This is a genomic window from Pseudomonas sp. QLc11A, assembly GCF_052112305.1.
GTDB classification, from domain to species: Bacteria; Pseudomonadota; Gammaproteobacteria; order Pseudomonadales; family Pseudomonadaceae; genus Aquipseudomonas; species Aquipseudomonas laurylsulfatiphila.
The window spans coordinates 173015-226363 of sequence record NZ_JAVAJJ010000007.1 but is presented as its reverse complement, the minus strand read 5'-3'; the positions used below and the strand labels follow the sequence as shown (position 1 = coordinate 226363).

The 53349-nt window shown below is 58.2% G+C and carries 70 protein-coding genes and 2 pseudogenes (2 of these 72 only partly in view); 24 read left to right on the top strand and 48 right to left on the bottom strand.

Annotated elements, in window-relative coordinates; translation table 11 throughout:
* The 41 genes from Q8X48_RS13230 to Q8X48_RS13030 all read right to left on the bottom strand — a co-directional run.
* Positions 1-9: the beginning of a hypothetical protein gene (locus Q8X48_RS13230; protein WP_407800337.1), read on the bottom strand. It extends 375 nt beyond the left edge of the window; the window shows 9 of its 384 coding nt (coding positions 1-9); its start codon is at positions 7-9; its stop codon lies off the left edge, out of view.
* Positions 6-491, bottom strand: a complete 486-nt coding sequence (locus Q8X48_RS13225) for a DUF1833 family protein (protein WP_407800336.1) — start codon at positions 489-491, stop codon at positions 6-8. The genes Q8X48_RS13230 and Q8X48_RS13225 overlap by 4 nt, the downstream gene beginning before the upstream one ends.
* A gap of 44 nt (positions 492-535) precedes the next feature.
* On the bottom strand, positions 536-3439 hold the full coding sequence (locus Q8X48_RS13220) for a phage tail length tape measure family protein (RefSeq protein ID WP_407800334.1): 2904 nt from the start codon (positions 3437-3439) through the stop codon (positions 536-538).
* A gap of 57 nt (positions 3440-3496) precedes the next feature.
* Positions 3497-4069: a hypothetical protein gene (locus Q8X48_RS13215; protein WP_407800333.1), complete on the bottom strand. Its 573-nt coding sequence runs from the start codon at positions 4067-4069 to the stop codon at positions 3497-3499.
* A 51-nt stretch (positions 4070-4120) separates the two neighbouring features.
* The gene (locus Q8X48_RS13210) at positions 4121-4363 is read right to left on the bottom strand and encodes a hypothetical protein (protein WP_407800332.1); all 243 of its coding nucleotides are present in this window, start codon (positions 4361-4363) and stop codon (positions 4121-4123) included.
* A 17-nt stretch (positions 4364-4380) separates the two neighbouring features.
* On the bottom strand, positions 4381-4851 hold the full coding sequence (locus tag Q8X48_RS13205) for a hypothetical protein (RefSeq protein ID WP_407800331.1): 471 nt from the start codon (positions 4849-4851) through the stop codon (positions 4381-4383).
* A gap of 77 nt (positions 4852-4928) precedes the next feature.
* Positions 4929-6089 (bottom strand): phage tail tube protein, encoded by a 1161-nt coding sequence (locus tag Q8X48_RS13200; RefSeq protein ID WP_407800329.1) that lies wholly within the window; start codon positions 6087-6089, stop codon positions 4929-4931.
* Positions 6090-6184: 95 nt separating this feature from the next.
* Positions 6185-6373 (bottom strand): hypothetical protein, encoded by a 189-nt coding sequence (locus Q8X48_RS13195; protein ID WP_407800327.1) that lies wholly within the window; start codon positions 6371-6373, stop codon positions 6185-6187.
* A gap of 109 nt (positions 6374-6482) precedes the next feature.
* Entirely contained in the window at positions 6483-6875 is a 393-nt protein-coding gene (locus Q8X48_RS13190; protein ID WP_407800326.1) for a phage tail terminator-like protein, read from the bottom strand.
* Positions 6872-7447 carry an HK97 gp10 family phage protein gene (locus Q8X48_RS13185; protein ID WP_407800325.1) on the bottom strand — a complete coding sequence of 192 codons (576 nt, stop codon included), beginning with the start codon at positions 7445-7447 and terminating at the stop codon, positions 6872-6874. The genes Q8X48_RS13190 and Q8X48_RS13185 overlap by 4 nt, the downstream gene beginning before the upstream one ends.
* Complete coding sequence (locus tag Q8X48_RS13180; RefSeq protein ID WP_407800323.1) at positions 7448-7804, bottom strand: hypothetical protein; 357 nt, start codon at positions 7802-7804, stop codon at positions 7448-7450.
* A gap of 3 nt (positions 7805-7807) precedes the next feature.
* Entirely contained in the window at positions 7808-8197 is a 390-nt protein-coding gene (locus Q8X48_RS13175; protein WP_407800321.1) for a protein singed, read from the bottom strand.
* Between the two features lie 39 nt (positions 8198-8236).
* Complete coding sequence (locus Q8X48_RS13170; RefSeq protein ID WP_407800320.1) at positions 8237-8743, bottom strand: hypothetical protein; 507 nt, start codon at positions 8741-8743, stop codon at positions 8237-8239.
* A 48-nt stretch (positions 8744-8791) separates the two neighbouring features.
* Positions 8792-9760, bottom strand: a complete 969-nt coding sequence (locus Q8X48_RS13165) for a major capsid protein (protein WP_407800318.1) — start codon at positions 9758-9760, stop codon at positions 8792-8794.
* Positions 9761-9770: 10 nt separating this feature from the next.
* Positions 9771-10481 (bottom strand): hypothetical protein, encoded by a 711-nt coding sequence (locus Q8X48_RS13160; protein WP_095967525.1) that lies wholly within the window; start codon positions 10479-10481, stop codon positions 9771-9773.
* A 174-nt stretch (positions 10482-10655) separates the two neighbouring features.
* Entirely contained in the window at positions 10656-10814 is a 159-nt protein-coding gene (locus Q8X48_RS13155) for a hypothetical protein (protein WP_172435756.1), read from the bottom strand.
* A gap of 184 nt (positions 10815-10998) precedes the next feature.
* Positions 10999-11253, bottom strand: a complete 255-nt coding sequence (locus Q8X48_RS13150; protein ID WP_407800316.1) for a hypothetical protein — start codon at positions 11251-11253, stop codon at positions 10999-11001.
* Positions 11254-11287: 34 nt separating this feature from the next.
* The gene (locus Q8X48_RS13145) at positions 11288-12331 is read right to left on the bottom strand and encodes a phage minor head protein (protein WP_407800314.1); all 1044 of its coding nucleotides are present in this window, start codon (positions 12329-12331) and stop codon (positions 11288-11290) included.
* Complete coding sequence (locus Q8X48_RS13140; protein WP_407800312.1) at positions 12328-13743, bottom strand: DUF4055 domain-containing protein; 1416 nt, start codon at positions 13741-13743, stop codon at positions 12328-12330. The genes Q8X48_RS13145 and Q8X48_RS13140 overlap by 4 nt, the downstream gene beginning before the upstream one ends.
* Positions 13744-13751: 8 nt before the next feature.
* Positions 13752-15053, bottom strand: coding sequence for a terminase large subunit domain-containing protein (locus Q8X48_RS13135; protein ID WP_407800310.1), 1302 nt, complete (start codon positions 15051-15053; stop codon positions 13752-13754).
* The gene (locus Q8X48_RS13130) at positions 15040-15501 is read right to left on the bottom strand and encodes a DUF2280 domain-containing protein (RefSeq protein WP_407800309.1); all 462 of its coding nucleotides are present in this window, start codon (positions 15499-15501) and stop codon (positions 15040-15042) included. Before Q8X48_RS13130 ends, Q8X48_RS13135 begins: the two co-directional genes overlap by 14 nt.
* A gap of 31 nt (positions 15502-15532) precedes the next feature.
* Positions 15533-16156: a putative metallopeptidase gene (locus tag Q8X48_RS13125; RefSeq protein ID WP_407800308.1), complete on the bottom strand. Its 624-nt coding sequence runs from the start codon at positions 16154-16156 to the stop codon at positions 15533-15535.
* Positions 16122-16595, bottom strand: a complete 474-nt coding sequence (locus Q8X48_RS13120; RefSeq protein ID WP_407800307.1) for a proteasome subunit beta — start codon at positions 16593-16595, stop codon at positions 16122-16124. The genes Q8X48_RS13125 and Q8X48_RS13120 overlap by 35 nt, the downstream gene beginning before the upstream one ends.
* Complete coding sequence (locus Q8X48_RS13115) at positions 16592-16780, bottom strand: hypothetical protein (RefSeq protein ID WP_407800306.1); 189 nt, start codon at positions 16778-16780, stop codon at positions 16592-16594. The genes Q8X48_RS13120 and Q8X48_RS13115 overlap by 4 nt, the downstream gene beginning before the upstream one ends.
* Entirely contained in the window at positions 16777-16968 is a 192-nt protein-coding gene (locus tag Q8X48_RS13110) for a hypothetical protein (RefSeq protein ID WP_407800304.1), read from the bottom strand. The genes Q8X48_RS13115 and Q8X48_RS13110 overlap by 4 nt, the downstream gene beginning before the upstream one ends.
* Complete coding sequence (locus Q8X48_RS13105) at positions 16968-17198, bottom strand: Acb2/Tad1 domain-containing protein (protein ID WP_004573849.1); 231 nt, start codon at positions 17196-17198, stop codon at positions 16968-16970. Before Q8X48_RS13105 ends, Q8X48_RS13110 begins: the two co-directional genes overlap by 1 nt.
* Before the next feature lie 58 nt (positions 17199-17256).
* On the bottom strand, positions 17257-17451 hold the full coding sequence (locus Q8X48_RS13100; protein ID WP_407800302.1) for a DUF7940 domain-containing protein: 195 nt from the start codon (positions 17449-17451) through the stop codon (positions 17257-17259).
* Positions 17452-17461: 10 nt separating this feature from the next.
* A complete protein-coding gene (locus Q8X48_RS13095) occupies positions 17462-17881 on the bottom strand; it encodes a hypothetical protein (RefSeq protein ID WP_407800300.1) in 420 nt (139 codons plus the stop codon).
* A 271-nt stretch (positions 17882-18152) separates the two neighbouring features.
* Positions 18153-18443: a hypothetical protein gene (locus Q8X48_RS13090; protein WP_407800299.1), complete on the bottom strand. Its 291-nt coding sequence runs from the start codon at positions 18441-18443 to the stop codon at positions 18153-18155.
* A gap of 129 nt (positions 18444-18572) precedes the next feature.
* Complete coding sequence (locus Q8X48_RS13085) at positions 18573-19154, bottom strand: hypothetical protein (RefSeq protein WP_407800298.1); 582 nt, start codon at positions 19152-19154, stop codon at positions 18573-18575.
* Positions 19151-19753: a recombination protein NinG gene (locus Q8X48_RS13080; RefSeq protein WP_407800296.1), complete on the bottom strand. Its 603-nt coding sequence runs from the start codon at positions 19751-19753 to the stop codon at positions 19151-19153. Before Q8X48_RS13080 ends, Q8X48_RS13085 begins: the two co-directional genes overlap by 4 nt.
* Entirely contained in the window at positions 19744-20022 is a 279-nt protein-coding gene (locus Q8X48_RS13075; protein ID WP_407800295.1) for a hypothetical protein, read from the bottom strand. The genes Q8X48_RS13080 and Q8X48_RS13075 overlap by 10 nt, the downstream gene beginning before the upstream one ends.
* Positions 20019-20489, bottom strand: a complete 471-nt coding sequence (locus Q8X48_RS13070) for a hypothetical protein (RefSeq protein ID WP_407800294.1) — start codon at positions 20487-20489, stop codon at positions 20019-20021. The genes Q8X48_RS13075 and Q8X48_RS13070 overlap by 4 nt, the downstream gene beginning before the upstream one ends.
* A complete protein-coding gene (locus Q8X48_RS13065; RefSeq protein WP_407800293.1) occupies positions 20482-20709 on the bottom strand; it encodes a hypothetical protein in 228 nt (75 codons plus the stop codon). Before Q8X48_RS13065 ends, Q8X48_RS13070 begins: the two co-directional genes overlap by 8 nt.
* Positions 20706-21503 (bottom strand): hypothetical protein, encoded by a 798-nt coding sequence (locus Q8X48_RS13060; RefSeq protein WP_407800292.1) that lies wholly within the window; start codon positions 21501-21503, stop codon positions 20706-20708. Before Q8X48_RS13060 ends, Q8X48_RS13065 begins: the two co-directional genes overlap by 4 nt.
* Positions 21490-22464 (bottom strand): phage replication protein, encoded by a 975-nt coding sequence (locus tag Q8X48_RS13055; protein WP_407800291.1) that lies wholly within the window; start codon positions 22462-22464, stop codon positions 21490-21492. The genes Q8X48_RS13060 and Q8X48_RS13055 overlap by 14 nt, the downstream gene beginning before the upstream one ends.
* 1 nt (position 22465) lies before the next feature.
* Positions 22466-23323, bottom strand: coding sequence for a BRO-N domain-containing protein (locus tag Q8X48_RS13050; protein WP_407800290.1), 858 nt, complete (start codon positions 23321-23323; stop codon positions 22466-22468).
* 347 nt (positions 23324-23670) lie between these two features.
* A complete protein-coding gene (locus tag Q8X48_RS13045) occupies positions 23671-23877 on the bottom strand; it encodes a hypothetical protein (RefSeq protein ID WP_407800289.1) in 207 nt (68 codons plus the stop codon).
* Positions 23878-23936: 59 nt separating this feature from the next.
* Positions 23937-24116, bottom strand: a complete 180-nt coding sequence (locus tag Q8X48_RS13040) for a hypothetical protein (RefSeq protein ID WP_095967504.1) — start codon at positions 24114-24116, stop codon at positions 23937-23939.
* Positions 24117-24134: 18 nt separating this feature from the next.
* Positions 24135-24323 (bottom strand): hypothetical protein, encoded by a 189-nt coding sequence (locus Q8X48_RS13035; protein ID WP_095967503.1) that lies wholly within the window; start codon positions 24321-24323, stop codon positions 24135-24137.
* 29 nt (positions 24324-24352) lie between these two features.
* Positions 24353-24559 carry a Cro/CI family transcriptional regulator gene (locus Q8X48_RS13030; protein WP_407800288.1) on the bottom strand — a complete coding sequence of 69 codons (207 nt, stop codon included), beginning with the start codon at positions 24557-24559 and terminating at the stop codon, positions 24353-24355.
* Positions 24560-24667: 108 nt separating this feature from the next.
* Between Q8X48_RS13030 and Q8X48_RS13025 the strand changes: the two genes are divergently transcribed.
* Positions 24668-25534, top strand: coding sequence for a S24 family peptidase (locus Q8X48_RS13025; RefSeq protein WP_407800286.1), 867 nt, complete (start codon positions 24668-24670; stop codon positions 25532-25534).
* A 130-nt stretch (positions 25535-25664) separates the two neighbouring features.
* Positions 25665-26654, top strand: coding sequence for a hypothetical protein (locus Q8X48_RS13020; protein ID WP_407800285.1), 990 nt, complete (start codon positions 25665-25667; stop codon positions 26652-26654).
* A gap of 50 nt (positions 26655-26704) precedes the next feature.
* On the opposite strand, the gene Q8X48_RS13015 is transcribed toward Q8X48_RS13020, so the two are convergent.
* Positions 26705-27016, bottom strand: coding sequence for a DUF1654 domain-containing protein (locus tag Q8X48_RS13015; RefSeq protein WP_407800284.1), 312 nt, complete (start codon positions 27014-27016; stop codon positions 26705-26707).
* A gap of 335 nt (positions 27017-27351) precedes the next feature.
* Between Q8X48_RS13015 and Q8X48_RS13010 the strand changes: the two genes are divergently transcribed.
* The 10 genes from Q8X48_RS13010 to Q8X48_RS12965 all read left to right on the top strand — a co-directional run bounded on the left by Q8X48_RS13010 (position 27352) and on the right by Q8X48_RS12965 (position 33038).
* Positions 27352-27648, top strand: coding sequence for a hypothetical protein (locus Q8X48_RS13010; protein WP_407800283.1), 297 nt, complete (start codon positions 27352-27354; stop codon positions 27646-27648).
* Positions 27649-28003: 355 nt separating this feature from the next.
* The gene (locus tag Q8X48_RS13005; protein WP_407800282.1) at positions 28004-28384 is read left to right on the top strand and encodes a hypothetical protein; all 381 of its coding nucleotides are present in this window, start codon (positions 28004-28006) and stop codon (positions 28382-28384) included.
* Positions 28385-28408: 24 nt separating this feature from the next.
* Positions 28409-28663 carry a hypothetical protein gene (locus Q8X48_RS13000; protein ID WP_407800281.1) on the top strand — a complete coding sequence of 85 codons (255 nt, stop codon included), beginning with the start codon at positions 28409-28411 and terminating at the stop codon, positions 28661-28663.
* Positions 28653-28886 (top strand): hypothetical protein, encoded by a 234-nt coding sequence (locus Q8X48_RS12995; RefSeq protein WP_407800280.1) that lies wholly within the window; start codon positions 28653-28655, stop codon positions 28884-28886. The genes Q8X48_RS13000 and Q8X48_RS12995 overlap by 11 nt, the downstream gene beginning before the upstream one ends.
* Positions 28883-29017, top strand: coding sequence for a hypothetical protein (locus tag Q8X48_RS12990; protein WP_263286762.1), 135 nt, complete (start codon positions 28883-28885; stop codon positions 29015-29017). Before Q8X48_RS12995 ends, Q8X48_RS12990 begins: the two co-directional genes overlap by 4 nt.
* Positions 29018-29175: 158 nt before the next feature.
* A complete protein-coding gene (locus tag Q8X48_RS12985; protein WP_407800279.1) occupies positions 29176-30333 on the top strand; it encodes a hypothetical protein in 1158 nt (385 codons plus the stop codon).
* A gap of 52 nt (positions 30334-30385) precedes the next feature.
* A complete protein-coding gene (locus tag Q8X48_RS12980) occupies positions 30386-31375 on the top strand; it encodes a RecT family recombinase (RefSeq protein ID WP_407800278.1) in 990 nt (329 codons plus the stop codon).
* Positions 31375-32037, top strand: coding sequence for a lambda exonuclease family protein (locus Q8X48_RS12975; RefSeq protein ID WP_407800277.1), 663 nt, complete (start codon positions 31375-31377; stop codon positions 32035-32037). The genes Q8X48_RS12980 and Q8X48_RS12975 overlap by 1 nt, the downstream gene beginning before the upstream one ends.
* Positions 32038-32039: 2 nt before the next feature.
* Positions 32040-32633, top strand: a complete 594-nt coding sequence (locus Q8X48_RS12970; protein WP_407800276.1) for a hypothetical protein — start codon at positions 32040-32042, stop codon at positions 32631-32633.
* Positions 32634-32702: 69 nt separating this feature from the next.
* The gene (locus tag Q8X48_RS12965) at positions 32703-33038 is read left to right on the top strand and encodes a hypothetical protein (RefSeq protein WP_407800275.1); all 336 of its coding nucleotides are present in this window, start codon (positions 32703-32705) and stop codon (positions 33036-33038) included.
* On the opposite strand, the gene Q8X48_RS12960 is transcribed toward Q8X48_RS12965, so the two are convergent.
* Positions 33024-33986 carry a hypothetical protein gene (locus tag Q8X48_RS12960; RefSeq protein WP_407800274.1) on the bottom strand — a complete coding sequence of 321 codons (963 nt, stop codon included), beginning with the start codon at positions 33984-33986 and terminating at the stop codon, positions 33024-33026. The two genes, Q8X48_RS12965 and Q8X48_RS12960, sit on opposite strands and share 15 nt — an antisense overlap.
* A 47-nt stretch (positions 33987-34033) precedes the next feature.
* On the opposite strand from Q8X48_RS12960, the gene Q8X48_RS12955 reads away from it, so the two are divergent.
* Together Q8X48_RS12955 and Q8X48_RS12950 are read left to right on the top strand one after the other, a co-directional pair.
* A complete protein-coding gene (locus Q8X48_RS12955) occupies positions 34034-35938 on the top strand; it encodes a DNA cytosine methyltransferase (RefSeq protein ID WP_407800273.1) in 1905 nt (634 codons plus the stop codon).
* 269 nt (positions 35939-36207) lie between these two features.
* On the top strand, positions 36208-36807 hold the full coding sequence (locus Q8X48_RS12950) for a hypothetical protein (RefSeq protein ID WP_407800272.1): 600 nt from the start codon (positions 36208-36210) through the stop codon (positions 36805-36807).
* A 92-nt stretch (positions 36808-36899) separates the two neighbouring features.
* On the opposite strand, the gene Q8X48_RS12945 is transcribed toward Q8X48_RS12950, so the two are convergent.
* Entirely contained in the window at positions 36900-37145 is a 246-nt protein-coding gene (locus Q8X48_RS12945; protein ID WP_407800271.1) for a hypothetical protein, read from the bottom strand.
* A gap of 75 nt (positions 37146-37220) precedes the next feature.
* Here Q8X48_RS12945 and Q8X48_RS12940 point away from each other — a divergent pair, with 75 nt between their 5' ends.
* From Q8X48_RS12940 to Q8X48_RS12915, 6 genes are all read left to right on the top strand, one after another.
* Complete coding sequence (locus Q8X48_RS12940) at positions 37221-37712, top strand: hypothetical protein (RefSeq protein WP_407800270.1); 492 nt, start codon at positions 37221-37223, stop codon at positions 37710-37712.
* A 47-nt stretch (positions 37713-37759) separates the two neighbouring features.
* Positions 37760-38206, top strand: a complete 447-nt coding sequence (locus Q8X48_RS12935) for a hypothetical protein (protein WP_407800269.1) — start codon at positions 37760-37762, stop codon at positions 38204-38206.
* Entirely contained in the window at positions 38206-38772 is a 567-nt protein-coding gene (locus Q8X48_RS12930) for a hypothetical protein (protein ID WP_407800268.1), read from the top strand. Before Q8X48_RS12935 ends, Q8X48_RS12930 begins: the two co-directional genes overlap by 1 nt.
* On the top strand, positions 38769-39161 hold the full coding sequence (locus Q8X48_RS12925; protein WP_407800267.1) for an ASCH domain-containing protein: 393 nt from the start codon (positions 38769-38771) through the stop codon (positions 39159-39161). The genes Q8X48_RS12930 and Q8X48_RS12925 overlap by 4 nt, the downstream gene beginning before the upstream one ends.
* Positions 39162-39645: 484 nt before the next feature.
* The gene (locus tag Q8X48_RS12920) at positions 39646-40842 is read left to right on the top strand and encodes a tyrosine-type recombinase/integrase (protein WP_407800266.1); all 1197 of its coding nucleotides are present in this window, start codon (positions 39646-39648) and stop codon (positions 40840-40842) included.
* Positions 40843-41144: 302 nt separating this feature from the next.
* Positions 41145-42560 (top strand): tyrosine-type recombinase/integrase, encoded by a 1416-nt coding sequence (locus tag Q8X48_RS12915; protein ID WP_407800265.1) that lies wholly within the window; start codon positions 41145-41147, stop codon positions 42558-42560.
* Between the two features lie 45 nt (positions 42561-42605).
* Here the strand turns inward: Q8X48_RS12915 and Q8X48_RS12910 are convergent.
* The 4 genes and pseudogenes from Q8X48_RS12910 to Q8X48_RS12895 form a co-directional block, all read right to left on the bottom strand.
* Positions 42606-43110: pseudogene (locus tag Q8X48_RS12910) on the bottom strand (methyl-accepting chemotaxis protein); the annotation flags it as partial.
* Between the two features lie 95 nt (positions 43111-43205).
* A pseudogene (locus Q8X48_RS12905) lies at positions 43206-43352 on the bottom strand (CBS domain-containing protein); the annotation flags it as partial.
* Between the two features lie 123 nt (positions 43353-43475).
* Entirely contained in the window at positions 43476-44843 is a 1368-nt protein-coding gene (locus Q8X48_RS12900; protein WP_407800264.1) for a DUF1329 domain-containing protein, read from the bottom strand.
* Positions 44844-44874: 31 nt separating this feature from the next.
* Entirely contained in the window at positions 44875-46752 is a 1878-nt protein-coding gene (locus Q8X48_RS12895) for a DUF1302 domain-containing protein (RefSeq protein WP_407800263.1), read from the bottom strand.
* Between the two features lie 1062 nt (positions 46753-47814).
* Here Q8X48_RS12895 and Q8X48_RS12890 point away from each other — a divergent pair.
* The 4 genes from Q8X48_RS12890 to Q8X48_RS12875 all read left to right on the top strand — a co-directional run.
* Positions 47815-48966 carry a CaiB/BaiF CoA transferase family protein gene (locus Q8X48_RS12890; RefSeq protein ID WP_407800262.1) on the top strand — a complete coding sequence of 384 codons (1152 nt, stop codon included), beginning with the start codon at positions 47815-47817 and terminating at the stop codon, positions 48964-48966.
* A gap of 198 nt (positions 48967-49164) precedes the next feature.
* Positions 49165-49791, top strand: coding sequence for a glutathione S-transferase family protein (locus tag Q8X48_RS12885; protein WP_407800261.1), 627 nt, complete (start codon positions 49165-49167; stop codon positions 49789-49791).
* A gap of 560 nt (positions 49792-50351) precedes the next feature.
* Positions 50352-51557 carry an acetyl-CoA C-acetyltransferase gene (locus Q8X48_RS12880; protein WP_407800260.1) on the top strand — a complete coding sequence of 402 codons (1206 nt, stop codon included), beginning with the start codon at positions 50352-50354 and terminating at the stop codon, positions 51555-51557.
* Positions 51558-51577: 20 nt separating this feature from the next.
* Positions 51578-53349, top strand: partial view of a 3-hydroxyacyl-CoA dehydrogenase NAD-binding domain-containing protein gene (locus Q8X48_RS12875; protein WP_407800259.1) — the 5' portion only. It continues 364 nt past the right edge of the window; 1772 of the gene's 2136 nt are visible here — the first part of the coding sequence; the start codon lies at positions 51578-51580; its stop codon lies off the right edge, out of view.

The window sequence follows — 53349 nt, the reverse complement described above, 5'->3', positions numbered from 1 at the left end:
GTCTTTCATATGAAGATCAGTCCAGGCGCGACGGAGGAATTCAGCTTGTTGCGTGGGAAAGCCGTTCCCAGCAGGTCGAACATGCCGCACGTCAGCGTGGCCACGTCGTTGGCGTACTGCCGGTTAAGCACCGATAGCCGATAGCGCTCTGCCGGGTAGGTCAGATTGCTTTCGAGGTATCGACGCTTCGTCAGAACGATTCGCGACGATGCTGCGCGCGCCTGTTCAATTGCCGCCTGGACCTTGCCGTTGGTGTTGTCCAAGGCAATGTTCAGGTTCTGGTATCCGCTGTTGTCCCTCACGGGCAGGGCTTCTTCCACCGCCATCGCCAAAAAGACGAGCGTGCGCCCGTCCTCTGTTCCGCAGACGCGATCTTCATAGCCGGAACAGATGAGGATCGGTGTCGCCCACGCGGAACAGGTTGCCTCGATCGTATCGACGAACAGGTCTTTGCCGACTGAGGCATAGGCGATGTTGATAGGGTTGCTCATTGGGGCTCCACGCGGCCCCTAGCAAGAGACCCTCTGTTAACGAATTAGGTACCTTGTGACTGCAAACCGTACTTCTCTTGGTTTACCTGGTGCAGCTCTTTCTCACCGCGAATGTTGGCAACGCAGATGTCGATCACATCCTGTTCGCCGAGTTGGCGACGACTGACCTGCCCTGCTCGGCTGGCATCCTCGATGAGATTGAACGTAAGCGGCCGCTCAGGCGCCGGAACGCCATTGCTGGCTGACGCCGACGAACCGCTACCGCCGGACGCTGAGCGCCCAGCCGACACGTTGCCATTGCGCAGCGCCTCCACCGATGCAACGCCGCCAAACTTGCGTATGTCGGATTGCGACCAGACAATTTCGCCCTTGTGGACGGTGCCCGCCGGATCGTTAACGCCGCCGGCGCCGGTATAACCGCCATTGGAGAATCCGACGCCGGCAATGTTGGCGACGTTGGCCGCAGTGGCCACGCCGACCACACCAGCGGCGATAAAGTTGAACGGTGGCGGGAATGCTGCGAGCGCTTTCTGGATGGCCAGGTATCCGTCGATTGTGGCCTGGGCCATGGCTGTCGCCTTTCCGATCGCGGCCAGCTTGCTGTGCCCAGACTGACTCAGCGTGGCCATGATCCCGAAAAAGCTCGACGACTGATTGATGATCGCCGTGTTTTTGGCCTGCTCGATCTTGGCCCGGTTCTCGGCAGCCTGATTGTTGATGTTGGCTACGCGCTCGGCGTAGGTCTCTTCATTGATCGCCTTGAGGTCGAGATAGGCTTTTTGCTTTTCAAGCTCTGTAGCCCTCCACTGATCCAGCCTGGCCGACTCTTCATTCAGTCGAGTGATCTCGCTGTCAGCCCCGCCTATGGAGGGGTCGAGCCCGGTTGCGGTCGGCGCCTTGGTTACCCCCTCAATTGTCCCGGGCTTCTGCGCGGCGTTCAGATTGATGTCGCGGATCTTGATCAGCGTTTCTAAGCGCTTGGCGGCCTCGGTATTGCCCTGGCGCTCGTACTCAGCCATTTGCGCGGCATCGTCCAGGCTGGACTTCAACCGATTCGCCTCGCGCAGCTGACCGGTTAGGGTCAGAAGCTTGACCTGATCGTCGCTCGCCTGCTTGATGCCCCTCTGAATCTCAGCCTCACGCTCAAGGCCGGCATTCTTCTTCAGTTGTGCAGTGATCAGGTCCTGGCTGGCCAGCAAGGACTTCTGGTCGGCGGTGAGCGTTTTCTTGCCCTTGATATCGGCGAGTTGCTGCTCCCACTTGATCAGCGCCTGGGCCTGAGCCCCGACCTTCTCCGTGGCGATGCCTTGGCCATTGATCGACGCGAGTTGCTGGGTGAGCACGGCATTGGTCTGCCGCGCCGCAGCCAGAACCTTCATGCCGGCGTCTTCGGTGTAGGCCTTTGGCGCTGTCGGCTTTTTCTCCTTGCTCGCGTATTCATCCCGAATCTGACCAATGCGCTGCTCAATATCAGCCTCGGACACCTTGGCGGCCAAGCCCTTGGCGCGGGCATCGGCGATATCCTTTTCCATCTTCTGCTGATTGGTTCGGTACTTCAGTCCATCCTCGAACCAAGCCTTGTCGGCGGTGATGGTCGCCTTGCGATCCTGCAGCTCTGCCGAAGTTTTCTCGGCGGCCTGGGTCTTGGCGTCGACCACTTGCTGGGCCAGCGCCACCTGCTTTTCCAAACCGGCAATCAGGGCCTTGTCGCCGAGCTCCTGCGCATCCTGAAGCTGCCCCTGCAAATGTTGCAGCTTGAACATCTCAGGGCTGGCAGATAGCCCGGCTTTCAGCTCGTTCCAGGCCCCTGAAATGCTGGTTTTGACGCCATCCCACGCCCTGGCCAGACCGCGCGTCGATTCGACCATCTCGGTGTTGCGCTTGCCCATCTCGTCAGCCACTGCGCCGGCCAGAACCCGCACGGCTTCCATTTTGTCGCCTTGCTGCTCCAGCGAGCGCACCTGATCGAATACGGCCTGAGTAATGACCCCGTATTTATCGCTGTACTCCGCGGCCAGATCGGTGACGCTGCCCTTGGTACTCGACAGCTGGTCAGCGATATCGCCTACGCTCTTGCCGGTGGCCACGGACATTTCAGTCGCCGCGCGTGCCACTTCGGCGAACGCCTCGCCGGTCAGTCGGCCATTTTCGGCTAGCGCCAGAACAGCCTGGCTGGCCTCTTCAAAGTTACGACCGCCCGCAATGGCGTTCGACATCGCGATCAGGTCGTCAGCTGTCCGACCCGCCGCCCCACCGGTCTGGGTTAGCGTTTTCCGGTACTGCTCGGCCTGCTCATAGCCCTTGTAGGCTGCCAGCGTGAAACCAGCGACAGCGGCGCCGGCCAGAGTGAATGGGTTGATCAGTCCAGCAACGTATCCACTCAGCGCCTTGGCTGCAGGTCCTACGCCGCCGAACATGTCTTTTAGCTGGCCGCCCTGTTGCAGAAGAACGGTAAGCGGAGCCTGGCCGCCCTGGAGCGACGTGGCGATGTCGGTGAATTGCGCCGGCACACCGCGCAGGGCTGCCGCTGTCTGCTTGGCGGTAATCCCGGTGCGGGTCAGCGAGTCATCGAACCTTGTCAGACCGGCGCGAGCCTGGTTGATCTTGGCCTGGTACTCGTCATAGGTGGCCTTGTCGAGCTTGCTCCCGGCGGCATTACGATGCTTTGCCAGCTCCTGCTCTTGCTTATCCAGCTCCCCGAGACGACGAGTGACTGGGTCAATCTGGCCGAGCAGACGCTCAAGCTCATCCGCTTCATTCTCAATGGACTTGGTGGCTTTCTCAGCGCTCTTGCCCATTGTTTCCATGCCAGCGCCGGCCTTGTTCAGTGCCGGCTGGATACTCAGGCCCGCATCTTCCAGCGCCTCCAGCGCCTTTCGCGTGTCCGCCGCCTTTGCTTCGGCGTCTCGGCTGTCCAGCTCAATGACGAGGCGGGATGTTTGGGCCATTACCTTTCTCCAGGTATAAAAAAACCCGCCGGAGCGGGTCTTGGTAATTTGTTGACCTTATCGAATGCAGGTCTCGATCTCTTCAGCAACAGCACTCAGCGAGCGCGCGACATCCTCAGAGCCGCCGCCCATCATCACATGCACGGGACTGTAGCCAGCGTTGACCATAGAGCCGGTATCGAGCTGCGCTTGCTGAATGCCGGCGAACAGGTACTTCCTTTCAGGTCCGGAATTCTTGATGGTCACGGTGTACCGCACGGATCGCGAAACCATGGCACTTGTGTAGCCGGTCTCGCCCTTGGCTACGACACTGGACTCATCGGGCGCCACGTACTGAATGGCGCCGCCGCCACCGACTTCACGGTTGGTTCCGGCCTGGTAATAGTTGCCCGTGTGCACGCCCAAAAAGGTTTTCGACGAGTCGCTGAGCGATACCGGGTCATTCCTGACAGCGCTGGCGGCGCACATGGCTATCTTTCCGGGTGCCGCCGGGCCTGACCCGCTCACCTCGAATGACTTAAGGTAATTGCCGTCAAGTCCTGGCTCGCCGTACTTGTGCAGGTTTTGGGTGCCAGAGGCGCACCCGCCAAGAGTGACCAGCGCCAACACAACCGCTGCAATCCTGAACATTCCGTTTCTCCCTTGTATGATACGGGCAATATAGCATCACACAGGGACGGTTCAGTCTTCCTCTTCTGCCTTGAGGCATAGCGCATCGAGGGTGTAGACCACCTCGTCGATCTCGCTGCGCGGCATGGCCGGCGGGTGCGCTTCCAGCCAGTCCGTGATCTCTCGGGCCGACAGCGGCAGCGGGAAGGCGCCAGCCATCGACGAGATAAACCGGCGCCCGCGAGTGATGTTGCGAAACGTGCTCAGCAGATAGCTGGTCATCGGGTCCGTTTCCGGTTCATCCGGGACCACCATGTTCAACCGCTGGTAGATCAGTCGGCGCTTTTCGGTGTCTCCACCCCACTCTCGCTCCCACTCGAAGCGGGCAACGACTTTCCCACGGTCTCAGCCAAGGCCTTTTGCGCCTCCACGGCCGATGTCGACGCCTCACGCAGAACGAACAGGAAGAATTTGAGGTTGGTGTCCAGCATCTGCTCGGCAACTTCGGCGCTGTATGCCAGCGGGTTACCGTCCGTATCCTGCACGCCGGCCCAGTCCTTGACGATGAACTGGCTCAGCAGTCGGCACTGGGTCTGGTGCTCGGTCGTCTCGCCGTCGATCACGCCCACGACGCCTACGCCGAACTGGGCGTCAGCGCTGCGCAGTTTGCGGCGTTCGCGCTCAAGGGCGACCGCGTACTCAGGGTTATCAATTCGTGCCAGCAGCACCTTGGTGTCGTCGTCATACGCGACCCACTTGGTCTCCGAGGTGTTCTGGTCTTTCTTGGTCAGCCGCAAAGCCATAGTGACTCCTCACGCCACGCCGAAAAGGACCGCCCCGGCTGGCGTTGGTGCCGGGGCAGTCAAGGGGTGAATCGATGTTAGGAAACGGTGATGTTCGCGGTGCCGAGCTTCGTGCCGTCGTACTTGCTGGTCGCGGTGATGACCGCCGAGCCGGATGCCACGCCAGTGACCAGGCCAGTCGAGCTGACGGTCGCCTTGCTCGGGGAACCGCTGGTCCAGTTGACGCCTTGCGGAGCGCCGGCCGGTGCCACGGTCGCGGTCAGCTGCTGAGTGCCAGCGACGGCAATGGTCGCAGTGCCCGGGGCCACGCTGACGCTGGTCGGGGCCACGTATGGCGCGCGGGTGATGGTCGGGGCGAGCTTGGCCACGGTGTAGTTCAGCGTTACCTCGATCAGGTCGCGCTTACCGCCGCTCGGCAGCTCGCCGTCGACTTCCACCGCCGGGAAACTGAAGGTGTACTTGTTGCCCACGCTGTCGGTGATCGGGAACTCGACCGCCACCGGCTTGCGGGTGAAGGTGTTCTTCCAGATCGACCAGGCCTTCGCCGACCAGGCCAGCGTGATGGTGCCGGTGATGGCCGCCTCGGTGGCGATCTGCGCACCCGGACCCATCTTGTCGGTGCCGATGCAGCGCTGAGCTTGCAGGCCGTTGTCGAGACTGATGGTCATGGCCGAGACGCAGGCCTGGCCTTCCAGCGATGCGCCATCCACCAGAAGCGTGCCGACGTTGCCATTCGACAAGAACGGGGTTGTGGTCGGGGCTGCCGGCGAGACCACGAGCGGCGTGTCGCTGTCGGTGTAGTCCAGGCAGGCGGTGCCGAAGGTGACGGTGATCTTGCCGTCGCTCGGGATGTCCAGGGCAAAGGTCGGGATGTGCACGCCCTTGAACAGGGAGTAAACGCCCACGTCCATGTAGTTCTTGGCGATGCTGAAGGTGTGGCGCACGTCGCCCACGGTCAGGACGTTGCCGGTCCATGCGCCGTAGAAAGCAGCCTCCATCAGCTTGTCGAAGCTGCCGTAGGACAGTTCGCCCGTCAGGTCGCCGCCGATGTCGGTACTGGTCACGACCGAACCCTGGCTGATGCGCGAGTCGGTGATCTCGTCGCTGGTCGCCGTGTTGACGGTCGGGGTCATGGCATTGCCGGTCAGCCGTAGCGTGTCCCAGGTGCCGGAGCCGGGAGTAACGCCGGGCGTCACCTCGGGGATGATGTAGCTGGTTACTTTTGCGCCCGAACTCATCGGAGCCTCCTTAGATCAATTGATCCGGGGAGGCGTGATGAGCAGAGAGGCCTTGCGGCGGGTCTGGTCAGCGTGCCCGGTGAAGTTGGGTAGATTTAAACTGTTTCGTTTAGCTGAATGATCGTGGGAATTGGATCGCCAAGCATCCAGAGGACTTGCTCGCCATCCAGAAGCTCTGGTTCCTCCCTGGGAAGGCTGAAGCCGAATCCGGATCGCGTGCTTGTCTGATCATGAACAACGTAGTGCTCGCGCTCGACCAGCCTTCCGTCAACTCGAACCTTCATCGCCCTTCTCCTTCGCTACCAGCCATCGCTCCCAAGCAGCAAGAGCGCCTTTCGCGGCCCTGATAAGGCTGCGGTGTAGTTCTTTCGTTACTTCGCTCATGTGTAATCCTCAGCCGGCGCGGAACCGGATGTTTACGTTGACCTGATAGAAGCCATCGAACTCGCCGGCCGGGATCTGGCCTGCCTCCAGGCATTCGAGGTCGCCCGATTGCCAGTAGGCAAAGTGCGCTTCGAGCTGATCCGACAGGACGTTGATCGCCTTGGTGCCGGTGCCGACCCGGGCGAAGCATTGGATGCTGATCTGACCAGGCTTGCGGGTGTACGGCTTGTCAGCCATGCCAGCCATGAAGGGCGTTGCGTGCTGGATGTTCAGGCGGCACCAGAGGCCGGTAGCCGGTGGTGTGAAGGTCGTAGTGTTCGGGTAGTCGATGCTCGACTGCGGCAGGCCGGCAAAGGCGACCATGCGCGCCGTGATCAGCTTGCGGATGTCTTCATAGGTCATCGGTAGGCCTCTGATACGCCGATCCAGGCCAGGTCATAGACGCCGCCCGGGGCCTGGGTCGAATGCCCGAGCTCGAGCATTTCGCCGTAGGGGCTGTTCGTCTGGATGTAGATCACGGGGTAATTCCCTGACGCCTTGATCATCATCGCGCCTTTGTTGATGGTGTCGCGGCCGGACGGGTCGACGTTTTCGACGACCGTGAAATCAGGCGCGCCCACCGAAACGATGTGGCTGCCGCGGAATGTCCCGCCGATGTAGCCCTTGCCGGCGGCCTTGGCATCGACAAAGAAGTTCTCTTTCCGCTCACGCTGGGTCAGCTTCTTGAACTGCTTCTTGCCGGGGTTGGTCGCGTTGCGGGCGTCGACGTTGGCGTCGTAGGCATCGGCCAGGGCCGTGTTCTCCGCTCGCAGCTCGGCGTTCGCCTTCCACAAATCCGGGTTACCCACGGGCGATCGGTTGACGACTTCGGTCAGCATGGCCATGGCGATCACGCGCACATGCTGCGTCACGTCCTCGTCGATCTGGTCGGCGAAGTCGCGCAGGCTATGGCTCCATCCGGCTTTGGCGTTCATTTACGTCTTCCTCAGCTGGATCTCGTAGGTAGCGCCGACCGGATCCTTCTGGACGTTTTTCACGTCGAACCCGTTGATCTTGTGGCCTACAGCGGGCGTTCCGGTCGTTTCGTTGGTGAGCGCGATCAGCAGCTGGTCGGTCGCGAGGATATTGATTCCGTCCACGGCCTGGGCCTTGAACGCGTCAATCACGCCGCGCCCGGTGTAGGCGATGACTACCGGGTCGGTACTGGTTTCCTCTACCGGGTCCCACGTACCTGGCAGCGTAATGCCGCCACTGAACGGCACAACCGCGTCGGCCAGATCAGTGTCGAACGCCTCAGCCAGATCAGCCTGGATCTCTTCGCGCATTCCCATGGGTCACCTGCACACGTCGAAGCCGAAGGACGACCGAAGCCAGGGGTTCAGCAGCGCCAGAGCGAACTGGATGCCCTCGGCCTGGGCCTTGGTAGAGCTGGAATCGATCGCGCCGAACGTCTTCGAGGTCGTTACCGATCCTGCCTTGACGGTCTTGGCCTCCAGCGAGCCAGACGACTGCTGCTGGTACAGGACGCCATCGGCAGCACACTTGGCCAGCTCGGCGCCGGCCTGCTTGACCTCTTCAGGGATTGCATCCATATCGACGCCGGAGAGGTTAAACGAGGTCAGATAGGCATTGGCCTGCATGACGGCGCGATCTTTCTTATCTGGAGTCGTCCAGCTGGTGCCGAGGATGGTGTCCACGTCGACCACGGTGATGTAGGTAGCCATCCGGCCTCCGGTTGAATGAGTGGGGCCGTAGCCCCGGTATTACGGCTTGGAGTCAGGCTTGGCCTTGGCGGCCTTCTCGATGCGATCAGCTTCAGCCTTCTTCAGCGCATCGACCTCAGCCAGCAGGATGTCGCGCTTACGGGATAGCTCATCGCGACTGCTGGCCAGATCGGTAAAGCCGGCGTGGATCTTGGTCAGCGCGTCGAACAGGCGGATTGGCAGTTCGCCAGCGCCCGGGTGCTCCAGAGGGCTCGCGCCTTCGAGGGATTCGATCAGCCCGCGCAGCCCGTCACGCTCTGCATTCAGGTTGCCGATAGTCTCTTGCAGCTCGACCTCGACCTGCGACAGCGAAACCTCGACCACCAGCTCGGCCGGTGCCGGCAATTCCTTGAGAGTCACCTTCGGCGGCTTCTCGCATTCACCTTCGCGACTCTCGGTCACGTTGGCGTCGACGATGCGCAGACCTGCCTTCTTGGCGATGGCCTTCACGTCGTCTTTGTAGCGGTGAAACGGGCCTGGCAGATACCAGATGTTTTTATCGGTCATGTTTGATCCTCGGCCGCGCCAGGCTGCCCCGGCGCGGCATTCAGTGGGTTACTTGGAAGCGTCACCGATCAGAGCGACACCGGCGGTGTGCTTGATGCTGGCGGCGGTTTTGTCCCAGTTGGTACCGGTGGCCAGCTCGGCGTCGGTAGGCGATGCGCCGCCGTTGGTGGTATCCCAGGTGTAACCCTTCAGGCCCAGACCGAAGGAATAATCGGTTTGGATGGTGGTCTCGATTCGACCCTTGCCGTTGGTGGTTTCGACGTTCGACACCTGGTCGCGGCTGTCTTGAACCAGGGCTGCGCCCGGAACCAGAGACAGGATGATCTCTTTATTCGGGGTGCCGGCCTGCATCAGCGACGGGGCGTCGGTTACGACGGTCACTTTGCCGAGAATGTCGACGACGCGGACGTTGCCGGCGACGAACAGGTTGGTCGAGTTTGCAATCGCCTGACCTACCAGTTTGTGCCAGGTGGTGCCCTGCATGACCTGAGCAACCAGGTTCTGCGAGGCATCGCCGAACTTGGCGTGAGCGTTGTTCAAGGCAGCCTGAGTGATACCGGCGGTGGCCGATACGTCGTTGGTGGCACCAGCTTGGGCGGTGATTGCAGCAACCAGAGCGGCGATTGCGGTGTTCAGCTGGTCCTTCAGCAGGACCTCGGCGAAGGCGCGGGATGCGACCTCGATGCCCTGAACGGTTGGGCGCTGCAGCCAGGTCATCTGAGCCGGCTCGTAGCGCAATGGGCCGAAGCCACCGGCAACCTTGACGGACGAGTTTTTCAGCTCGGTAAGATCGGTTGCGGATACGGCGCCGTTGGCTGCGTAACGGTCAACACGTCGCTGGGCAGCGCCCAAGTTCTGGAAGAACGATTCCTGCAGGAAATCGCCAGTGAAGCCTTCTGCGGAAATCACAATCGCGCCATTGCTGGCAGCGTTGAACGCCGCGGTCATCTGGTCCAGAGTTTCCAGAGTGGCCGGCATGATGAAATCGTTAAACACCTGCATTTGAGCGAGAGACATAGGTCAATCCTTACTTGAGTGGGAGGTCTGCGAAGCGACTTGCGAGCGCTTTGGTGCGCTCTTCCTTGGTGCCGCCGATGTTGCCTTGTGCGGCCCCGCCGCCTTTCCCTGCACCGCCGGCCCCGCCGCCAGATGCTTTGCTGCCAGCGATCAGCGGACCGAAGGCCGGATCGTTGGTGAATTCTGCTTTCAGCTCGTCCAGCGTTGCCGCCGAGAGCTTGCCGGAGGCGTCCAGCACGACGACGGTGGGTTTGCCGTCTCGCTGCTCGACGCTCAGTCGGCGTTCGATATGGGGGAGCAATGCCTTGGCGCTGCCTGGGATGGCCAGAGTGGTGGCGATATCGGTAGCGGTGCGACCTACGGTCAGATCCCGAATCTGGCCGCCGAGACTGCCCCGCTCTTGTTCGAGCAAGCCGTTCAGCTCAGCCTCGCGGCGGGCGTACTTCTCGGACCAGGATCGCTCCAGCTCCTCGACGTTTCCGGACTTGCGGGCCAGCTCTTCACGCTCCAAGCGTGCAGCCTCTTCAGCTTCGCGAGCCTTCTTCTCGGCGGCCTTTTTCTCGCCAAGCAGTTCGTCGACCTTGGCCTTGAGGCCGGTCACGTCTTCAGGCTGCGGCAAGCCTTCGATGTTCAGGACGTACTTGCCGCCCTTCTCGACGTACATGGCTTGAGTGGCTTCATCGACGCCTTCGAGGGTGTCCAGTTGGAATTTCAAGGTCATTGCTGTCTCCCAGAGACGAATTGCGGACCCGGCCCGCAGATATGAAAAGGCCCCGTCATTGACGAGGCCCGTGTAAATCGTTGGCATAAAAAACCCCGGCGGCTGCCAGGGTTTGATTCAAAGCAAGTAGGGCCGCGCGGAGGACGGGCCCTTTGGGTGTTCAATATTGCCGTGTCAGTCGTCCTGATCTATCTGATCAAGAAAATCAACGTCATCATCTTCTTCGTCAACAATTGCCTGAGCGTCTTCTTCAACCCATGACTCGTCATCATGGAATTCATGATCGAGCAGGTGGTCGTGCTCGGGCTCTGGAATATCTCGTTCTTCGCTCATGACTTACCGAAACAAAACAGTGAAAGAACGGACTGTATATGCAGATCCGTTCCCTCCGTCAACGATCACGAAACAACGACGCGTTCACAGAACGGCTTGGCGTTGACTCCCAGAGACTTGGTGCGAGCCCTGCCTGCGGACATAAAAAAGCCCCGCATTTGCGAGGCGTGGTGATTTGTAACTACTACCCGTCAATCCGCTGACCACTGATAACTTCGCCCAGACTGAGCCCAGAGCGCTGTCGCGTGGCATTCAGACCGTGCGACTGGTCAGCGGTCACCATGGCATCTGCCACGGAATCGGCGGCTGCTCCGCTGGGGAACTCGCCGATCAACACGGAACTGGCCCCGGACGAACCAGGATCACTTACCGCCTCTTCGGTGTAGCGAGTGACGATGTAGCGAGTTACCGGGCGAACGCGGTATTCGATGATTTTCATAAATCCTCCGGCCTGCGCACAGGCTGAGCTTGGGTTATAGGCCGGCACGCTCGAATGCCGCCGGCTCCAGGTCTTTCAGCTGCTGCAACGTGAGCGTTCGGCCAGCGTCGTCCACGAACTTATCCAGGGTTAACTCGCCCTTCGTGAAAAGCTCGTAACGATTCGGCCCCAGCACGTCGCGCTGAAACGATGCAGGCTGGCGGGACAGCCATTCCTGATAGGTGGTCTTGCTCGACACCAGTTCAGCCCCGTCCGGCCCGACAGCAGGGCGCGTGGAGCCTTTGATCTCGCGGGCGTATTCCGGCTTGATGCGCGGAACGAAGCTTGTCCGGCAGCTCCAGTGAAACGGCGGCTTCGGCGCGTCGAAAGGGAACCACTTCTGATCAATGCTGCGGCAGTACGGCGTCGTGTGACCGTCCAGAGTGGCTATTGCTGTCCACCCTTCGAGGATGTCGTCGTTCACCTTCAGCACTTCCATGCGCGCCGTCGACGAGACGTGGTTGGTCATGGTGCGCACCAATGCCGACGCCTGATCCTGCTGCATCTGGTGCACGCTTGAGAGTCGCCCGCTGATCTGCTGACTGGTCTCGCCCAAGGCAGAGCCGATCTGGATCTCGCCGATGATCTCGGCGGCCTTCTTGGTCCCGAACTGGTCAAGCGCGCCGCTGATGCTGATCCGTTGCAGCCCCTTGCGCGCCTCCAGCTCCAGCGGGTCGGCCAGCGCAGCCGCGGCGACCATTTCAGGCGCTGGGACATTGAACTGAACGACCGCCTTGACCGCCTTTCCGAGCATGGTCACGTTGAATTCGGCCTCATAGGCGCCGAAGTCGGTCAGATCCATGACGACCTGGCCCTTCATGTCGCCGTAGATAGCCGCCAGATCACCGGACAGCGCGGCAATCTGCGAGGCATACCGCTTGGTTCCGTAGGCGCTCAATCCAGCCGCTACACGCTCCTTGGCGGTGTTGATCGCCTTGCTGATGAACTTGGCTGCCCGCTTCAGGTTGCCGCCGGCGTAGCGCTGGACGTAGATCTGGTGACGGGTTGCCGCATCAACCAGGAAGCCCTGGGCACTCATACAACGTTACCGACCACCGGAGCAGTCGCCTCGATGTCGTCGTCGATGTCCTCGTCGGTGCGATCAGCCTCGATCGTTCCCGACTGACGCAGGTTGGTGCGCAGGTCTTTCTTGGCGATGACGCCCTGCTGCCACAACTGGACTTGTGCCAGGATGTCTTGAGCGGTCATCACCTCATCGAAGAAAGCCTGATTGAGCCAGAACACGGTGTCCTTCTCGTTTGGCTCGCCGATCATGAAACGCTCAGCGTCCAGAATGGCCCGCTTCAGCGCCTCGGAGACGTTGCCGGCCACGGTGCCAAGGATCGAATTGTCCGAGCTGTAACGGATTCGCGCAGCCTCGGCCGTTTCGTTGCCGCCGCCCTGCTGGACGATGCGAGCACCGATCATCACCATTTGCTCTTGCTTGTCCTTCATCAGCTCCCGAGTAAGCTGCGTTGCCTCGGCCTGTACCAGTGTTGCACTACCGGTCTTGCCGAGGTTGTAACCGCGGCGACTGCCGATGCGCATCCCGGTCGGGTTGAGCTTTACGAACTCATCCGGGGAAATGTCCGTGGTCAGGAACAGCGTCGGCTGGCTGCTGATGAAGCCCGACTCTTCCACCGTGGCCGAGTTGCCATAGTGCAGGATGTTCACGTCGGCCAAGTCTTCGAGCGGCGACTTGTCGATGTCGGCGTCGTTGTTCTCGGAGCCGAAGAAGCTGAACGGGATGTGATCGAATGGTCGGCCGTTCTTGTCGGTCGGATTCGTCGGAGTGAAGTCCTCGCTGCCTTCCTTGTAGACCCGCTGCTCATACTTTCCGTCGATCAGCAGCAACACGCGATTCTGCTTGTACTCTTCGCGGGACAGCTGGGCGGCATCGAACTTCGACACGCATTCCTGCAGGTTGACATAGACCAGGTGCTTCACGCCGTCGATAACCTGCTCGTCCCAGTCGATGATCGACTCGGCGTCGTAGAAATGAATCAGGGCTTTCTGCTTGGCCGCATCCGCCATGGACGAAACGCCGCTGGCCGCTTCAACCTTCGGGTAATCGACCAGGAAACCGCCGCGCCCGGTGTCCAGGCATTCGCCGACAGCCTTCTTCGACAGCTGCTCAAGGCTGGTACCGTCGCCGCTGGCGTTCTCTTTCAGGTATTCAACTTCGGTCGGCAGCCCAAGTTCGGCAGTCTTGCGGAACACAGCGCCCAGCAGACCGGCCCGGGTGCGCCCGGTGATATTCAGGAACATCGCCCGTTTCTTGAGCTGCTTGTAACGAGCCTGGTTCTCCGACGAAGTGTCCGTAGGATCAGGCATCGGAAGGTATTCGTCGTGCTTTCGCACCTCGCGTGCGCCCTTGACGCATCGCTTCACCAGAAGCCAGCCAGGCTTGGCGTCGGCATATTCCTGCCGCTGATCGCTGTAATTCGCCATGGAAGGCCTCAGAAGGTGAATGTGACGGGGATATGGGTGATCGGCCTGCTGATCGGGTAGTCGTGGTGAATGAAGTAGCCGCCTGCGTCGTTCGCGTGGTCAACGCCGGACTTTTTGTCAGGCTCACCATTGGGCGCCCATACCTGCTGCTCAATGCCGTCCGCGTATGTCGGGCAGCGGAGAGGGTTGATCAGATACCGGCGCTCGCCATTGGCGTTGCAGAACATGGCGTTCATGGCGTTGATGCGGTCCTTCACCGGCGGGTTTGAGTCCGGAGCGATCACGCTGAATCCGGCCTGACGAAGGATGGCGATATCGGTCTCGCTGGCATTCACCGACTTTCGGGAGCCGCCCGATGCGTCCGGGTAGATCCGGATTTCGCAGGTTTTCTCGTAGTCCTTGCCGTTGTGCCGCCAGTAGCGCTCCTTGATGCGCCGGATCATGTCCGGGGTGTCAAAGCCATCGATCAGTTCATCCACCGCCCGAGGCCTGCCATCGGCGCGCTTGACGTGCGTGATCGCCGCCATCTTGCCGACGTTGAAGTCCATGCCGATATACAACGGCTCGCCCGGCTCTACGGTGTCGAAACAGGCATTCAGCTTGCGGTCGTAGGCGTGATAGATCGACCCGGCGTTCAGGTTGACGAACTGACCGTTCAGATAGGCCAGGATCAGCTGCGGCGGGTACGACTCCATCAGCGACGGGATGTAGTCGGCAGGCAGGTTCAGTTCGTTGTCGAACGTGCTGGCCTGAACAAGCCCATACATACCCTTCAGTGCCGGCTTCTCGCGCAGTTGCTTCACGAACTGCTGGTAAACGAACTTGAACCCCTCGGGGGTCGTCGTTACGTCCACGCCATTCTTCAGGCCGGGCTCGTTGTAACGCATCCGGGCAATTATCTTGCGCCAGGCGTGCTCGGCCTTGAGTTTCGGCAGAACATCGAGCTCGTCGACCAGAGCGTGCCCGATCTTGAAGCCGACAATGGTCTGCGGCTTCTCCATGGATCGGCATATGGTCGTGCTGCGGTACTGGCCGCCGCTGTAGAACTCGACTTCCTTGTCGCTCTCCTTCGTCTTGACCTTCAGGCCCCAGTCGCAGGCGACTTCCTCGATCGTCGGGAAGAAGATGTCGCGGATCTGCGGGTAAGTCGGGGCGAAGTAGCCGGAGTTGATCCGGGGCCACTCCCATACGTGCTTACACAGTGCCGCGCAGCCTACCCACGTCTTGCCCGAGCCGAAGCCAGCCACAAAGCCGCGGAACTTGGTATCCATGCGCAGGAAGTTGGCCTGAGGCACATTAAGGCTCGGCATCAGGCTTCCTCGCGTCCACCACGTCGACCTGCACCCGAATAGGCGCCAGATTGTCATGGGGGTTTTCATTCTTGGTCTGCCGGTTGACATACACGTCACCGACTTCCTTGGCGGCCTGCTCCAATAGCTGAGCAGTCAACGCCATGTTCTTCATGTTCTCAGCTTTCTCAGCCATGCGGCCAAGGGCTCGGAGCCGGTACGCTCGGTTGGCGATCGGGATCTCGGCGGTTTCTTCACGGAAGCGCTTGCGTGTGTCGTGAAACAGCGTCACCCACTTCGCAGCAAGCCCCTTCCCTGCAGATTTGGTGGGGTCGTGTGTCTCCACCTGCTGGCGGGTCACGACAACCCCGTATTCGTTCTTGACGGCATCCACCACTTGGGACGGTGTGTCAAAGCACGCCAGGGCCTGAACGATGAAGCTCTTCACCTCATTTTTCAGGGCTGCCATAAATTCTCATCCGTCTAGAGCCTGTCAAGAATCAGGCCGATTTGAGCAGACAGGTTCCGCAGGCCCTCGATATGTTCAATTTCCCCACCTCAGCAGGCTTGTTTGCGGCGTCCACCAACGCTTGAACGTCAGGACTCGCACCGTAGCGGCGGACGACACCGACGAACTCTTCGACGTCATGGCCGCGCATCTCCAGTTTGGGTAATCCTTCCTGCGTGAACCTTGGAGCGCCGTACTGATCCCTGGCCTGGGCGATGTGATAGAGCTCGTGCTCAACCAACGCACAGAAGTCGGCATCGGAGCACTGGGCGCAGTAATCGGCAGCCAGGGTGATGATGTAGGTCGGCACATCGCCGAACCAATCACGCATCTGTTGCTCCATCCGGGCTTTCTGCCAACCACCAGCGCGGAACGCTACCTGTTCGGCCTGGCCCAGGACCGTGCGGCCCTGCTTCTCGAAGCTCGACGAAGCCCACATAACCTGGATGTCTGCATCCAGCAGGTGAGCGTGGTCTTCGTTGTGAATGCTGCCGGTGTCGGCAAGGATCTCTGACTGGAGCCAGCCCCACACTTCGGGAGCCGGGATTAGGCGGATGCCGAAGTCGGAAAGTTCAGACAGCTCAAGCAGTGACGCCGGGGGCATTGGTCTTTGCATCAGCCATCCCCTCGTTGATGATCAGTGTGCGGATCGTGCCGCCGGTATAGACATCACGCTTTGCCGCTGCCTCGACAGCTTCCTTGGCAGTTGCCCCCATATCCATCGCAGCGAGTGCGAAGTCGCGTCCGCTGCCGATGGCAAACGCACGCTCCATCCATACCTCGTCCATCCAGAAGCCGCTCTCGACATCGCGACCAATCTGGCAAAGCCTGCCATTGGTGACGACCAGCCCGTTCGCATCTAGCGGCTTATCGCTGACCTTCACGCCGAAGAACTCATCCATCAGGGCGGCAAAGTCCGCACCGCAACCCGTGAACAGGAACTGATGCCCATTCCTATGGATGAGCTTCTCGTAGTCGTCGTGGTCGATGAGAGAGCCGCGAGTAACGCGCGAGTCGTATGCGATCACACCGTCTTTGTAGGCAATGGTCGTCATGCCGTTACCCTCTGGAACCACTCTTCAATGATCCGGCGCAGAACCGGCTCGCTCAGGATGGTCGATGGCTTATTGCCGGCGATCACCGAACGCAACAGATCACAAGGCAGCACGTGGACACCGTCATCAGCCGCAACCGTCAGGTGCGGGCGCTGGTCGGCGATGTCATGGATTTCTGCGGTCATGCCTTCACCATCAAGTGGGTTTGCGCATGGGCGTGCCCGTGCAGCTCTGCGACGATCAGCCCCTGAGGCAGGCCGGCAGCCTTCGCAGCGTCGATGGCCTTGGCGATCGCGCTATCCAGCTCGGTCAGTGCCTTGTTGATGTCGTTGCTCAACGGTAGTGCGTGATGAAGACGCGTTACGTTGCTCATCAGCTGAACGGGTCGGCGGGTTTGGCGATCGAGCGAACGAACCACATGAAGCCCTGCTGCAAGTTGGTCTTCGCCAATGCCAACAGGCGCGGGTCAACGCCTTCAATCTGGCCGATCTGCTTGAACAGCTCACCGGCGTCAGCCTCAAGCGCCTTGATCGAGTTCATGCCGTCGATTTCCGATTGAGTCAGGTCGCGGTAACCGGTGATTTTCTTGTGCTGATTGTCCATGGAGATTCCTCGTCGCAGGTCGCGACACAATTTTCTGACTCGCGAAACGTATCGCGACCTACTTGCTCAGCTTCGGCTGAAGGATCACCCGGGCAATCATCACCAGAACGCCTAGCACGCCATAGGCCACCGGTGGCAGCACGGCTTGCAGCGATGGCATCAGTTGCTCAGCGATACCCAGCACAGCAACTGCGCCGCCCGCCTGAACGCTGGTCATGCTCAGCGCTTGTTTCCAGTTTTCGATCAGCTGCATGGTCATCCCCTTACGGATTCTGTTGTTGGTTGGCACCGGTTACCGCTTTGCGCAGTTCGGCAAGATCACTGGCTATCTCGGTCAGGTCTTTGTCCCGGCGCTTCTCGGCCCACTTGAACCAGGCGCGAACCAATACCCATGCGGGTAGGCCACACACGAAGATGATTCCGCCCAGGGCGATCACCCCGACGTCGTCATTCGCCCAGGAGCCAAGGCCCAGCCACCGGACGACGAAGGCGCCGCCGCAGATGCTGGACACCGACGTGCTGATCATTGCGACGACGAACTCGCGTACGGTCTTTGGTAGGGTCATCGCCATAACGACGACGGCAGCCAGGACGGCCACAAATCCAAACGCCCCCAGCTTGTACAGCGCGATACCGCCAGCGGCGGTGAGTGGGCCGGGCTCTGACATAGATTGATATCTCATGGCGCCTCGGTATCTCGGCGTTGTGATTGGTCCGGCACTCCCCGCCTCTCTCATCCGCTCGGAGCAAAGACGATGGCGTGGGTGCCAGATACGGGAAGCCCCCTGCGGATGCAGAGGCCCGAATGAGGGCCTATTGGGGCTAGACGATCAGCCCAACGGAACATGTTGAATCTGTACATCCGGGAAAGCGTCCACTCGGGTAGCTGCTTTCCTCGGCGGTACAAAAAAGCCCGCGGCATGTGCGGGCTTTTTCCATTGCAACCAGACGTATTCAGCAGGGCGTCAGTCCGACACCGTCGGGCGAGGCCTTGAACGTGGTCATCACGAAGTGATTGCTGGACGCGCGCAGGTTACTTTTGAGGCCCTCGTCATCCGACTGGCTACCCGTTCGCCACATGGCCAGGGTCAGGTCCAGTCGCTGCATCGCGACACCTTGCGGCTCGGACATCACTGCCAGGTGGTAGCTGACAGCTCGCAGCGGCTCCGCGAACGCAGTCGCAGAGAAACAGGACAGGCAGGCGGCGAACGCCAACCCCAGATACATCGTGAGTTGCTTCATCATCGGCATTTCCTTGCAGGTTGGGTTTTCTCGGGACGCAAAAAACCCCGCTCGAAAGCAGGGTTAGTGGAGCAAGTTGCCGTAGGCAAAATACTCAATATGGCGAAATGATGCCCTCAGCCGTGCGGGAAGTCAAGCAGCCTCTCTCATCTTGTAAATCACTCCCCCGATCGGGCTCAGCGCCTTCGCGTCGATGTCATAGCAGGCGTCAAAGCAGAGCTGAACAAACGGCTCCCAGTCTCGACCCCATGCAGCGGATGGAAGCTTTATCCCGTACTCGGCATTCATCCAGGTCCTGAACAGCTCAGGCTTGATCAGCGGGTCATCGTTGGCCGACTGGCCACCCTGGTGCATGTAGCGGTAGCGACGGAATACCCCCTTGGCCACGTACTCGGCTCGCTCCCTTTTGTCTGCGGTCATGCGCGGCGCCCGGGTGCACGCCAGATTGAACACCGCCTCTTCCGCCTCTTCCCGGTCATCATCGGTCGGCTCGGCCGCATACATGGCATTGCCGAACGCGCGGAGCTGGCGGTGAAGACGAGCGATCGCCGATTGAATCTGGCCTGCCAATGCCCCGTGCACTGCGTGATTCGCAGTTGGCCCGCGCTCGGTGCTCTGGACTACAACGCCCAGCTCGGCCGCGTCGGAGGTCTGGCCCGGGGCCGGGTTGTACGTGCAGTCATGCCATGCCTGGCGTGCAGAATTGATCTTCATGCTGCTGCTCCCTTCAATTCTTTGGTCAGTGCCCGGTAGTCGGCCTTGATGGTTTTGATCTCGTCGACGGTGTACTTGCGGGCCGAATGAGGCCCTTCCAGCCAATCCACCTTGTCGGCGCCGATGCGCTTCACCAACCGGATGCGGTACTCGACCGCGTTACCGGATAGGTTCCGATTGCACTTCACGCATTGCCGGTGGATGTTCAGGGGCTCGAAGCGCAGTTCCGGGCAGGCCCCAACAGACCGGTAATGCCCAGCGTCCCAGCGGCTGCCCGTCATCAGGTCATGGTCGCTCGGCAGCGAGTCGCAGCTGATGCACGGCAGATGAGCGTCACGCAGGCGGACGTACTCGTTCACCGCGGCCTGGGCTTCGCGCAGGTGTTCCGCCCTGCTCTTCAGCTTTTCCTTGCGGACCTTGATCTCGCGACGTTCGATCTGGACCAGCGACTTACGCGCCCTCTCCTGATTCACGTCCTTGATGGCCAGGCCACACTTGGGACTGCACACCGCCTGCCCCAGACGCTGCGGCGGGAAGCTGATGCCGCACGCCGGGTTACCGCAGATTTTCTTCTTCCGATCCTTGGGCGCTACAGGCATGGCTCGGCCTCCTTGGCTTTCTGCTGCTCAGGTTTGAAGTCACCGCGCAGGGGCATGAGTTGCTGAGGCTTGAAAAACCCGTAGCCATCCTCCCCATCTCGACCGACGATCCAACCATCATGGGGCGCCACCCATAGCTGCCCATCGGGCTCTTCTGCTTTCTGCCCTTTGAGCCTGAAGATGACCAGTTCGACTTCGGACATCGCTGGGATTTGATACTTCGAGACGAGCGTTAGAGCATGGTCGTTCGGCTTGAATTGATGGCTCATGCAGCCTCCTTGCTCAGCAGGTCAGTGAAAACCACGCCGTGGCCGGTGAAGTAGGCAGCCATGCGGTCTGTGTACTGGATACCCTGGGCGCGATTGAACAGGCTGGTCACCGGGAATCCGTCTGGCCCGAACAGCTTGCAGCCGCCCATCATGGCCAGCTTCGTTTCGTAAGGCAGATGGCGCATCACCCGATACCACTCCGCCTGAAACCCGGCATCCTCATTCAGAAGGATCTGCACGCCGAAGTGCAGCTTGCAGTACCGACGGGCATCGGCCTCATCGCCGATCTGGGTCATCTCGGAAATGCGCTTGTACATCGCGAACCACAGGGCGTTTTGATCGAGGGTGCGGTCCTTACCCGGGCGCAACGACACAACCACGAACTTCTTGTCGCGGTACATGGCGCTGAGTGCGGTAATGGCTTCGGAGAGCTTGGCCTGGCAGTTGACACTGATTCGGTCAGTCATTACCTGCCACCTTGCTCGCCAGTCCGCCGATGGTTTCACCGAGCAGCTTTGTCAGTCGGTCATTTTCATCGAGCAGTTCAAGCGCCACTTCCTCAACGGTCTTTTCGCCGAGGAAATCGCCAAGGGCCTCAGAGGCGTCTTTCCACGAATCACACCCAGACTTCCAAGCGGCGACATCGGACCAAAGCAGCTTCTGGAGTTTCTGTTTATCGATCGTCATTGCGCCGCTCTCCTTGCTTCCAGTTGTTCAGCCTGCTGAATCAGCAGTGCCCGGCGATCAGCCAGCTCGTTGGCTGCCTGAATTCGCAGTTCTGTTTTTTCCTCGGCCGACGCTCTCCGCATGGCGAGCATCGAATCCTTCACGGCCGCGAGCTTGGCGCGCAGCTTTGGTGATGGCCGTGCAACCTCACCGGTGAGCAGCGCTACCACTGCCCGGCCGTCTTCGGTAACCGGTGCAACGCTCAGGTCTGCCAAGTACTGCTGAGCGCGCTCCTGGGGTATGCGCTGCATCTGCGCAGCCTTGCTGATCGCCTGCACACGGCGGTTGGCGTCGAAGCCAACAGACACGTGCCAGTTGACCTGCTTGTTGTCCTCCCGGGCCTGGCCGACCAAACGCTCGTAGGCGCTGTTGAAAGCCATGCGCGCGCCGACCTTATCGCCGGCATCGAGGACAGGTTTCGCGGCAGCCAGGGCCAGTTGAATTTCGTCGGTCAGAACCACCGTTTCGAACTCGTCGTTCGTCGTCATGGCGATTGCCCAAGCCTCATCCTTGCCTGGGCGGCCGTCGGCGGCCTGAACACGTTGCAGAATGTCAGCCATGGCCAGCTTGCCTTTCACCTCGAAGCGACAGGCCTTCAGCGCTGCCTTGACGACAGGCACGGAGTAAGCGCAGAGGTCCTCAGCCATCATCGCGGCAGTGCCTGGGTTCATTTCCTGGCCCATGGCTTCAGCGGTGGCGCAGATCGCCGCTGCCAGACCGGCCACCTGCTGGTCATTCATCTCAAAGGTACTCATTGCGGTCACCTGCTTGGCGTTTGGCCAAAACCATCTGCGCAGCCTGCTCGGCGGCGGAGACGTTCGCCTCAGTCCGTTCCATCTGGCGGGCGGTTGTGCCGTTGATACGCTGACCGGTGACCCACTGGGTGTGGTAGCTCTCGGCGTTGGCGAGCAGTTCGTTGAGGCTGTGGCACTTGCGAAGAACGGCGGCATCGCTAGTTTTCAGGTAGTGCGCGGCGACGTGGTGAGCGACATCGGCGCCAAGGCGGTCAATCAGTTGGCCGAGCTGTCCGCCGACCTTGGCGTTCCACACAGGCCATGCACCGTGGTAGCGCTTGCGGTAGGCCATGGCGTAGTTCGCCCAGACCTTGAAGGTTTTGCAGGACGGGTCTTTGGGGCCAGGCATGTCGGCAGGGATCTCAACCCGAGGAGCATCGGTGCGATCAACCACCAGCACCAGGTTGCGGGCCGGCTTGTCCGGACCGTCCTGCAAGCTCTGACTGGTATCCTGATTGGTAACCTGATGATTGGTATCCTGATTTGTCGGAGATTTTTCCGACCCTTGCTCGGATTTTTCTCCGACCTTGCTCGGATTTTTTTCCGAGGTGGATCGGATTTTTTTCCGACCTTTGTTCTGTGGCGGGGTCGGATATTTTTCCGACCCATCAAGCTTCTGGTTCCACTCGACCGCTTTCTCGGTCAGGCGAAACAGAGTGATGTTCGAGGTGCTGGAAAGCTCAATCAAACCGGCCTCTTCCAGGGCCTTCAGCATGCGGTAAGCGGTATCTGGCTTGTCGGTGAGCAGCGGCAGCTCCTCAATGATCTTGGCCTTGCTCAGCGCGAAGAAGATCCCGTCATCAGTCTTGATTGGCTTGGTCCAACTCGGGCAGCCGTAGACGAAGGCGAACAGCAGGGCTTGCTGAGAGTTCAGCCCCCACTCCAGCGCCTTCACCTGATTGATCGTGACGGTGAATTGCATATCAGGCCTTCCCGACCAGTTTGGCCAGTTCGAGGAAGCGATCGACGTACCAGTGAGGCTGCGTCTCGCGGGGACATTGCGGGCTGGTGAGGTTCTTGCCGTACTTGAGGCCCTTCTCGGTGACAGACCAGAAGTCGACCGTTTCCTGCTTGGAGTTCTTGCGCTGCATGGTCTTGAGGAAGCCATGGCCCGCCAGGGCGCGATTGAAACCGGGCGCAGTGCTGCTGATTCCGTTGTCCTTGATCAGCGCGGTGACAGCCTTGGTCGGCATGGAAGTCCCGCCAGTCGCGTCAGGAGCAGCGTCTACGGCGTAGCCGGGCAGGAACTTGGCGTCCAGCCCATTGTTGGCGGCGATCTGTGCCAGCATCATCATCTTGCTGGACGGCGCCGGCTTGAGCAGTCGGTCGAAACACTCCAGGATGGCAAGCTCCCCGACGATCTTGGAATTGTTGGTTGGCTGCACTGAGAAGCTGCCAGTCTTGCGGATGCTTGGCAGAACCGGGCCGACAACCCATTCTTCGAACTGCTCAGCAGATGGAAGCTTGGACTTCATCACCAGTCGGTAGAGATCTCGCTCTGGGATGATCTGCACCGCCCGCACCTGACCTCCCATTTCGGTATGGCAGGTATTCACCGCCTTGCAGTGAGCATTGATGGCTTTCGAAGTGTTCGCGTATCCCAAGGCTTCAGCGATGTCCTTGGCAATGAACCAGGGCTCGCCTTGACCATCGACAACCCGGATCGGAGAACCATGGAAATCGAACGGGGTTACAGCAGAAGTGCGCGACACGTTTTGCGATTGCAGAAAGTGTGTCGCGTGATTGGCGCGGATGTTGCCGGTGTTTGTGGATGTGTGCATAATCGCCTCACTTAGTTGCATCGAATCAGCCGGGGCGCAATCCCGGCTTTTTTGTGTCTGTGATTTGGCGATCCCTTAACAGGGACCATTTCTTTCGAGTCCCTAATAAGGGACAAACCGGTCATCCCACAGGGCCAAACGGGACTACGTTCTCGCTGGGTCTTGAGCGGCGCTGCGCGAGGTACTGCGTAGCCATCCGGACAATTTGCGAGGACAGGTCGTCGGTACTGATGCCAGCCTCTTCGGCCCACTTCTCGAGATCCTCGAAGTCGTTCTTTCTGAACCGGCCTATCTCCACTTCGTTTCGCTGCTCCGTTGCTATAGGCATCGATCCCCCTATGACCTGATTAGGCTCTGAGTTTTTTTTCGTTAATCAGCGGGAGCAGCCCTTGCTCTTTCTTGAGCTCCAGGGCCGCCCGAATGATTTCGCGAGCCAGGACGCTGTGCTGAAGCTTCAGCTCGTGCGCGACCTCTTTGAGCTCAAGAAAATCTTCGTCATCCAGACGAACCTTGACCTGGTGGTCGTGGCGGTGGGCTTTGTCGTCATAGGCCATCAGGTGTTCCCCTGCGTTGGGACTGGATGAAGACTTGTCAGTTACGTTTCAGGGCCTACTCAGGCCTTGCGATAAAACGGTGCTACGGTTCCCCGCGGATTGCGGGGCTTGGTTCGGTTGGCCAGTTCTCGACGCAGCAACTCGGCGGCCAGTTCTTCGGGGGTGACTCCCCTTTTCTCTGCTTCCCGCTCAAGTTGCGCCATCCGCCCCTGGTCCAAGCCGACCTGTTCGATAGGCATGGGACCTCCTTCGGGCCTTCAGGCCACGTTGTGTTCGCTTGTATCCTCGGCAGACAAGGCGGCCAGCTGGGCCTCCAGCAGTTCACGGCACAACACGGCGCGTTGCGTGCGATGAAATTTCGCCAGTGCCTGGATCAGATCGAAGGTGTCCTCATCGACCCGGACCTTGATCTCGCGGTCATGCAGGTGCTTGGGGTTGGCGTACATGCGGTCATGCTCCTTGCGATAGAAATTTGTTAGGCGGCGGATTTCTTTAGAGCTGTCTGCGCCGGAAAGGACTTGAGCTCGTGCGCTTCAAAGGTCCCGTCCAGATTGCAGGTGACGGAAATATTTCTCTCCGCCGTGATGGCCTTACTGATTGCGGCAGGGCTGACCCCAAGAGCCTTGGCCGCAAAGGCCTGCCCTTTCGTAGCAACCAGCTCTGCAAGTGGGATCTGCTTCATTCTGGAAATCTCGAATGGTGTTTTCGAGATCAATATTAACCGCCGGTTAGCTTTCTAGCAATACCGCCGGTTGCCGCAAATAAATTAACCAACGGTTAAATTTCACGGATGAGCAAAAAGAAAGAACTTTCCCCAGAGTTAAAAGCTGAATGCGACGCCGCGAAGGCGCTTTTCGTAGCGAAAAAGAACGCCCTCGGACTCACCCAGGCAAGTCTTGCAGAAGCGGCTGATATCTCTGCTGCAGCTGTCGCGATGTACCTGAATGGCACCAATCCGTTAAACGCGAAATTTGCGGTCGTGCTGTCACGTCTGCTTGAAGTGCCTATCGAAAAATTCAGCAGGAGGCTCGCGAACGAGATAAGCGAACTAACGAGCGAGACCGATCGCGTGGAGGCTCCAACGCAGAGCGCTTCGGCTGCCGATATGGTTCGTCAAATGCTGGCAAAGCAGGGAAAAGGTCTGTCAGACGAAGCGCGGAATCGGCTTCTGGCTGCGGCTGAGGAGCCGAGCAATGTCATCACTGCTGACTTTTCTCGCCCCGGCCTGGTCGGTGACGAAATCAGAATTGCGCACTACGACATCCGCGGCGCAATGGGAGATGGGCAAAAAGCAGCTGACTTTCCCGAAATGCTCAAGGATATCCGCGTCAGTCAAAGGCATCTTCGCGAGCTTGGTGTTGAGTACGAGGATTACAACTACCTCAAGCTTGTCACGGGCTGGGGTCAGTCGATGGAGCCGACGATCAAGCATCGCGACCCTTTGATCGTCGATATCAGCATCAGGGACTTCGTCGGTGACGGCATCTACCTGTATTCGTGGGACGACCTGCTGTACATCAAGCGTATGCAGGTCGCGGACGCTGACAATTTCGAAATCATTTCAGATAACGCACGGCATACACCCAAGCGGATAAGGCGCGAAGACACGCACATTCTGGCGCGTGTGCTGCTGGTGTGGAATGCGCACCTGGTTTAGCCGCTGCCTTATTGTCGTAGCCCGTTATTAACCAATCGAGAGCCGTCCAGCCCGGCCGGTTAAATGCTGAAATTATTCTGCTGGGGAGCAGCCCCCCCGCACCTTTAGAATTCGCAGGAAGCAGATCGCCATGAAGGACGTTGTATTTGTTGATGGGCCGGAATCTTTCCTAAGCTCCCTAGATCAGATTGGTGATTTTGGCGGAGGGCTTCCCGTCTTTAGAGGCTGGCCCATTTTCGACGTTAAGGTGGAAGGTGATCGATATAAGGGTACGTTGACGCCTAAGCTGATGCTGGGCCTTATCGAGTTCCAAGAGCAGTTGATGCGAGCCTATACGGAAATTAGGTACGGCTCATCATCCCTTGCTAAGCTGACGGCAGCCGAGAAGGCTGAGCTCGAGCTTATTTTCCACATCACCGAAGGAAGCACTGATGGCCAGGGCCCGCTTGATAATGCTCTCAACAAAATCATATCGGCCCTTCCCATGAACAAAATGAGCGGCGGACAAGTCACAGCGCTGCTGATTGTTGCAGTGCTGTGTTTTGCTGGTTACATGGTTTTTACCGGCTGGAACCATTCCGACCTGGAAAAGGCAAAGCTGGCAAGCGCAGACAAGACCTCTCAAACTCAAGCCGCGCTGGTTTCTAAACTTGCTGACGCCCTCGCCTCAAGCAGGCTCCCGCCAGAAGCGGTAGCTATAAAGGACCGAGCCGCTGAGGGTTATCGAGCTATCGTTATAGGGGCACCGGATGCCTCATCCATAGATATTCAAGGCGAGCACTTTAATGCTGATGAGCTCGATAAGATCCGAGCTCAGGAGCCGCCAATCAAGACGCGCCAAGAGCGACGGGAGGATGTATATATCGAGATGATTAAGCGTCATCCCGAGTATCTGTCGTTGACGCTTAGGCTTCCGGGTCAGGACTATACATTTCCAGGCAGAGTGGATCTCTCGAAGTTCGACCAGCAGAAAATAAATCAACTTTTCGATTCGCTGCGCGACTCAAGCCCTCTACGTATTTTCCATTACTCGGCTGAGCAAAAGGAGAAAATTGTCCGCACTGACGTCCTAGCAGTGGATGACATCACGGTCGCACGGAATGCCCGGCCTTCCCAGTAGTAATATTTCAATCAGATAAGCCCGCCACTCAGCGGGCTTTTTCATGCTCGTCAGAAAGGCGCCGGCTCTCCTACCGGCTCGTATACCTCCACCGGCCGATCCTCTTCGGCGCTCGCCTCCCACCTCAGCGTCACCGACTCATCGTCGTTGAACGTCATATCTATGCCGTCAGTCTCGGACAGCAAGCCCATCACCTCCTCCCACTCCCTGTCTCCGTCTGTATCCAAGCGATGGATCGTTACCCAGCGCTGAATCTGCGCAACCGGGTGATTGATCATTGACGAGACCCTCAGACCAAGCCGCTCTATCCCGCTTACTTCCTGTCGCTCTAGTGGATTCCCCTGTTTTTTCGCCTTTGCCATTTCCGCCTCCAAACACTGTATGTATATCCAGCAAAAAACCAAGCATACGACGCCAGCTCGAAAAATAAATTAACCGGCGGTATTGACTGCGTATAAACCGGCGGTTAATTTAACCCCATCGCAGACCAGTCCCCACATCGGGACCTGCTGCGAAGGGCCTCAAAGGGCCTGACCGCTCTTTAACAAACAGACGTGACCACCGCGACGTACCCAGGCCATCACCTGGGTCGGAAGAAGCTAAATCGCCGCCCATGCAGCCTCTGGATAGCTGCCGTACTCCCACATGTGAGTGCGCGAAACCACGCAAGCCAGCCAGGAAGAACACCGGACACGAAATGTGTGACCTGGCCAGAGATATGAATCCGGCGATGCGCGTGGTGGAGAAACGGAATTTTTCACTGATGCACCTGGTTACCCGGGTGCATTGGGAAAACAACCGGAGCAACGCCATGAACCAAACAACTCAACAACCCGTGAAATGCGCTCGCTGCTACCAGCCGGTAGAGAAACCGATCTACCGAACCATCCAATTCATAGGTTTTGACGGCATGCGAAAGCGCTCCATGAGGGAATCCCTGCCGTTTTGCAGTGATGAGCACGCCAGCCATGAGCAGATGAGTCGCGAAGGCTGAATGCATCACCTCTGCCCATTCAGCGAGTGGGCAGACGGATGCGGACGAAACTGCGGCCTATAACCGCCCACCTGCGTCAACCCACAGAGCCGATCTGTGAGGCCAGTGTTACTAGCGCTGGCTAGATGATTTCTCGACCAGCCTTGTCGGGTATCGGCAGCAAGGAATGGCAGCCCTATCTCACTAGGGAGTCGAACACCTGCTTGCAGTGAGCCAAAAGCAAGCCGACTTGCCGCCGTAAGCGGCTTCCACCTCGACACCACCCGCATGCACTCCCCTCCGCGCCCAACGGCAACCAGCGGAAAGGATGAGTGCAGCCGAGTTTTGTTGGATCAATCAACGAATGGAGAAAGCCATGGATTTTCAGCCCCCAGATCCCGAACGCTTCGGGTCGTGCTTGAAGTGTCACAGTCTGGTTGAAGAGTCGGAGCAATCCGGTGGCATCTGCTTTGAGTGCCATGCCGTGGATGCCGGTAAAGAACCTGCATTCCCAGTTGGCGCAAACGAATATGGCGGTCATGGAACCTGCTTTGGGCTCTCTGTTCGCGACTACTTCGCGGCCAACGTTCAGCTCTTTTTTGACGATTACAGCGTCACGTACGCCGCTGGCGTTGTTGGTCGTGACATGCCCGATTACGCGGCTTACCCACTGGAAAACGCGAAGTTTTGGGGCGAGTTCAGGGCCCGCATGCGTTTCGTAGAAGCCGACGCCATGCTCGCCGCTCGCGCCAAGTAACCCACAGCCACTCTGGAGGCGACCATGGCAACCAGCTATGCAGACAGTGCGCAGGCCCGGGAGTGGGACAGGCGCTACGACGCTTGGGGGCGCGAGAAGAAAGCGCGGCCCGACGAGTTCCACGACTACGAAGCTGCCGAGCAGATTCGCACCCAGGCGCTGATCGATCGGGACGCGCGCTTGCTGGAAGAGCGCAAAAGCCTCAAGCGGCGCATTGGTCTGGCCATGATGAAAATGGAAATGGTTTGCCCTCCCGGCGGAGGCGCACATGAACGGTGAACAACGCGACCACCAGACGGCGGTCAACTGGATCGAGGGCGAGATCGACAACATGATCCGCGACCTTGGTAAGCCCAACGCCAGTTCCGCGGCGACATCGTCAATCACGCTGGCCTTCATGCTGCGCGTCATAAATGAAGACGAGCACCGGCACTACAGGGCTCGAATCGACCAGATCTACGCCACTTACAACGAATCGATCAAGCAGGGAGTCGCAGCATGACCATCATCGCCCGCAACGCCAAAGCAATGACCGAAGCCCTGCACCGACAGGGCTTTTTTCTGGTCGCTGATCTGCCAACCCGCATCAAGATCCAGTCGCGGCGCGGGATGCTTATCGCGCGGTTGTCGTGACTCAGCGGCAGCGGGTGAGACGCCTGCTGATCTGGCGCGGATCTTTCTCGGCCATCACCACCCTCTCCCTTCTGATGCTGCTCAGCGCTCTGGCTGATCGCGTCACTCAATAAACCCAACACCCTTCAAGGCTGCGCACCGCGCGGCAAGGAATTGTCATGTCCGCAAATACTAAACAAGCACTCGCGCAAGAGTCGCTCGAAATGAGCGAAACCGAGGACTCTCAAAAACCTGTCGTCCCTGCGGTTGCCGTTACCGACATCGCCGAATATCGGCCGCACGAAGAGCAGATCGTTCGTCTGGAAACCACCTACGCGAAGTTGGTCGTTGACTGCTCGACCAGCGAAGGTTTGGCGAATGCGAAGGAAGTTCGTGTCGACATCCGCGACGTGCGCTATGCCCTGGCGCAAACCACCAAGACGGCGCTCGTCCCCTATCAACAGAAAGTCAAAGATGCCCAGGCTCGCGTCAACCAGATTAAGGAGTTCGGCGAGGCGTTGAAGGATCGAGTCTTGGCAATCGAGGCGCCTGTTGACGAAGCAATCAAGGCCGAAGAAAAGCGCGTAGCTGACGCCAAAGCCGAGCGCGAGCGTGTCGAAGCTGAACGTGTCGAAGCCATCCGGGCGAAGATTACCCGCTTCAGTTCCGTCGCTGCCGCCTATGCAAACCGCAGCGCTGCTGATGTCGCAAGCATTCTGCAAAGCGTCAAGGAATCGGTAATTCTTCCCGAAGAATATGCCGAGTTCGAAGCAGAAGGCACCATCGCTCGCGACAACGCTATTGAGCAGCTTGAAACGCTGCACAGGTCTGCGGTTGAACGAGAAGAGGCTGCCGCCAAGCTGCTGGCCCAACAGAAAGAACTCGACGAGCTGCGCGAGAAGCAGCGTATCGCTGATGCCGAAGCTGAGGAGTTGCGCAAACAACGCGCCGAGGAAGATCGCAAGCGTCTGAAGCAACAGCAGGACGAGCTGGACCAACAGCGCCGCGACATGGAAGCACAGCAACGCCAACAGCGTGAGCAGCAGGAAGAGCAACAGCGCCAGCAGCGTGAACGCGACGCCCAGTATCAGCGTGATCAGGACGAGCTGGCCCGCCTGCGCGCCCAGGCTTCCGCACCGACCCCGGTCACTATCGCAGCTTCGCCTCTGGTCGCAGAAAAGGCTGAAGCCCCCATCAGAACAGATGCGGTGGCTGCTGAATCCGACGAGGTGACTACGACCGCGCCATCAGTCGACGACATTGTCGAGGTTGTAGCCCTGGGCTTCGACGTGGACCTCGACACTGCTCGCGCCTGGCTTCGCGCCATCCGCTTCTAACCACCTTTCCATCTATAGGCCGACACATTCACTGTCGGCCACGGAGAGCGCAATGACCGACTCAGACACCCAAGCACCAACGGGCCTCGCCACCTACCACGATCCTTCGCACAACGCGGCAGCCCTCATCCTCGACCCAGGCACCATGAAGTCGATGAGCGACCTCGCGCTGATGATGTCGAAGGGCGTGACGACAGTCCCCAAGCATTTGAAGGGCAATCAAGCTGACTGCATGGCGGTGGTGCTACAAGCAATGCAGTGGCAGATGAACCCATTCGCTGTTGCGCAGAAGACGTTCATCGTCAACGGCGGTGCATTGAGCTACGAGGCTCAGCTCGTCAACGCAGTGATCACCTCCAAGGCGCCGGTGAAGGGTCGCTTGAACTTCGAATGGTTCGGTGCCTGGGAAAACGTCATCGGGAAGATGCGCGAAGTCACCAGCAGAACCAAGAAGGACGAGGACACTGGCGAGTTCAAGAAATACCGCGTTCCTGCCTGGAGCTTTGACGATGAAAAAGGTCTCGGGATCAAGGTCTGGGCAACCTTCAAAGGCGAAGACGAACCGCGCACTTTGGAGCTTCTGCTCACTCAGGTCCGCACCCGGAACTCCACGCTTTGGGCGGAGGATCCGAAGCAGCAGATTGCCTACTTGGTGACTAAAAAATGGGCTCGACTCTTCTGCCCTGACGTCATCCTCGGCGTTTATACACCCGATGAGTTCGAAGACTCATACGGCGGCGAAATCGATATCACCCCCGCGAAACAGGCTTCGAACACCGCTGCCGCTGCTGGCGTTTCGTTCGGCCCGAAATCCCCGTCGCCGGAAATAGACGGAGTATTCGCAGACCTTTTGGTCGTCGCGAAACGGCAGGACATCGACGCCTATGCAACAGCCTGGGCAGGTCTCAAGCCTAAGCAGCGCGCAGCGATCGGCCTGGAATGTCACGAAGCGCTCAAGAACATGGCGGCAACCGTTGACGGCGACTTTACCGATATGACTGGCACCAATGAAGGCCTGACTCAGGCCGAGGAAGCGGCGTAGTGAGAGCGGAACTTCAGGGCACTGAAAAGTGGCATGCAGACCGATCTGGCCGCGTGACAGCCAGCCGGTTTAAAGACGTGATGGCCTGGGGGAAGCCTGATAAAAATGGGAAGCGCGAACCTATGGGTGCGCGCACCTCATACATGCGCGAACTGTGCTTCGAGCGACTGGCAAAGAAGTCCAAGCACGATGTCAGCAGCGCTTCCTTGAAGTGGGGCCACACCGAAGAACAGAAGGCTCAGGACGCCTACGAGATGTTGACCGGCAACATCGTCATGCCGTCAGAGTTCATCGTTCACCCGAAGTACGACTGGCTCGGCTGTTCGCCAGACGGCCTTATAAACGATGACGGCGGGACCGAGTCGAAGTGCCCTTTCAATGAGGCGATACACGTCAGGACTTGGCTCGAAGGCATGCCCGAGGAGCACATGCCGCAGGTCCAGGGCTGCATGTTCGTTACGGGACGGAAATGGTGGGACTTTCTGTCGTTCGATTCACGTCAAGATGAAGAGTGTCAGCTCTACGTTGAAACGATTTATCGCGACGAAGACTACATCGCCAACCTGCACAAAGAGCTTGTCCAGTTCAACCTGGAACTGAATCGCATGGTTGATGAGGTCGCGGACAAAGCGCGGGCGCAAGCACATAGATTAGGAGCTTGAACATGATCAGCAACCACCTCAGTCTGGTCGAGCAGCATCGACCCAAGTCAAACGAACTGGCAGCCCAGGTCGAGCAGTACCTGGCCGCTGGCGGCAAGATCGAAGAAGCCGAGCCCTACAACTACAAGCCCAAGCCGATCAGCTACAGCAACCAGATGCCGCCGGCGCCGAAGCCATTTGTTCGGCGCCGGGTTGAATCGCCTCCCCCGCCACCAACTGCATTCGATGCCCGCCAGCAGGCACGCGAAAGGCTGGTCGATCAAGTTCGTGGGTTGAGCGGCACGCACACCCAGGTGGAAGTTGCGGCAGCCGTCGGCATCAGCAGGAAGGCTATCTACAACATCGCCAAAGAGCATGACATCACATTCCAGCGCCCAGCCCGGGGCGGTGCAAATGACGCGCTGCGCAAGGAGCAAGCAGATGCTAGAGACGCGAAGTATGCCGAACGGATCAGGGCCTTCATGGAGCTTGGAATCTCCCGGCGCCAGTGCTGCGGGAAGCTGGCCATCGGCAACAAAGCGTTCGAGCGAATCATTGCCGCCCATGGCATTGACTACCCGAAAGCGCGCCAAGGTAGTAATTCATGCGCCGCATAGCTCGCGTCCAGCAACGCAAACGACAAACCTGGCTGGAATTGCCGGCCAGCGGAATAGAAGAGGTATCCCATGGCAGCCGCGCAGAAAGAACGATCGGCAAAGACTGCGGCGAGGCGAAAGACTCGCGGCGAGGAAGAAATCAGGCTGCACTGCATGGCCGGAACACGCCAAGCACTCGCTGATTTGATGGCCTGGAGCGGCATCGAGGAACAGGGCGAGGCAATTACGCTGATGATTCACCGGCTACATGAGTTAGGGCCTCAAAAGTGCCTGCCGATGCTGGATCCGCCGCGACACGTTATTGAGTTATCCCAAAACGTGTCGCTGGCTTTTCACCGGAAGAGCCTGCTGATGATTCAGAAGGATCCGGGCGACGAAATATCCGCGCCGTTAGACGACGCCTAAAAGGCCATTAACGTAGGCCATGATGACGCTTCCATAACCCCAGATCACGGTTCCTATTAGTGAAATCACAAAAGCAGTGCCTTTGAGAAAGCTCGCCCAAGACTCGAAATTTTTGTAAAGCTGAAATTTCTGCACCCGCGGGGGGTTGCTCTTGATACGAATCTTCCCTAGACATTCATCCATGAGGCTAATGACGAGTAGAGAAAATATCGTCGTGATGGCACCGCTACGTTCTAGCCAGTCGCCAGGGCTTTCACTCCATGGCTTCAACGCTACAAAAAAATTATTGGCCAATAAAGGCGCGAGGGTGGCCATCCCTAGCGCAGTTATCGCCAGCCAGATATTTACTTGAATGCGTTTCCGCCCCGTTAATTTCCGGCCAAAAAAAGCTGGTCTCGCTGCTCTTAGCCACGGCCTATAAGGTTTTCCAGTTACAGAAGCAGCCCTGCGCAGCACCAAAAACGATGCACGGATGTTATTTGCGGCAGCGTCCAATCTAGTTAACGTTGCAAACCTGTCTAACTCACTTGGAATAGACAGTTTGAGTGACTTACACGCTGACACTCCAGATTCCATTTCTGCTTTGATCCTCATGAATGGAACAAGCATCTCCTCATTTGGGAAATTGGTTAAGTCCACGCTACTTAACGTAATCATGTGAGCTTCTGTAGCCATCAGCAGTGCGTCTGGAAAGGACGTCTTACTCCAATCAATCTCGTCCACTTCGTCGCGAAGCGCAGAAATTGCCCCATCTGCTCCGAGAGCGATGTTAACGATTGCATGCTTCATGACCCTCGTCTTATCAGACTGCTCCCTGCGAAGACGCTTTTCCGGCCATTTTGCGACAACTATAGCTACGACAATAGTAATCAGGACCCCTAACGCCTGAACCCATGACGCCAGCCCTGGATGGCTCTCAATCCAAATCGAAATACTTTCCCAGCTCATAACCCACTCCCCTGTAAACCCCGGAACTATACCGGCGAGGATCCCCTATGTCCGCACTCCAGAAAAAACATCAGTTCATCCATGGTCAGCCGAGCATGGGCCTGCCCTTCCCGAAAGAACTGGTGGTAGATCTGTTCGCCGGCGGTGGCGGCGCGAGCACCGGTATCGCCCGGGCCTACCGGGAGCCGGATGTGGCGGTAAACCACAACCCAATCGCCCTGGCTGTGCACCGCGCCAACCACCCGGCCACAGCGCACTATGTTGCTGACGTGTTCGAGGTTGATCCAGCCCGCGCCACTGGAGGCCAGCCGGTCGGCATCCTTTGGGCATCGCCGGACTGCCGCCACCACAGCAAGGCGAAGGGCGGAGCACCCCGCGACCGCAAGGTGCGAGGCCTGGCCTGGGTGGTCGTCCGCTGGGCATTTGCCACCCGGCCGCGCCTGATGTTTCTGGAAAACGTCGAAGAGTTCTGCGACTGGGGGCCAATTGACGAGGATGGCCAGCCGATCAAGGCAGAGCGTGGTCGCACTTTCCGCTCATTCATTGCCGCGCTGAGCACCGGCCTGCCAGCCGATCACCCTGATATGTCGGAGATACTCCAATCCATCGGCGAGTTCGTTCCAGCTGAAAGCCTCGTTCGCGGACTTGGCTACAAGGTCGAATGGCGGGAGCGCATCGCGGCAAACGCCGGTGCCCCAACCATCCGCAAGCGTCTCTACCTGGTAGCGCGCAGTGACGGACTTCCGATCGTCTGGCCTGAACCGGTACGCCACAAGAAGCCGACGGCGAAGCAGCTGCCATGGCGAGCGGCGGCGGAATGCATCGACTGGAGCAACCTCGGGCGCACGATATTCCGTGATAAGCCGATGGCCGAGAACACCATGCGCCGCGTGGCCAAGGGCTGCTGGCGGCACGTGCTCACCAGCGCCAAGCCTTTCATCGTCCCCATGCGCGGCACGTCATCGGCGCACACCAGTACCCACGGCACGAATGAAGCAGTGTCGACCATCAGCGCCGGCGGCACACATCACGCTCTGGTGCAGCCGGTTGCCGCGCCATTCCTCACCGAATGCGCGAACGGATCCTCCCAGCGTAACTTCGATGCTGAGGAGCCGCTTCGCACGCAGGTCGCACAGGTAAAGGGTGGGCACTTTGCGATGGTCGCCGCACACCTCACGGCATTCGGCCAGAACGCCGTCGGCATTACCCCTGACGAGCCGTTGCAGACAGTAATGGCCGGAGCCGCCCGGCATGGATTGGTTTCAGCCTCGATGGTTACATTGCGCAAAGGCTCAGTCGGCGCCGATGTCGATAGCCCCGTGGCAGTGGTTGCAACCAGCACCGGGCACCATGCCTTGTCGACAGCGTTCTTCGAGCAGGCGAACGGAGGCTTCTATGACGGAGACGGCCGCGCAGCCGACACGCCGCTGTCGACCATCTGCCAATCCGGCGCCAACCAGCGACTGGTGAACGCTTACCTGGTGAAGTACTACGGCAATGAGAAGGATGGTATTTCGCTGGCCGAACCCATGCACACGCTGCCTACCAAGGACCGTGTTGCGCTGGTGGAGGTTGTGCAGGTGCCGGACACCCTGACGCCTGAGCAGATGGAAGGTGCACGCCGCTGCGCCGCCTTCATGCACGAATACCTGCCAGAGCACTTCAAGGACCCGGCCGAAATGGTCATGGTCGGAGGCTATGTGCTGGTCGACATCACCCTGCGCATGCTGCAACCGCCAGAGCTGAAGGCGGCGCAAGGCTTCGACAAGGACTACATCATCGATCGCGGGTTGTTCGTCGACCCGATCACCGGCGCCGAAGAGTGGCGCGACATCAACAAAACGGATCAGGTGCGACTGATCGGCAACAGCGTCTGTCCGGACGAAGCTGAAGCCCTTGTTGCCGCCAACGCTGCCGACATCATCGAGCTCTACCAGCGCCTCGCGGCCTGACTCACGCAAACCACACCTGCCAAGGCATCGTGTTGAGCCATTCGATTAATCGGAAAAGACAACTGCTGATCTGCTCAGCTAACAACTGGAAAAACAGTTCTTCAAGTAGTCGAATTATCACGGCGCCACACCTCACTTAGAAGGCAGAAAGCCTTCGGTGATGCCCATGATAATTAGGAACTCAGGAGGTAAAGGCTAGATACGTAATTAGTTGTTGTGCTTGCTCCATTCCCTCCACCGCCCGGGCATGACCCGGAATAGGACGCCCCATGCCCACAGAAAACCGAAAGGCCTATCACGTTGGTGAAGGATCCGAAGGTGAGCACGTCATCACCTTCGCCTGCAGCAGTGCCCAGGCACGCCGCGAAGGCGGGAACGAACTGAATCTGACCTTCGAGGAGGTAAGCTTTTGTCGCCGCGCGCCGTGGGCAGACGAATTCGCCGGCCAGCCGTTCATTCCCGCAAAGGCGTACCACGATCAAGGCTGGTGGCTGTACTGCAACAACTGCGAGACGCAGCTCTATGAGGACGCCGAGGACGAAGATGGCAACCCCCTGCAGATCGTTTATGCAGGGAGGCATGCCTACTGCGATCAGGACTGCAAGGATTCGCGGGATAAGTTGATCGCCGACGCTAATGCCAAGGGCGACGCCTTCAAGGAAAAAGTGCTGGCCGAGCGACCTGATCTGACGTTCGGAGAATTCAGCATTGGATACCCACACATCACTATGTCCGCCACCTTCAAGTTCCCAGGCTGCCAATACGGCGGCTCTGTACGTGATCAGGAGGACAGCGGCGAGCTGCACTGGTACATCGCCCAGGGTGACAAAGCTGCGTGGGACCTTTATCAGCGGGGCCGCGCAGCATGAGTGGCAACAGCGTCAGCCCGCCGCCGATGGCCGCATTGGCGATGGCAAATGACCCTTGGAGATCGGCAGCGGGTGACCTTCGAGCAGCCTAATCAAAGCTGATCAATGTTCTTCCAAGTGGGGAACTTCTCGCGGATGACTTTAACGGCATCGGAGTAGTAACTCTCCCCCTTAGCTTCAAGGATAGGCAGACGTTTCTCGCCATCGTGGACGGTAAGCCCGCTCATATTGCTCCACCTGTGGCGCCAGTAAAACTGGTCTTCGGCTTCAACGTATGAAAGTGACCACCACGACTCATTGCGGCCATTCAAACCTTTGGTTCCTAACTCGAAATACATAGATCCACCCCTGAGTTCACGAAAGCCTACAACCCTAACCCAAGCGGTAATTTGCCGCTACTGGAGAGGTTTCCCATGCCCACAGAAAACCGCCTCGACTGCCCGGCGCTGCACAAGCGCAGCAACAGTTACCCATTCGGCGACCGCGTGCCGCGCACGGTCCGGATGCTAAAGACCGTCACCACCGACCCAATGCTTGGCATCGGCCTGGCCTACATCAAAGGCAAAGCACCGATCGCCAATGCCGGCCAGTCGTACCAGGTGTGGACGAACAGCCACGGCGCTGTTGCAGCAGTGATGTCCGACGGTGAGCGCCTGGGCCTGCGCCCGGCTGAGTTCGAGGTGGATAGCTGGCATGACCTTTCACCAGCTGCCAGCGAGGTCGAACGCCTCACCGCCGAGCGTGACGCCCTGCAGCTGCGCCTGAACGCAGCGGATCAGCGGATTGATGAGCTGACCGCCAAGCCATCCGACGACGAGCGCAAGCGGTTGATGGAAATCGTCGAGCGATACCCGGACGGCGATCCGCTCGAATACAGCGCCGCCCTTCGCAAAATCCAGCAGTAACTCCCTCCCCCTTCAAAGTCAGCCGCTATAGCGGCAAGGACGAAGTCATGCCTGAAGAAATGAAACCGGCTTGGCCAGAGCACTACCGCTACATCGATACCATCGGGCCTGAAGGTCTGGAGGTGCACTGCATCACCTATCAGGTGATCGGCGAAACCGCGCAGTGCTTCTACATCGGTGACAAGCATACCTGCGACCTGGTCAACGGCCCGCAATACAACTGGACCGCCGACGCAGTGAAGAAGCGCCGCAAGCGCGTCCTGAAGGAAGGTGGCACCTGGGGCCGGCGCTTTGCTTACACCGACAAGGCACTCGCGTTGCGCTCGTACAAGGCGCGCAAGTCTTGGCAGCTGCGGCACGCGCAATTGTCGATGGAACGAGCCAAGGCGGCTATCGGCTATTTCGGCAACCTTGAAGTTGAAAACACCATACCGGTCGGGGCCGTGACTATCCCGAGCGAATACATTCAGGGCCTAGGCTGGGGGGATTACTGATGATTATTGATGACGTGATGACCGACAAAATCACCCTGCATGGCCTCGGGTTCGTACAGGTTCAGCTCCAGGGCAATCAGCGCCTACACGTCTGGCACCCAGAATTGCCGCGCCGGGCCTGCTTCGAGCACTCGGCGATCCATGATCACCGCTTCGACTTTGTGTCGCGAGTGCTGGTTGGCACGCAGATCAATCACCGTTTTGATATGTGGCGTCATCCCGAGGGTGAGTTTGTGCTTTACCTGCACGAGGGGAAGCGAAGCGCCAACGGGGGGCGGCCATGGTCTGCTGACGGACGCGCAAGCATGAATCTGGCCTCGACTTTTCCTATCCACGCTGGGAGTGAATATCACACTGCCGCATACGACTATCACCGCACCGAACCTGGCGGCGATGGGCGTGTGGCTACCATCATGCGCAAGACCGAGGAGCACCCGGCCGGAGCTCACTCAACTTGCCGGGCAGGCATCGAGCCTGACACTGACTTTGATCGTTTTCAGTGGTCACCAGCCAAGCTCTGGGAGGTCGTCAGCGATGTGCTGCTCGGCCAGAAGGTGACGCCATGAAGGCCTTGAGCATTCGCCAGCCCTGGGCCTGGCTGATCATCCACGGCGGCAAGAACATCGAGAACCGGACTTGGCACACGAAGCACCGCGGGCGGTTCCTGGTGCACGCAGCCAAAGGCATGACCAATGAGGAATATTGCGACGGCCTTGAGTTCGCCATGCGTGCCGGCGATATCCAATTGCTACGCGACTTCCCGACGGCTCAGGAAATGCAGCGCGGCGGAATTATCGGATCTGTCGAGCTGGTCGACAGCCTAGATATCAGCACCTCGCCTTGGTACATGGGCGAGAAGGCGTTCCTGCTGCGCGAACCGAAGCCGCTGCCATTCACGCCACTGAAAGGCCGGCTCAACTTCTTCGAAGTCCCTGACGAACTGGTGACGCCATGATCGCCCTCGCCTGGTTCGCCTACGTGTACTGCTACAAGGGGCCACGCCGCTAAGGGTCCACCCCACCAGTCAGCTCAGGGGAGTAAGCGTGTACGCAACTGGCGAGGTGAACCAATAAACCGTAGCTCACCCCTTCAGCCCGCCTGACGCCCCTCATCTGATTTCACAATCCACCTACCAGCCTGCCGATGAACGGCGGGCGAGGATTTCCTATGGCCAACACAAAACCGGCGGTTGTCTTTGAGGCACCGCCACGCTTCATACGGGCGATGGACGCCCCTGCATACCTGGGCATGTGCCGCGCCGAATTCAAAAACACCGTCCGCCCCCACGTTAGGGAATTCCCCATTGGAAAACAGGGGGTTGCCTTTGACCGGCTTGAGCTGGACGCGTGGGCAGATGCCTACATCGAGTCGATGGCAATTGAAAAGGCCGCCAATCAGGACAACAATCAGCCCCGCAGTGGGCGCCAAGGAGTCAATAAATGGCGCGAAAAACAATCTCCGGCCTCTACGAGAGGAACGGAATTTGGCACATCGACAAAGTCGTCCGAGGTCAGCGACTTCAAGAAAGCACTGGAGCAAGCGAAAGGCAGGAAGCGGAGCAGTACCTGATCCACCGCTTGGAAAAGCTCCGACAGGAAAAGGTTTACGGTGTGCGCCAGGTGCGAACCTGGCGTGAGGCGGCCACCAGGTTTCTGGTGGAGTTCAAAGACCAGGCATCAATTGGCCTTTCGGCCTCGCACATTGAGCAGTTGGACCCGTACATCGGCGATCTACCGATCACCCACATAGATGACGGGACGCTGGCCACGTTCAAGCGGGACCGGCAGAAGCCAACCAAAACTGAAAAAGGGAATGTCAAGCCAGGCGTGTCGAACCGGACGGTGAACATCGCCTTGCAGCGCGTCGTTCGGATCTTGAACCTGTGCCACAGGAAGTGGCGAGATGCAGAGAAACGGCCGTGGTTGGATAGCGTGCCGATGATCTCAATGCTTGAGGAAAGGAAGTCGAGCAGAAAGCCCTACCCCTTGTCATGGGAGGAACAGTCGCTGCTGTTCGCTGAAATCCCGGATCACCTGTTGAGGATGGCGCTCTACAAAGTGAATACGGGATGCCGGGAGCAGGAAGTCTGCAAGCTTCGATGGGATTGGGAGATTCGCGTACCAGAACTGGGAACAAGCGTGTTCCTGATCCCGGCAGATTTTGGCGGGAGGAATGAAAAGTCTGGGGTGAAGAACGGTGACGAGAGGCTGGTAGTGCTGAACAAGGTGGCAATGTCAGTCATCGACGGCCAGCGCGGTCTGCATCCAACCATCGTCTTTCCATACGGGCAGCCAAACGAGTTCGGCCCGACTGCTGTTCACCGGATGAATGACACAGCATGGAAGAAAGCCAGGGTGCGAGCGGCGGCAAAGTGGGAAAAGGAGCACAAGTCACTGGCACACCCTGGGTTTCGGTCGATCAGGGTTCACGACCTCAAGCACACCTTTGGCAGAAGGCTTCGTGCAGCAGGCGTGACACTGGAGGACCGAAAGGCACTTCTGGGACACAAGAATGGAAGCGTTACGAGCCACTATTCTACCGCAGAGCTTGAACAGTTGATTGAGGCGGCAAACAAAGTATCAACGACCGATTCGAGAGGACCGGCTCTGACAATCTTGAGGAGGAAAACGGGATGAACCCCCGCAAAAGTCCCTACGCATGAAAAAGCCCAACTGGTTAGAGTTGGGCTAAGTCATTGAAAAATATGGTCGGGACGGAGTGATTCGAACACTCGACCCCTAGCACCCCATACACTTAAGGCCTGGAACTCCATGGACGAACGTACACTCTCATGGAACGCTTTAATCTAGAGTTTACGGGGATTCAGACTATATTAACGTCTACAACGATCCACTAATATCCATCGACAGCCACTTGATTCGGTGGGGCAAAAGTGGGGCAAAATTTCAAGACACTGGAATTAGACATGAGGTCGACAGTGGCAAAACTAACGGCGAAGCAACTGGAGGCGCTCACCTCCGCGGATGACGGGAGGACGCTACGCGAGGACGGTGGCCTGACTGCCAAGGTTCGCGCCGGTGTACGCGGCATTACTCTCCTATTTCGCTACGAGTTCAAACTGCACGGAACCAAACGTGATCACCGCTTGGGCAGTTGGCCGAAGAAATCGCTGGCGCAAATTCGTGCCGAGCGTGACGAAATGAGAGTGAGCATCACTAAAGGCATAGACCCCATCACCGCCCGCAAAGCCGCCAGAATCGAAGCCCAGGCTGCCATTGTCGCCACCATTGCCGAGGCCGAACGTCAGGCGGGAGAGAACAAGACAGTCACTGATCTCTTCGAGGAGTGGATTCGCGACGGCGTATCCCGCCAGGACGGAAACGCTGAACTGCGCCGCAGCTTCACTAAAGATGTGTTACCAGTCATTGGCGATAAGCCGCTGCGCAACCTCACCGAAAAAGATCTGCTCACTGTCCTACGCTCGGTCAAAGCCCGCGGCCTGAACCGCGCCGTTGTGATTCGCAGTAAGGACATCGGCCAGATGCTGCGCTGGGCTGAGAAACGCAAACCGTGGCGCACCCTAATGGTCGATGGAAATCCGGCCTACTTGATAGACGCCAACAAACTGCTCGATCACGACTACCAAGAACAACGCGACCGCGTACTTTCTCCTGATGAAATTCGCGAGTTGCGCGACATCTTCGCGCGTCTGGCACACGACTATGACGCCCTACCCGCCGGCCAGAAATACTCTGGTATCCGCCCAGTAAACCCACGCGTGCAATGCGCAGTCTGGATCTGTCTGGGTACCCTCTGCCGCATCGGAGAACTGCTCAAGTCTGAATGGAGATACGTGGATCTGGAAAAAGGGACCTGGCTCATTCCAGCCGAATCCACCAAAGGACATATGGGCAGACGTCAGGATCACCACGTGTTTATGTCCTCTTTCGTGCTGACACAATTCAAGCTATTGCAAAGGGAAAGCGGACATACGCCGTACTGCTTCCCCAGCAAAGTCGAGAAAAGCCATGTCGATACGAAGACAATTAGCAAGTTAATCGGTGACCGGCAGTGCCGATTCAAAAAACGCAGTAAACCACTTATTGGCCGCCACCACGATGACTCATTGGTGCTCAACAAGGGAAGCAAAGGTGGATGGACCCCTCACGATTTGCGCCGAACAGGCGCAACTATGATGCAAGAGCTCGGTATAACAATAGAGATAATTGATCGCTGCCAAAATCATGTACTTGGTGGATCAAAGGTTCGTCGACATTATCTTCATCATGATTATGCCAAGGAAAAAACCGAGGCTTGGAGATTGCTAGGGGTACGTCTTGAAAAAATTTTCGCAACTACTTCTAGCGATCAATTGCCTCTGTTCCCCAATTAATTAGCATTCAGTGGAGCACCGAGACAAAAATAACGATTTTGATCTCCCCCCAGCCAAGCCCAACAAACTACGTACTGTCACTATGACCACAACGGCGATGACCGAGGCGAGGCAGAACACAAGCAACCCCAATATGTTCACATACGCCGCGTCATACAGGGCCTGCACCGATCTTTCACGATCAGCGAAGATCTGCCCTTGCAGCGCTATCAAGGCGGCATAGGCGGCCTTGCCTTCCGGTAGATCGAACAGCGGCTCAAGCGTTTGCAGTGCAAGGCTGATGCGCTTTTTGGTGGCATCGAGTTGCCTCTTGCACTTGCTGATTAGCTTTGTATATCTGCAAGTCCCGGGTGTTCCTGGCGTTGTCCCGTACACCTGTGGCAATGACCAAGATCGGATCGATTTTCGGCCAGTCCTGTTTGACGATCACCATTGTCTTTTCCTTGAGCGTTGCCAGATCGTGCAATGCATAAAGCGCCAGACCTATCAGTACCAACGGCGCAATTGCAAAACCAATGGCGATACGGCGTGCCGTGCTTAACTTGGTCATATCAAATGCTCCCTGATTAATACCCGCCCGACGGGCAGCATATTTGAAAACTTCATGTGCCTATGAGCCTTGCATCCGCCTTACCCCTGGTTGCTTCAATGTCCACGGATATAGTGCTCCAGTTGCCGGATTGGGTCGGCTTGCTCGACGATGGCTTCTCTCACCAGATCACCAATCGACAAGAGGCCAATCAGTTGACCGCCTTCCACCACCGGTAGATGGCGCAGATGACTGTCGGTCATAGACCACAGCCCAAAGCACTTAATGCATAGCTAAAAGCTAGTAGCCAATGCTCCAGGCTAGGAGCATTGGCCACCGCCATCATGTCGACAAAAGAAGTCGAGCGTGGATGAGCTTAACCATTCCTATCGAATTCCCTCTTGGCGCAAGGCACCTGGAGTGTAGTCGCTTCCGCTGGCGGTAAAACTGAAGTCGAACGATTGATTCTCCTCGTTCTTCATGCCCAGTGCCAGGTAGCGACCCGATATCAGGTCGTAGAGACACTCCAGTGTGTACCAAGGAACCTGCTTGTTGTAGTAGAACTGAGCATGGGCCTCGGCGACGCGCCACAGGGTTCCGCGACCGTCGTAATGGTCAATGATCGCAGCCTGCCAGGTATCCTCGTCGATGTAGATGTCACGCTTGGCATAGATGTGGCGCTCGCCCGGCTTCAGGGTGGCCACCACGTGCCAGACGCGATGCAGCTCATAGCGGGTCAGATCCTGGTTGATGTGGCCGGCCTTGATGATGTCGCTGTACTTCAGCTTCGGCGAATCCAGCTTGTAGCTGTTGTAGGGGATGTAGATCTCCTGTTTCCCTTCAAGCTTCCAGTCGTAGCGGTCCGGCGCGCCGTTGTACATGTCGAAGTTGTCGGAGGTTCGCAGACCGTCGGAGGCGGTACCCGGTCCGTCGTAGGACACCTGCGGCGCCCGTCGCACACGGCGCTGGCCCGCGTTGTAGAGCCAGGCTAGGCGCGGTTCCTTTACTTGGTTGAGGGTCTCGTGCACCAGCAGCACGTTACCGGCCAGGCGAGAGGGCGCAGTCACCCGCTGCTTGAAGTAGAACAGCACGTTGCCTTGCTTGCTCGGGTCGTAGTCCTTCAACTGCTCACTGAAGGTGAACTCTTCTTCAAGCGATACTGGACTGAATGAACCATTCGCTTGCGGAGTCACCTGGGTTATCAGTCGTCGTAGACTGCCACCACGATAATGAGTGATGTGGTTCCAGATTACTTCGAGTCCGTTTTGTGGAATCGGGAATGGATAGGCGGTGCGGAAGTCTTCCACGCCATTGCCGCCTTCCACCATTTTGGTATGGGTGGCGTTGTACTTGATGGCATTGATGACCTCGGCAGGCACGGATGCCGAACGGTGGGACTTGTACACCGGCATCTTGTAGGTGTCGGGGTAGCGCTTGAACATCGCCACTTGGCCAGGGGTCAGCTTTTCCTTGTACTGGTCGACGTTCTGCGCGGTGATGATGAACAGCGGCTTCTCGCTAGCGAAGGGGTCCGACAGAAAACCCTTGGAATCGACGGTGCCGGCGCTCTGCGGCAGGCCGCCGGTCCATTCGGGGATGCTGCCATCGGAATTGCCAGCCTTCTCGGCGCCCAGCGGGGTCAAGGTGGAGCCCAGCTTGGTCGCCTCATCCGCGGATACGGCAGCCATGACGCTGGTGGTCAGCAGGGACAGGGCCAAGACGCTAGTTTGCAGCAGACTTATTGTTGTTTTCATAGTTTTCGACTTCCTCAATATTGCAGTCCGCTTAGAAGTTCACGCCAAGGCTGAGCGCGAGGAAATCGCGATCGATCGAGGTGTTGTACTTGCCACCGAAGAAGTCGGTGTAGGCAAGGCTCGCGGTGTATGTGTTCTGGTACTCAGCATCCAGGCCCAGGCTGACGGCCTTGGCGTCTTCGGTGAACAGGCCGTTCGGACCGTAACCGTCGACGTCATGGGACCAGGCAATGTTCGGCTTCAGGTTGATGCCGGCGAACACGTCGTTGTAGTCCCACACGGCGCGCATGCGGTAACCCCAAGCGGTGCTGGTGACGAAGCCATCGTCTTCGCAGTACTTGCTGACGTTTTTCGCAGTCGGACTGCCCAAGGTGCTGGTGTTCAGCGCGACGCAGGTGTTGACTGGACCAGTACTCGGCAGCGGCCCGGGGCCGAACACGGGGTCACGGCCATAACGGGCCTTCTTGGTACTTTCGAGGCCACCGGTATGAACCACACCGATCTCCCCTACTAGGGTCAGGCGGCTGGCGCCCATGACTTGGTCGAAGAAGTGGGTGAAGGTGGTCTGGAACTGAGTGATTTCCTTGCGGCGATAGCCCTCCACGTCTTGGCCTGGTGTGCCATCCAGCACCGACGCATTGCCGAAGACGGCAAACGCAGGCCTGATGGACGACAGCGGACCGACGCCGGCGAACAGGACATCGGTGGTATTCAGCTGGACCGGAGCGTTCGGGCGATAGCTGACTTCTCCATTCCAGGCCGTACCGGTGGGCAGCGTGGTGGAGAAGCTCAGGCCGTACAGCTGGATGTCTTCCGGGTACTCGATGAAGTAGTTGGAGCGCCCCGCTGCCGCCAGAGGTGCCAGTGCGCCGAGGCTTGCCGAGTCGTTGTACACCGCCTGTGACGGAGCCGACGTACTGAGGAAGGGAGCCCGGCTGTGGTAGTTGATGAAGTAGGCACCGAATTCGGTGTCCAGGGGTTCAGCAAAATAGCGCAGCGCGGTACCCCACTGACCGCTGTCGTTGGCATCACGGTCAGGGCCGCGGCGCACCAGCACGCCCTCCTGATTGATGTCCAAGCCACGCGAGGTCAGGGCAGCAAGTGCTGGCACCGGCAGTGAGGAGCGCTGTCTCAGCACTCGCAGGTTGTCGTCACAACCATCGGCCACCGCGTCCGGCTGGGCGAAGTAGGTGCCGCAGTTGTCGAGGACGGTCTGGTCCCACTCCAGCTGGTAGAAGGCCTCGGCGGACAAGTTGTCGGCCAGGCTCTGGGACACATAGAACATGTTGACCGGGATCAAGCCTTCCTTGAGCTCGGCGCCGGGGCGGCGGAACGCGGACACGTCGATCGGGTTGATCGAGTTGATGCTGTTGCCGATGAAAGTGCTTTCACCCCAGCTCACCACCTGCTTGCCCAAGCGCACGCTGCCCGGCAAATCGCCCAAGTTGTAGTTGTGGTAGACGAAGGCGTCGAGAATCTGGCCGCCGGCAGACTTGGCGCCTTCCTTGCGGTTATCGTCGCTGATGTCCTTGAACGGACGGCTTTCGTCCTTCAGTTCAAAGTCGTACCAGTATTTGCCACGGACGAAAACACCGGTATCGCCGTATTTCAGTTCGAGGTCATGGATGCCTTTGAAGATCTTCGAGAAGGTCTCGCCCTTCTTGAAGTTCAGACGGCTGTCATCGGTCGTTTGAGACAGCCCGTCCCCCCCATTGTTGACTCCAATCAGGTCCTTGTCGGCCCCCCGCTTCGACCAGCTCGCACCCACGGAAAGGGAGGAGTCGAACTGGCCTTGAATCTCCCCGATGCTAAAGGTTCCAGCTGAGGCCTGAGCACTGGAAGCCAGCGCAATGGCTATTGCAAATGGGCGCGGCCTAACGAGGTGATGCACTTTTATTCTTATTTGCATGCATTTCTCCGGAATCGGATTTTTCGGAGAAGCAACGCTATTCTTAACAACTGCCTCCGTAATCGTTCAAAGGAACGATTTCGACCATCAAATTCCGAACGATGCATGCCATCTACGACTCGGGGCATTAGTCGGGATGGATGCTCACCTAGACGAGCAATCTTCCCCTGCTACCACTTCACTCGGAAGCCGGTCGCACTATGTATCCGGAGGAATTGGGGGTCGGGGCGAAAGCGAATCGCCCCACAAGCCGAGGTTCGCACAGACCTTTAAGGTGGAGGCTGGACTGAATGTGGGTTGTCTGCTCGGTCGCCAGAACTACTGGACGTCGGTGGTCGGCCGTTCCAGATACAGCGCGACCAGGTATTCGCTCTGCCCGCCTCACCCCCAACATATTGCCACCCCGTTCAGTTCAACGTAGCGGCCTCGGGTGCGCCCCTGCGTCGACATCCGAACCTGTCAAAGTAAGTGCGTTTGCTTGCAGTAAAATCGCTAGACCAACCGGTCTACAACCGACGCTCCTCGGCTCTATATTACTTGTTCGTAAGTACGTCGTATGTTGGCGTTCGACCACCTGCTCCATCAGCCGGTAGCCCTCCGATTTCGCTTGCCCGACTACCTCCGTCGACCGCCTGGCACCCTGCCCTCGGCCTCCACGATTCCGTTCGGCAACCGCATACTTGGCTTCCTGGCAAGGGACTTCTGCTTCGCGGTGGTTCGTCGAGGTCAATCGTCCTACTCTCGGTAATAGTCGTTCAGCCCTCCTGTATCACTGGCCAAGCCAAAGCGGAATGCCGCGCCGAATTCGCCAATGTCGGCGCCAACGATGGTAACGAACTGAACGGCCAACTTCACGTCCACCAGATACGGTTCTGGCAGCGGCAGAAATCGCTCAAGGCTGCGGCTCAAAATAGTCAAAAGGAACGACGAAACCCTAGCCCCCCTAGACTCATCATCGTCAGCAATTTAGAAAGTCAATACGCAAGGTATCAAGAGTACCTAACTTAACAACCACCAACCGCATTTACTCCAAAATCTTATATGGCCTTTATGGTGAGTAATATGGAAAAACCAATAATGTTGAAAGGTATACAGATTATTGACCTAACAACCATTATTTTTGGACCGTACGGCACGCAAATGCTAGCCGACATGGGAGCCGACGTAGTTAAGATCGAAGCCCCTGGTGGTGATCGCTTCCGCCAAATGGGGAAGCCTGCCAAAAATCCCGGCATGGGGGGTTGCCATATGACATTAAACCGTGGAAAGCGCTCGGTTGAACTGGATTTGAAATCGCCAGAGCACTTGAATTCTCTCAAGTCATTATTAGCAACTGCGGATGTATTTGTGCATAACATTCGCGACAAAGCAGCCAATAGGCTGGGTTTAGATTTTGAAAGCATAAACTCAATAAATCCTAATATTATATATGTCCATTGCACAGGATTTGCATCTGGCGGCCCCTACTCCGAACTGCAAGCCTATGACGATGTTATCCAGGCTGCGTCAGGGGCTGTGTCCTTGACGTGCCGAACCGGTGTAGGTTCCAGCCCAACTTACATACCCTCTGCAATTGCCGACAAGATCGCCGGCCAGTATTTAAGCAGTGCAATTCTCGCCGCTACAATACATAAACTGAGAACGGGTGAAGGTCAAAAAGTAGAAGTTCCAATGTTTGAGGCGTTCACTCATTTTCTACTTGAAGAGCACCTATATGGTGCAACATTCGACCCTCCTACTGGACCGCTTTGCTACGAGCGACAAATCGACCCCAATCGCCAGCCTTACAGGACCTTTGACGGCTATTTGAGCATAGTGCCGTATACCGATCCCAGCCTCCTCAGGCTATTCGATGTATTGGGCCACCCTGAGGCACTGATGCGCGAAGAGTTTTCTACTCCAGAATTACGTCGTGCGAACATGTCTCAAATTTTTAAGATTATCGGAACCCTGACAGAGGCACGGACAACAGCCGACTGGATGAATCGTCTGATTGAGGCTCAAATACCAGCAATGCCGGTCCGTGATATACAAGATATATTTAATGATCCTCACCTCAAGGCAACCGGTTTCTTCAGGCGTCGAGTACACCCAACTGAAGGACCCTATTTCGAAATGCAACCCCCCATTCGATTTGGGGCGATGCCGGACTTTGAACTCCGTCCAGCGCCGAGACTCGGCGAACACAATGAAGAGCTGATAGACAGCAACTAACCTGAAGAGCTATGACGGGACAATATCCACATTACGTTGACGAATCCCAACAGCTAATTCGAGATTCTGCACAGCGTTTCGTTAAGAAGATTCTTTCAACTGTCAATTCAGTATGAGTCACCGTGATCTGTCGCCATAGAGCCTGAGAAACTCTTTCTGGGACGGGACAGATCCTCGAGAAGTGAGGGTTATTTTTTGATGTTCACTCTTTTTCATTGTATCAACACAAGATCATTTCGCTGCCTTTGGTTGCTTGAAACATTGTCGCTACCATATGAGTTGCAGGTCATTCCATTCCCTCCGAGGGTAAAGAGTCCGGAGTACCTTGAACTTAACCCTCTGGGCACCGTTCCACTGCTACTCGCGGAGGGGATCAGGATGACCGAGTCCTGTGCAATTCTGCAGTACCTTGCGACATTCTCTGGTCCGAGTGATCTCGCAGTCTCACCGGGTGACCCAGAATATGCAGCCTGGCTGAACTGGCTTCACTTCGGTGAGGCGACCTTGACGTTTCCGCAGACTCTGGTGCTCCGTTACAGTAGATTTGAGCCTGAGGGGAGGCGCCATCCGCAGATCGTGGACGATTACACTCAATGGTTCCGTAGCCGGCTGAAGGAAATCGACCGAGTGCTGGTCGACCAGCAGTGGCTTTGCGCTGGCCGATTCACCGCGGCCGACATCTCGGTAGGTTACGCACTCATGTTGGCTTGTCGTATCGGGTTGGGTGGCTCACTTTCGCCGCAACTAACTGCTTACTGGCAGCGGTTGCAACAAACCGAGGGGTACCTGCGAGCCATCGCTGCGCAGGGCACTCCGGTGCAGTAATCTGCCAGCCAACCATGGCTTTGCGGTTTCACCTGACACTTTGCAGTTGGACAAAGATGGTGCGGTTGAGGCCAACATGATCATGAAAAGAAACATGGGGCTTGAAAGCCCGTGCGCATCGATGATCGTTACGCTGGCCAACCCACCGCCTTCGCACGTGTTTGCCAGGCCGTAGCGCTTGCCGCGGTCGTGGAGGCATGGATGTCATCAGTTTGGTGCCTTTGGCACCGAGCCTCAACTCGATATCCAACCGCTAAAAGTGACGCGCTGCATTGAGCATGTACCCAACGCCTTCTCGCAACTTCCAGATATGAATCACTGGCACAATCCACGCCTGCCCGTTCCCATCTACACGTCCCGCCCCTCGCACAATTAGTTCCAACGAACGATGTATTACCTCCCTCACTAAGCGAATCTAGTCCTGTCGCGTGGATAGACGCAACTCAATACCCAAGACGTCCCCCAGCAGTGCCCTATCCGCGCGATTTTTTTCCTGGCGACCCTAAAGCCGATTCGACAGCAGCCCAAGCAAACCCTTTCCCAACGTTCAGGAGATCATCATGGGCGAAGCTTTCATCTACGACCATGTCCGTACACCTCGAGGCAGAGGTCGCATTGATGGCGCCTTGCACCAGGTTACGCCGCTGCAACTGACCAGCCAGGTATTACGCGCTCTGCGTCTTCGTAACCAGATAGACCCAAACCAAATCGATGATGTCGGACTTGGAATTGTCATGCCTATAGGCGAACAGGGCGCCGACCTGACCCGATTCGCCCTCCTGGATGCCGGGTATGGCGATCAGGTTCCTGGCTATCAAATCAACCGCTACTGTACTTCAGCTCTTGACGCGATTAACCAGGCGGCCGCATCTGTCATATCAGGAGCCGCAACGGCGATCATCGCCGGTGGTGTCGAGTCCATGTCCCGTGTCGCCATCGGCTCCGACGGAGGCCCTTGCTACAGCGATCCCCACATCACCCGCCGATTTCCCTACATGCCCAACGGCGTTGGAGCCGATCTAATGGCTGCGCTCAATGGCTTCGATCGCAATGATGTCGATGCCTATGCAGTGGAAAGCCAGCGCCGTGCCGCCTATGCAAGCAGCCAGGGTTATTTTGATCGCTCACTGCTGGCTGTCCGCGATGTCCTGGGTCAGGTATTACTGGAACACGATGAAGCGATTCGCCCCGGTACCACTCTCGAAAGCCTGGGCAAACTCAAGCCCGCCTTCCTTACTGCCGGGGATCAGGGTTACGACGCCATTGCCTTGCGCCGATACCCTTGCCTGGAGACCATCGAGCACATCCATACGGGTGGCAACTCCAGCGGTATTGTCGACGGCGCCAGCGCCGTACTGATCGGCAGCCGACAGTTCGGCCTGGACAACGGCCTCACTCCTCGCGCTCGAATTCGCTGCTCTGTGCAAGTCGCCAGCGAGCCGCTACTGAGCCTTGGCGGTCCCATGCCGGCGACGGAGCGCTTACTGCAGCGTAGCGGACTGCGTATCAGCGACATCGATCTATTCGAAGTCAATGAAGCCTTCTCCATCGTGCCTCTGACCTATAGCCGTCATTTCGACGTCGATCCTCTGCAACTCAATGTCAATGGTGGTGCTATCGCGCTTGGTCATCCACTCGGCGCGACCGGCGCAATCCTGCTCGGGACAGTGCTTGACGAACTGGAACGGCGCGATCTCAGCACCGCACTGATAACCCTGTGTGCAGCGGCGGGACAAGCAACCGCCACCTTGATCGAACGCATCTGAATCCCCGGAGATCTCTACTCATGTCAACTCTGAATCTCAGCGTCGATTCCGATGGCGTCGCACTGATCGTTATCGATCTGATCGACCGCCCAATCAATGTTTTCACCCCTGAATTCGTCAACGACCTCAGCCAAGCAGTGGAGCAAATACTCACCCGCGAGAACATTAAAGGCGCCGTCCTGACCTCCGGCAAGCAGGGCTTCATTGCGGGTGCCGATCTGAAAGATCTGGTGAATGCTTATGAGCAAGGTGTAAGCCCGAGCGATGCTGCCACGCGCTTCAATCGCGAAAACGCGCTGTTCCGACGTATCGAAACCGGCGGAAAACCCTTCGTCGCGGCACTCAATGGTCAAGCATTGGGCGGTGGATTAGAGCTGGCACTGGCCTGCCATCATCGAATATTGGCCAACCACCCCAAAGCCTCGGTGGGTCTTCCGGAAGTGACTGTCGGGTTGCTTGCGGCTGGCGGCGGGACCCAGCGTCTGCCACGCCTGATCGGGGTCGAGAAAGCCTTGCCATTGCTGCTTGAAGGAACACTGCTCAAGCCTGAGCAAGCCTTGGAGGCCGGGATTGTCGATGAACTCGTGCCCCTTTTCGAACTGCTGGAAAAGTCCCGGCAGTGGGTACTGGAGCACCCGCACCCACAGCAACCCTGGGATATCAAAGGCTTCACCATTGCTGGCGGTAGCGGGCCGCTGGCCGAGCATGCCGGGCGCAGCTTCGCCGCCAACATGGCTCAGGTACGCAAACGTACCCAGGACAACTACCCCGCTCCGTTAGCCATTCTCAGTGCCGTCTACGAAGGAACGCAATTGCCCTTCGATCTGGCCCTTCAGGTGGAGGCCAAGTACTTTGCTCAGTTGCTTGCCAACCCTGTGGCACGCAACCTGATGCGTACGCTGTTCATCAACAAAGGTCGTGCGGACAAACTGGCTCGGCGCCCGCAGGGAATCACGCAACTGCACATCAGCCGACTCGCCGTATTGGGAGCCGGCATGATGGGTGTCGGTATCGCCCGGGTCGCCGCTGCGGCGGGGATCCAGGTCGTATTACTCGATAGCAACCTGCAGGCCGCGGAGCGCGGCAAGGAACAGATTGCTCAGGCACTTGAGAAGGAAAGAGCCCGTCGTGGCGGCAGTCATGACGCCGTCGATGCCCAACTCGCCCGCATCCTCGCTACCGAGGACTACAGTCAGTTGAGCCACTGCGAACTGGTAATCGAAGCGGTGTTTGAAGAACGTACGGTCAAGGCCCAAGTGATTCAGCGAGCTGAAGAACATTTACCGGCTTCGGCCATCTTTGCCTCCAACACTTCGACCCTTCCCATCAGTGGGCTTGCAGAGCTGAGCCAACGTCCAACGCAATTCATCGGCATTCACTTCTTCTCGCCGGTAGAACGCATGCCACTCGTGGAAGTGATACTCGGCAAGGAAACATCCAAAGCCACCCTCGCCCATGCACTGGATTTCGTCGCCCTGCTGCGCAAGACCCCCATCGTGGTCAATGACAGCCCGGGCTTCTATACCAGCCGGATCTTTTGCAGCTACATCGACGAAGGCATGGCCATGCTGGCCGAAGGCATCGCCCCGGCACTGATCGAGAACTCCGCGCGCATGGCCGGCCTGGCCACCGGTCCATTAGCGGTCACCGATGAAGTTTCCCTGGACTTGCAGAAGAAGGTCGTCGATCAGGCCATCGCCGATGGTTTGGCTCCCGAGCGCCAACGCCAACATGCTCAACCGGTGATCAGCCGTTTCAATACCCTTGGCCGACTCGGTCGCAAGACTGGCGG

Coding starts and splice junctions, on each gene's coding strand:
- Q8X48_RS13180 (WP_407800323.1), bottom strand. CDS start 7,804: ATGGGAATGCGCGAAGAGATCCAGGCTGATCTGGCTGAGGCGTTCGAC.
- Q8X48_RS12965 (WP_407800275.1), top strand. CDS start 32,703: ATGGCAGCCGCGCAGAAAGAACGATCGGCAAAGACTGCGGCGAGGCGA.
- Q8X48_RS13080 (WP_407800296.1), bottom strand. CDS start 19,753: ATGCCTGTAGCGCCCAAGGATCGGAAGAAGAAAATCTGCGGTAACCCG.
- Q8X48_RS13215 (WP_407800333.1), bottom strand. CDS start 4,069: ATGTTCAGGATTGCAGCGGTTGTGTTGGCGCTGGTCACTCTTGGCGGG.
- Q8X48_RS13200 (WP_407800329.1), bottom strand. CDS start 6,089: ATGAGTTCGGGCGCAAAAGTAACCAGCTACATCATCCCCGAGGTGACG.
- Q8X48_RS13170 (WP_407800320.1), bottom strand. CDS start 8,743: ATGACCGATAAAAACATCTGGTATCTGCCAGGCCCGTTTCACCGCTAC.
- Q8X48_RS13120 (WP_407800307.1), bottom strand. CDS start 16,595: ATGACGACCATTGCCTACAAAGACGGTGTGATCGCATACGACTCGCGC.
- Q8X48_RS13050 (WP_407800290.1), bottom strand. CDS start 23,323: ATGCACACATCCACAAACACCGGCAACATCCGCGCCAATCACGCGACA.
- Q8X48_RS13060 (WP_407800292.1), bottom strand. CDS start 21,503: ATGAGTACCTTTGAGATGAATGACCAGCAGGTGGCCGGTCTGGCAGCG.
- Q8X48_RS13010 (WP_407800283.1), top strand. CDS start 27,352: ATGTGTGACCTGGCCAGAGATATGAATCCGGCGATGCGCGTGGTGGAG.
- Q8X48_RS13195 (WP_407800327.1), bottom strand. CDS start 6,373: ATGAAGGTTCGAGTTGACGGAAGGCTGGTCGAGCGCGAGCACTACGTT.
- Q8X48_RS13000 (WP_407800281.1), top strand. CDS start 28,409: ATGGCAACCAGCTATGCAGACAGTGCGCAGGCCCGGGAGTGGGACAGG.
- Q8X48_RS13005 (WP_407800282.1), top strand. CDS start 28,004: ATGGATTTTCAGCCCCCAGATCCCGAACGCTTCGGGTCGTGCTTGAAG.
- Q8X48_RS12940 (WP_407800270.1), top strand. CDS start 37,221: ATGCCCACAGAAAACCGCCTCGACTGCCCGGCGCTGCACAAGCGCAGC.
- Q8X48_RS12895 (WP_407800263.1), bottom strand. CDS start 46,752: ATGCAAATAAGAATAAAAGTGCATCACCTCGTTAGGCCGCGCCCATTT.
- Q8X48_RS12880 (WP_407800260.1), top strand. CDS start 50,352: ATGGGCGAAGCTTTCATCTACGACCATGTCCGTACACCTCGAGGCAGA.
- Q8X48_RS13160 (WP_095967525.1), bottom strand. CDS start 10,481: ATGACCTTGAAATTCCAACTGGACACCCTCGAAGGCGTCGATGAAGCC.
- Q8X48_RS12900 (WP_407800264.1), bottom strand. CDS start 44,843: ATGAAAACAACAATAAGTCTGCTGCAAACTAGCGTCTTGGCCCTGTCC.
- Q8X48_RS12945 (WP_407800271.1), bottom strand. CDS start 37,145: ATGTATTTCGAGTTAGGAACCAAAGGTTTGAATGGCCGCAATGAGTCG.
- Q8X48_RS13015 (WP_407800284.1), bottom strand. CDS start 27,016: ATGGCAAAGGCGAAAAAACAGGGGAATCCACTAGAGCGACAGGAAGTA.
- Q8X48_RS13145 (WP_407800314.1), bottom strand. CDS start 12,331: ATGAGTGCCCAGGGCTTCCTGGTTGATGCGGCAACCCGTCACCAGATC.
- Q8X48_RS12890 (WP_407800262.1), top strand. CDS start 47,815: ATGGAAAAACCAATAATGTTGAAAGGTATACAGATTATTGACCTAACA.
- Q8X48_RS13035 (WP_095967503.1), bottom strand. CDS start 24,323: ATGTACGCCAACCCCAAGCACCTGCATGACCGCGAGATCAAGGTCCGG.
- Q8X48_RS13130 (WP_407800309.1), bottom strand. CDS start 15,501: ATGGCAGCCCTGAAAAATGAGGTGAAGAGCTTCATCGTTCAGGCCCTG.
- Q8X48_RS13125 (WP_407800308.1), bottom strand. CDS start 16,156: ATGCAAAGACCAATGCCCCCGGCGTCACTGCTTGAGCTGTCTGAACTT.
- Q8X48_RS12960 (WP_407800274.1), bottom strand. CDS start 33,986: ATGAGCTGGGAAAGTATTTCGATTTGGATTGAGAGCCATCCAGGGCTG.
- Q8X48_RS13055 (WP_407800291.1), bottom strand. CDS start 22,464: ATGCAATTCACCGTCACGATCAATCAGGTGAAGGCGCTGGAGTGGGGG.
- Q8X48_RS13085 (WP_407800298.1), bottom strand. CDS start 19,154: ATGAAGATCAATTCTGCACGCCAGGCATGGCATGACTGCACGTACAAC.
- Q8X48_RS12930 (WP_407800268.1), top strand. CDS start 38,206: ATGATTATTGATGACGTGATGACCGACAAAATCACCCTGCATGGCCTC.
- Q8X48_RS13140 (WP_407800312.1), bottom strand. CDS start 13,743: ATGGCGAATTACAGCGATCAGCGGCAGGAATATGCCGACGCCAAGCCT.
- Q8X48_RS12995 (WP_407800280.1), top strand. CDS start 28,653: ATGAACGGTGAACAACGCGACCACCAGACGGCGGTCAACTGGATCGAG.
- Q8X48_RS13115 (WP_407800306.1), bottom strand. CDS start 16,780: ATGACCGCAGAAATCCATGACATCGCCGACCAGCGCCCGCACCTGACG.
- Q8X48_RS13040 (WP_095967504.1), bottom strand. CDS start 24,116: ATGCCTATCGAACAGGTCGGCTTGGACCAGGGGCGGATGGCGCAACTT.
- Q8X48_RS12950 (WP_407800272.1), top strand. CDS start 36,208: ATGCCCACAGAAAACCGAAAGGCCTATCACGTTGGTGAAGGATCCGAA.
- Q8X48_RS13095 (WP_407800300.1), bottom strand. CDS start 17,881: ATGAGATATCAATCTATGTCAGAGCCCGGCCCACTCACCGCCGCTGGC.
- Q8X48_RS13210 (WP_407800332.1), bottom strand. CDS start 4,363: ATGGTGGTCCCGGATGAACCGGAAACGGACCCGATGACCAGCTATCTG.
- Q8X48_RS12925 (WP_407800267.1), top strand. CDS start 38,769: ATGAAGGCCTTGAGCATTCGCCAGCCCTGGGCCTGGCTGATCATCCAC.
- Q8X48_RS13020 (WP_407800285.1), top strand. CDS start 25,665: ATGAAGGACGTTGTATTTGTTGATGGGCCGGAATCTTTCCTAAGCTCC.
- Q8X48_RS13070 (WP_407800294.1), bottom strand. CDS start 20,489: ATGACTGACCGAATCAGTGTCAACTGCCAGGCCAAGCTCTCCGAAGCC.
- Q8X48_RS12935 (WP_407800269.1), top strand. CDS start 37,760: ATGCCTGAAGAAATGAAACCGGCTTGGCCAGAGCACTACCGCTACATC.
- Q8X48_RS13075 (WP_407800295.1), bottom strand. CDS start 20,022: ATGAGCCATCAATTCAAGCCGAACGACCATGCTCTAACGCTCGTCTCG.
- Q8X48_RS13150 (WP_407800316.1), bottom strand. CDS start 11,253: ATGAAAATCATCGAATACCGCGTTCGCCCGGTAACTCGCTACATCGTC.
- Q8X48_RS13025 (WP_407800286.1), top strand. CDS start 24,668: ATGAGCAAAAAGAAAGAACTTTCCCCAGAGTTAAAAGCTGAATGCGAC.
- Q8X48_RS12955 (WP_407800273.1), top strand. CDS start 34,034: ATGTCCGCACTCCAGAAAAAACATCAGTTCATCCATGGTCAGCCGAGC.
- Q8X48_RS13190 (WP_407800326.1), bottom strand. CDS start 6,875: ATGACCTATGAAGACATCCGCAAGCTGATCACGGCGCGCATGGTCGCC.
- Q8X48_RS13185 (WP_407800325.1), bottom strand. CDS start 7,447: ATGAACGCCAAAGCCGGATGGAGCCATAGCCTGCGCGACTTCGCCGAC.
- Q8X48_RS13220 (WP_407800334.1), bottom strand. CDS start 3,439: ATGGCCCAAACATCCCGCCTCGTCATTGAGCTGGACAGCCGAGACGCC.
- Q8X48_RS13135 (WP_407800310.1), bottom strand. CDS start 15,053: ATGCCGAGCCTTAATGTGCCTCAGGCCAACTTCCTGCGCATGGATACC.
- Q8X48_RS13090 (WP_407800299.1), bottom strand. CDS start 18,443: ATGATGAAGCAACTCACGATGTATCTGGGGTTGGCGTTCGCCGCCTGC.
- Q8X48_RS13155 (WP_172435756.1), bottom strand. CDS start 10,814: ATGAGCGAAGAACGAGATATTCCAGAGCCCGAGCACGACCACCTGCTC.
- Q8X48_RS13030 (WP_407800288.1), bottom strand. CDS start 24,559: ATGAAGCAGATCCCACTTGCAGAGCTGGTTGCTACGAAAGGGCAGGCC.
- Q8X48_RS12985 (WP_407800279.1), top strand. CDS start 29,176: ATGTCCGCAAATACTAAACAAGCACTCGCGCAAGAGTCGCTCGAAATG.
- Q8X48_RS12920 (WP_407800266.1), top strand. CDS start 39,646: ATGGCGCGAAAAACAATCTCCGGCCTCTACGAGAGGAACGGAATTTGG.
- Q8X48_RS13065 (WP_407800293.1), bottom strand. CDS start 20,709: ATGACGATCGATAAACAGAAACTCCAGAAGCTGCTTTGGTCCGATGTC.
- Q8X48_RS13105 (WP_004573849.1), bottom strand. CDS start 17,198: ATGGACAATCAGCACAAGAAAATCACCGGTTACCGCGACCTGACTCAA.
- Q8X48_RS13175 (WP_407800321.1), bottom strand. CDS start 8,197: ATGGCTACCTACATCACCGTGGTCGACGTGGACACCATCCTCGGCACC.
- Q8X48_RS13045 (WP_407800289.1), bottom strand. CDS start 23,877: ATGGCCTATGACGACAAAGCCCACCGCCACGACCACCAGGTCAAGGTT.
- Q8X48_RS13100 (WP_407800302.1), bottom strand. CDS start 17,451: ATGCAGCTGATCGAAAACTGGAAACAAGCGCTGAGCATGACCAGCGTT.
- Q8X48_RS12990 (WP_263286762.1), top strand. CDS start 28,883: ATGACCATCATCGCCCGCAACGCCAAAGCAATGACCGAAGCCCTGCAC.
- Q8X48_RS13205 (WP_407800331.1), bottom strand. CDS start 4,851: ATGGCTTTGCGGCTGACCAAGAAAGACCAGAACACCTCGGAGACCAAG.
- Q8X48_RS12970 (WP_407800276.1), top strand. CDS start 32,040: ATGATCAGCAACCACCTCAGTCTGGTCGAGCAGCATCGACCCAAGTCA.
- Q8X48_RS12885 (WP_407800261.1), top strand. CDS start 49,165: ATGTTCACTCTTTTTCATTGTATCAACACAAGATCATTTCGCTGCCTT.
- Q8X48_RS12980 (WP_407800278.1), top strand. CDS start 30,386: ATGACCGACTCAGACACCCAAGCACCAACGGGCCTCGCCACCTACCAC.
- Q8X48_RS13165 (WP_407800318.1), bottom strand. CDS start 9,760: ATGTCTCTCGCTCAAATGCAGGTGTTTAACGATTTCATCATGCCGGCC.
- Q8X48_RS13110 (WP_407800304.1), bottom strand. CDS start 16,968: ATGAGCAACGTAACGCGTCTTCATCACGCACTACCGTTGAGCAACGAC.
- Q8X48_RS13225 (WP_407800336.1), bottom strand. CDS start 491: ATGAGCAACCCTATCAACATCGCCTATGCCTCAGTCGGCAAAGACCTG.